Raw genomic sequence first — 52,290 nt, forward strand, 5'->3', positions numbered from 1 at the left:
TTCTCCGAGGCGACCTTCACCGAGGGTGCTGACTTCTCCGAGGCGACCTTCACCGAGTTTGCTAACTTCTTTGGGGCGAAATTCGCCGATGACACTGACTTCTCCAAGGCGAGCTTCCCTCGGAATCACTTCTTTGGGGCGAGATTCACCGGGGGTGCTAACTTCTCCGAGGCGACCTTCACCGAGGGTGCTAACTTCTTTGGGGCGAGATTCACCAGGGGTGCTGACTTCTCCGAGGCGACCTTCAAAGAAAAACCAATATTTGAATACGCACTAGGTAGTAAAACTTATAGAGCGAGGTTTTCTCATAAAGCTGATCCAAAAAGCTATAACTTCGAAGTTTCGCCTAATAGCCCTTATAAAGTTGAAACTGAAGAGCAAGAACTCAATGGGGTAACGCTTAGAATTCCTAAAGATGCAATACTTTTCGATCCAGATGATCCATCTGAGCAGAAATATGAAGATGACGGCTACCGGGTAAATTATATATTCGCTAAAATGACAGATTAAATTCTCCTTGCAACAACAAAAATTAATGATCCTTAGGAACACATCAAAATGACTAAAACATCAAGAGGTCATGAAGAAGCCAACGTCACTGCCTCTGTTGGTAAAACCGAAAACTTTGTTAGTAAACACTTCGTGGGATTGTTAATCGGACTGACAACTGGCGGTTGCATTCTAGCTTTTGGCCCTTTGCTACTCCACCTGTGCGGCTGGATTGGTGACATTGACTCGATGCTCCGCCTCCATATCCTCTACGTCACTGGTGGCATAATCGCTGTTCTGGGACTCATAGAAACACATCGCAAAAACACAACAGACAGAATAAAAGCAGACGCCGATATTCAGAACTATCAGGCATCACAAAGTCACCAGGCAAAGACACTCAACGAACAAGCTCGACAATTTACCGAAACCATCGCAAAGGAACGCGAAAAAATCGAGGCAGATAAAGCCAAAAATGAACAGGATCATATACGACAGGTACACGCTGAACGGCGTAGTCGGTACACTACAGCAATTGAGCAACTATCCAGCGATAAAGCCTCTATCCGCCTTGGCGGCGTCTACACTCTCGTAGGACTGGTGGATGAATGGCTAGCAGATGAAAAGACCATACCCAGTATTGAGGAACGCCGCAAAGAAGGACAGGTCATTATCAACAACCTGTGTGCTTATATCCGTTCCCCCTTTGATTTGGCCTCTAAACACAAAGAACTCTCCAAAGAACACCAGGCTCCAGAAAATTACGAAGGCGGCACAGAACAGTTCAGTGAAGAACAAGGACGATTTCGTGAAGAACAAGATATACGCCTGGGAATCATGCAAGAAATGCGAGATCGATTACGTAATCGCCTCCACAGCTTAGAAAATGATTCAGGACCTTGGTCAAATTTCGATTATAATTTTGTAAATGCTACGTTTTTCTACGATATTGATCTCAGTGGAGTAAGGTTTACTAATGAAGCTAATTTTACTGATGCGGTATTTAGTAAAAGCGCAGAATTTACAGAATCAAAATTTACAAGTGGAGCGAACTTCTGTAAAGCAAGATTTATTGAAGACGCTAACTTTAAATTTTCTATATTTATGACAAATGTTGCTTACAGAAACGTATCTTTTACCCAGACGATATTCAAAAAAGACGCAATATTTAAGTATGCAACATTTATTAGCAAAGCCGACTTTACTAAATCAACTTTCACTAAGAAAGCCAATTTTATTGGAGCGACATTCGATAAAAATATTTTTCTTCCTGGAGGAGCATCCTTTACTGAGGCACATTTTATACAAGCACCTAGGTTTGAGGGTCATCCTTCAAATGAGCTACCCTCTACACGATTTGTGCAAGGTTCAAAAAATGACTTTAGAGTTTCTGAAGACAGTTCATTCATAGAGACCGAGAAACATCGTAGCCCTAACGGAACTATCACCACCATTCCGAAAGGGTGCATCATCTTTGCCCCTGAAGAACCCTCCTGACCAGGAAGACCTTGCCGACAGGCTAGGACTACCTTGAATAATGCAGATTAAGTCGTATCATCTGTTCCCAAGGAGTACGCAATACGCCCCTAAGTTGCGTTATTCGTGGGACTACAAAGATAGGAGGTGAACGCTATGATGCTGGGCACGTACTACATAGGCTATGAAGGCATCAGAAAGAGTGCCTTCACCTGGCAGGGGCTACGCTGGGGACTCGCGCAGGGGTACATTAGCCGCGCGGATATTCTGCGGTATGCCTCCGACCGGCTGAAGGAAGACTCCAGCGACCTAGAATACGAGCTCTACCAGTGCAAACCCGAACACACCTACCGGATTGATGGGATTCTGGCCGAACTCGCGCGGCACGAAGACTCCCCTGAACTCACCAACCCCGACCCCGGAAGCCCCGACCCCCGCCACACGCTCTGGCTGTATCTGCTACTCAAACATGTGTATGAGCACCGCAAGAACTTTGACGACCCGCTGGGCGAGGTAGAAATTCTTCACACCGATTTTGGCTACCCCGAGGATGTGACCCCATTCGTGCGATACATGCCCCCGACCGACTATGACCCTTCAACATACACTCGCCAAGAGAACATCGACAGACTCTATGCTCTGTGGGAGGCGTACTTGCGCGAGGCTAAAACCCGTTTTGAGGTGTAACAGCCAAAACTTGCCTGCCTATCTAGAAGAGTTTTTTGCATTCAGAAGCGATAAGCTCTTCTGAATGCAAAAAACTCTTCTGAATAGAAACGACGCTTCGGCAGGCAGCCCTAATACCGCTGCCTTTCCTGTTCCGCTGGCATACACTTAAAACCATGTACCGCATCATGACTGTCTGCACCGGAAATATTTGCCGCTCCCCCGTGGGCGAGTACCTGATTCGTGAGCACGCGCGCCAGGCGGGGCTTGAGGTTGAGGTTGCGTCCTCCGCCATCACGGACTACGAGATCGGCAACCCCATCGACACCCGCGCCGGGCGCATACTCACCGCGCGCGGCATCGACCCCAGTGGGCACCGCGCATCCAGATTCGTTGCCGAAGACTTCGACCGCTACGACCTGATTCTGGCGATGGACACCCCGCACTACCTGCACCTGAAACAGCTTGCGCGCACCGAAGACGACAAAGCCAAAATCCGTATGATGCGCTCCTTCGACCCCGCAATGGCGGGCAAAAACCTGGACGAGCTGGGCATCTACGACCCCTGGTACGGGCAGATGCGCGACTTCGAGTACACGACCGAGCTTATCGACACCGCGGCGCGGGCGCTGATCGCCGAGCTGAGCGCAACCCCGCAGGACTAACGCATGGGTGTGTGGAGCACAGGTTTCGGCAACGGCTACGAAACCAACAACGTTGAAGAAATCTTGGAATTCTGCCTGAAAACATACCGCGGACTCGCCCTGCCGCCTACCGACGAAGACGGGATACCACTCGATACCAACGCCCTCAGCGACGCCGCATTACCGCTTATCATCGGTATCGACGGGCGCAGCGGAAGTGGCAAAACAAGGCTCTCTGAGCTCCTAGAGCAGTCCTTATCTGCCGAAGGAATCGGTGTGCGCGTGCTCCACCTAGACTCTATCTACCCCGGCTGGGACGGGCTTGAGGAAGGCACAAAAGCGTGGCAGAAAATCTCGCGGAACCTGCGCAGCGGCAAGCCCGCCAGCTACCGGGAATGGGACTGGCACGCGGATGCGCCCGGCACCGAACACACGATCGACCCCGCTCAGGAAACCGTGATTATCTGTGAGGGTGTGGGGGCAATCGCCGGTACCTGCGATGTGCGCATCGTGGTGAGGGCGCCCGACGAGCTGCGGTACAGGCGGGCTATAAACCGCGACGGCGATATGTACCGCCCGCACTGGGAACGCTGGGCGGCGCAGGAAGAAGCCCTCCTCGCTGCATACTCCGCCACGTATGCGCAGGCGGACATCATCTACCGCACGGCGTAGTAGCCCTCTACCCTGCCGTTTGCTGTACCCGTGTTTACCCTCCCCTGAGATAAAGAGCCTTGAAACGTGAATAAAGAGTTAGAAATCCAGCTTTATTCACGAACAAGGCTTTTTATGTGCCCAGCGGCGGCAAAAAAGTTTAGCACCCACGCCACTTACGCCGGATGCGCGCATCCGCCGTCATGGGCACAGTTCAGGCGCTTCTGGGCGGACTTGCCGCACCCTTGGTTTCGCTGGGCGGCGAGGGTTCCTATATGCCGATGGCGTTCTCAATTCTGGGCTTCGCACTGATGACAGCACTCGTGCTCTTCACAACCCCGCGTAAGGACGCCGACTATGCGGCAGACGGCGGTGAAGGTAGGCGCTAACGCTTCGCATCGAGCATGTTAATACGTTGATACCCAAGAAGCGGGTTTTTGCCGAAAAGATGAAAAATATCATCATTTTCGAGCAGAAACCCGCTTCTTCTCGTAATCACCCTAGCTGCTGGTATTCTGATAAATCCTAAGATTTTAAGGAGGCTGACCGTGAGCACTAACGAAAACCTCACAAGTGCAGAGATCATCAAACGGTTCAACCACTTCTACGACTGCTGGCTGGATTCGATCACCATAACCTATGCAAAGGGAACAGCTGTTCGTCTGCGATTCTGCGCGGTGGACCGGAACCATGTAGACGGCGGCTGGGAGAAGGCCGCTACCGACGACGTCTGGCGGTACGTCACCGTAACCCTGGAAGATATTTCGGACTACCGGGTGCAAGGCCCGTTCATCAGCATATGCAGCGGAGTTCATGTTCTCGAACGGGACGGCAAAATCGGGCTCGACATCGAGGGGGACAACGACAACCCCGAAACCTTCGAGGACATCGCCGAAGCAGACATATACTTTATCGCCGAAAACGCCACCTGGGAGCTGGGCCCGCTCGGCGTGCACTGCGGTGAGGGCACGTGAGCCACTACACTGGAAACATGACTAGTTCCGTGATGCTCCTAAATTCAGAGAACCCGCAAGGCGTTGCCGTAGACCCCACCCAACCGCTTATCGGCGTGGAAGACCAAGGATTTACCCGTGGCGATGGCGTTTTTGAGACCATGCTCGCCGTTGATCGGCGTGTGCGAAAACTTGATATGCACCTCACCCGACTCGAATCTTCGGCGCGTATGCTCGACCTGCCCGAACCCGACCTGCACCAGCTTCGGGATGCACTAACGAACCTCCTCGCCCAGGCAGTGCCCGGCGCCCACACGGAAATCGGCGAAGAGCATATTGTCAAAATCATTATCTCGCGCGGGCTGCCAAGTGCCTCTGCGGGAATGCCCGCCGGGCCGTACACCCTGCTGATCGCGTCCCCGGTGCCCGAAACTACCGTGAACCAGCGGCAGAACGGCGTGAAGGCCATGCTGCTGCCACGCGGGCACGACCCCGCCGATAATACCGCATACCCGTGGCTGCTAGCAGGCGCGAAAACACTATCGTATGCGGTCAATATGGCGGTTTTGCGGTATGTGCACAGCCGGGGCGCTGATGACGCGATTTTTATGACCGACAACCGCCGTATTCTGGAGGGGGCAACTTCGTCGGTGCTGATGGCGCGTGTCGAAAACGGTGTAAAGACGATGTACACCCCCGAACCGAACCACGGAATCCTGCCCGGTACCACGCAGGGCGCTATTTTTGAGGCGGCGCGGCGCGACGGCTGGGAACTAGGCTACGGCCCGCTGTACCCGCAGGATCTTTTCGAGTCAGATGGGGTGTGGCTCGCCTCCTCGGTGCGTCTGCTCGCCCCGGTCACGCATTTGAACGGTACGGCATTAGCGCATGATGCGCAGCTCACGCACCGGTTCTTGGAATACCTGGCACAGGGCTAAAGTGCAGGGTTAGCGGCGCAAGGCTGATACTTGCGCCGCGCCTTTACCCCGGTTTTTCAGGCCCGGAGTACCTAGCGGCAACTTCGATGCGGCTACTGCCACAAGAAGCGCAGAGTTCCCAGCCCCAACGAAACTCCGTAGGCGCACGCCACGATCACGGCGGCGGCAACCGCAACATACGCATCACGCCGGGAATAGGCCGGCACGCGTGCCCAGGAGCGTTTGCCGGTGCCGAAACCGCGCGCCTCCATCGTGACCGCAAGGCGCGAACCGCGGCGAATTGCCTGTACCATGAGCGCGAAGGCCTGCCCGGCACCGGTTTTGATGCGCCCGAGCGGGCCCTGACCCGCGCCCAGTCCGCGTGCACGCCGTGCCTGCCCCAGCGTATTCCACTCCCCAAATAGGATGCCGACAAGGCGTAACGCCGCCAACGCGGCAAGCACGAAACGGGCGGGCAGGCGGAAAGTTTGGGCAAGCGAATCACCCAGGTCGGTTGGGTCTGTTGAGAGCACAAACGCGAAGGTCGGCAGAATCATCGCCAGGGAACGAATCATCATCGAAAACGCCGCCGCGAGCGACCCTTCCGTGATGGTGTTCAGCCCAAAATCGAGTAGTACGGCACCGGTTTTATTGACCAGAATCGCCACGCTCCAGCCAGTGGTCAGCACCGCGATCAGGATAGGCCAGCTGCGCGCCAGCAGGTTTACCGGCCGAAACCCGACCGCAATAAACCCCAGCAGCTCCAGCCCAAAAATGATAGCCGCGGTTACCGGGTCTTGAATGAGGATTGCCGCAAGAACTAGCACGCCCGCAACCACTAATTTGACGCCCGCGTTAAGCCCGCCAAACCAGCTGTTACGCTCGGCACTCGGCCCGAAAAAATCGGTATTCATGCGCTACTTCCCTTCCTGAAGACTCCGGTCTGCGGGCTCATGCGGCAGGCTTTCAAGCGTTATGCTCCGCCCGCCCAAAGCCGCCGTAAATTCGAGATCGTGAGTCACCGAGATCACCGCAACCCCCTCAGTAAGAAGCCCGCGAATCAAGCGCACCAGTTCGCCCCAGGTGCTCGCATCCTGACCGAAGGTCGGTTCGTCAAGAATCAGCACGCGCGGCGCCGTCGCCAAAGCAGAGGCAACCGACAGCCGGCGTTTTTGCCCGCCCGAAAGCGTGAACGGGTTGGCATCTAAGAGTCCGTCTAAACGCAAGCGTTCGGCGAGGGATGCGGTGGCGGCGGCGAGCGCATCATCATCAATTTTTTCGCGGCGCAGGGCGGCGAGGCGGCGCGGCCCGAGTTCGAGTTCTTCGCGCACGCTGCCGCGCACGAATTGGTATTCGGGTTCTTGGAAAACGTAGCCGATGCGCCCGAGCAGTTGGGCGGGAGTCCAGGAGGGAATATCCCAGCTGGCGGCTGTTTTCTCGCGGGTGAGGGAGCTTTCTGCCATTGGGTTTTGGTCGAACTCGCGCAGTACTTCGTGCGCGTGCAGGGTTCCGTTGGGGGCGTAGAGGAGCCCGGCGAGAGTGAGTGCGAGGGTTGATTTTCCGGCGCCGTTGGGGCCGAGAATGCTCAGGTGCTCGCCTTCTCGAATGCTCAGGTTAATGCCCCCGCGCAGGGTAGGAATATCCAGGGGCACGGATGCGGGTTCCGGCATGGTTTTGAGCTGTCGTCGGCGTGCCCGTAACTGTTTTTTGCTCGGGAATTCCCGCGTAATCGCAAGGTTTTCGGCGCTTAGGAGTATGCGCCCGCTCGGTGCCGCCGCGGCGGCGGGTTCGGGAACATACCCAGGCACCCACACGCCGTTGGCGATGAGGGTTTCGCGGGCTTCGGCGAGCACAGTTTCGGGCGCGCCGTCGTGGGTGATGCCTCCATCGGCACCGAGCACGATGACGCGGTCCATATGCTGCGCCCACACGCCCACCCGGTGTTCGACGACGATCAGGGTGGCACCGGTTGCCGTGACCGCCTGCACCACGGCATCGCGCACCTGCTGAACGCCTTCGGGGTCGAGGTTCGCGGTGGGTTCGTCAAGCAGAATGGCGCGCAGGTGCATCGCCAGGATTCCGGCGAGCCCCAGGCGTTGTTTCTGCCCGCCCGAAAGCGCATTCGTGGGATGCTCATGCGGCAGGTAGTCGAGTCCGACGGCGGCGAGCGCATCGTCAACGCGCGCCCAGATTTCTTCGCGTGCGACCGCAAGATTTTCGGGGCCGAAGGCTACGTCATCGCCCACGCGGGCGAGCACGACCGATGATTCTGGGTCTTGCTGCATGAGCCCGATGAGTCCGCGTGCGTCTTCGGGGTCTACGCCGTCGATGCGCGCGCTACCGCTTTGGCTTTGCCCGTCGTGATCGTGCAGCACCCCGGCGATAGCGTGCAGGAGCGTTGATTTTCCTGCGCCGGAGGGCCCCAGCAGCAGTACTTTCTGCCCGGGTTCGATGCGCAGGTTCACGTTCGAGAACGCGGGTTTTTCGCGCCCGGGGTGGTGCCAACCGAAGTTGTGAAGGTCGATTGCGGCACCGCGGGCACGCGCATCGGGGGCGGTACTGTGGGGTTCGGTCATGGTTGCACCCTGGGTTGCGGATGGTTCAGGATGTTCCGTGTTTGAGGGTTTGAGCGTTGAGATAGGCTGTGACATACGCCTGCCTGCCTATTATCCGCGTGCGGTACGTGCCTGCACGCCGGAGGCAAGCGAGGCAAGTACCCCGGTTTTAGCGAGTGCTTTCGTGAGTCCCCAGGAGAGTACCCCAGCGAGCACAATTCCTGAGACGACCGCGCATACCACGTAGATGACGGCTTTGAAGATTTCCATGTCTGGGTAGTAGATGATGATTTCGTTGACGCCCATGAAGAGCCCGCTCAGTGCGCCCGCGAAGGCTGCTGTGCTGAGGTTCCAGACGCGGTATCCGAACACGGCGAAGGCGATCTCGGCGCCAATTCCCTGGAAGAATCCGGCGATGAGGATTGATTGGCTCCAGGCGCCTCCGGTGAGGAATACGGAGATGACGGCGGCGACGATTTCGCAGTAGAGTGCAGCGCCGGGCTTGCGGATAAGGTACCCGCCGAGCACACCGGCGAGCAGCCACATACCGGCGACGATGGGTCGGTATTCGGGAACCGCCGCGAAGAGCGTTTTAGTGGCGGGGTCTACGGCAATATCCCAGATCCAGAAGATTACCGCGCAGGCGGCGGCGACCACAGAGACGATGACGATTTCATTGACCCGCCAGCTGAGGCGAGATTTTTGAGACATATTTTCCTCCCAATGATTGGAAGGGGAACATTCACACCCGTTGCGGGTGGGGTGTTGAGAAAACATATTTCGACTCCCTACGCCGGTACTAACCGGATCAGGTTCGAGGGTCTGCGTTGCACTCTCAGCGCCCGTCTGCGGCGCTCCCCTGTCGTGTTGCTTCGAGAGTTCGAAGCCTATAAACGTTTACATTCTATGCTGTATGAGTCGTTTTCTGTGAGTTCGTTGAGTTTTTGAATCGGTTTATGACAAGAACGTGTGGCAGGTCGGTAATATGATTCCTTGATTTGCCGCTGGTATACGCCTTTCAGACCCGCAATACTGTGCTTTTTCTCACGTTCTAGAGTTTTTACCCCGATTTTTCGTGTATGCGCGCGTTAAAACAGGTCATGTTCTCTGCATCTGAGCCGTAAAGCCGATAGGCTAGGGATAGTCACTTCTGATTTTTGAGGAGAAGATATGAACCCCGTAGCAAAGATTGCTATCACTGGTGCCAATATGGCCGCCGCCGCCCTGACAAGCAAAGGTCTTGGCGCAGCGTGGAAGCGTGTGACCGGTAACGAACCTCCTACCATCGGTCCCGAGTCCGAAGATACCCTGCGCAATGTTATTGTGTGGACCGTCATCACCTCCGTGGTGGGTGCTCTGGTAAGCGTCGGTATTGCCCGCGCACAGCGCCGTTTCTTCTCATAATTTCACGGTGTATTTTGGGTGGATGCGCCGCCCCCGCAGCCTTCACGCTGCAGCGGTGTGCGCATCCTTTCCGATGTGCTGATCATGTTCCTGCTCAGAAAAGAACACGGCGCTCGGCACGCTGGGAGGCGATGCCTACGGCAGTGTCGCCGGGTAAGCTACAAGACCAGCACCAGATTGAGGGCGCCTAGCTGCGTCTTACACGAAAGTGAACACATCCGTTATGACTAGACGCGTTCCCGACCACAGTACCAGTCGCCGTTCGGTTGCATCTTGGGTGCTGTGGGATGTCGGCTCGTCGAGCTTCGACACCATCATGATGACCTTCATTTTTACGGTCTACCTCACCAGCTCTTACTTCGGCTCAACCGAGGATGCATCGGCGGCACTGTCACTGGGATTGACCATTGCCGGGTTCTGTATTGCCTTTTTCGCTCCGGTTTCGGGCCAGCGCGCCGATAAATCCGGTAAAGGTATTTTCTGGTTAGGTGTTAATACGCTTTCTCTGGTGGCGTTCTCTGGACTGTGTTTTTTCGTATTTCCCGATGAAGCGCATCTGTGGCTGGGCGTGATTCTCGTATCTGCGGCGAGCGTATTCAGCGAATTTGCGGTCGTGAATTACAACGCTATACTTCCACGCATTTCAACCCCGAATAATATCGGTAAAATCTCGGGGATCGGTTGGTCGGCGGGGTATGTGGGCGGCCTAGTGGCCCTAATTATCGTGTTGTGGGGCTTCGTACTTGAGCCTAACGGGCTGCACCTGAGCACCGACAACGCCTTCAATATTCGCGCAGTGGCACTGTTCTCCGCCCTGTGGTGCCTGATCTTCTGCACGCCTTTGCTAATTCGGATGCGCCGCCGCGAACGGGTGCTTCCGGAGGTCCTTCCCACAGGTGAACTCAGGTTCTTAGAACGCGGCCTAGCCAGGCTTTCTCCGGCACGCCAAGGCGGTCTTTTTGCAGCCTACAAGGAGCTGTGGCGCACCATTATGCGGCTGCGCACCACGGCACCGCAAACCCTTTATTTCCTGTGTGCCAGCGCTATCTTCCGCGATGGTTTAGCCGGTATCTTCACCTTCGGCGGCGTGCTGGCGGCTGGTTCCTTCGGGTTCAGCACCTCGGATGTCATTATTTTCGGTGTTGCCGCCAACGGTGTTGCCGCCGTAGGCGCGGTGCTGGGCGGGTACCTAGATGACTATCTGGGGCCCAAAAAGATTATTATTTTCTCGCTGGTGGCCATCCTGATCGCAGCCGTACCCCTACTCTTATTCCCCTACCCCATGACCTTCTGGATTTGCGCACTCATTCTCGCCCTCTTCGTGGGGCCCGCGCAGTCCTCGTCGCGTACCTTCTTGGCGCGCATCGCCGATCCCGGTACGGAAGGTGAGCTCTTCGGGCTGTATTCGACAACCGGGCGTGCAACCAGCTTCTTGGCACCCATGCTGTTCGGGCTGTTTGTCACGATTTTCAACGCCCAGGTGTGGGGTATTGTCGGCATTATGATCGTGGTGTTGGCGGGTCTGCTCATGACTCTGCCGTTAGAATCGCCACAGGCGCTTCACCTGCGTAAGGCACGCCGCGCCGAAAAGAAAGCGGCCAAGGCGGCGCAGCGGTAGTTCTTTACTCGCCCCCCCTTGACCTACGAGTCTTACCCCGCGAGCAGATAGCGGATTGCTATCTGCTCGCGTATTTATTGGGTTTTTAGTTCGAGTCTTCTTCGGTATACAGCGGGTCGTCTACGGTGCGCATCGTGAGTATGCCGCTTTCAGACAGCTGCTCAACAACCTGGCGATGCGCATCCTCGGGCAGCCCCTCAAACAACTCACGCATGACTTCGTAGTGCTCCCGCACCGTCAGCTCGTGAGCGGCGTTAATCCAACACTCCGCCGCGAATGCGGAAAGCTCATCCAGTGAATCTCCGTGATGCAGCAGGAATTTTTCTCCATCCACCAGGTACCCGACGGTACCGAACATGCGCTGAAGAACCTGCGTGCCGTTGGGGTATACGTTCGGCAAGCGGTCGGGCGCCTCAAAGGTCTCGTATTCGTCCGCTCTCTCGGAGTTCGGGAGCACAGCATCCTCGGCGAGAAGTTCACGCACGAGCGGCTCAATATCCTCAACCTCGGAATACACCAGCCGCCATACGCCGCCGCACTGCTCAAACAGGCGAATAATCGAGAGCACACCCTCAGGGTTGAGCGCCACGCCGGAGGTCTGCTCGGCAATCGACATGAGCGCATCCCCCAGGCTCACACGCTCAAGATAGGGTTTCGTGGGCTCATCAGTGCGCCCCACGATGACGACGCGAGCGGCTGTATAGCTCGTATCCTCACAGTCCGCCGCGTTCAGACCCAGCTCCACAGGGTTGCGCTGTTCCTTCGGCTCGTCATCAGAAACAACCAGCGACAGCGGCTTTGGGTAGGGGTAAATCTCGCGGTCGGCACCCACGATCGTGGTTTCGTCCGTCAGATAGGTGAACTTCTTCCCCAGATACTGCGCGGCAGTCGTCTTCCCCCGCCCCGAAGCACCCACCAGCACCAGCGCGCGCTTCGTAGCGGGGTCGCCAATGGCGGCGGCATGCAGCATGGTGCGCTTACCCGCCAACTGCTGAATCATAGCAACCGTCAGATTAGACGTCAGAGTCTCCAACGCCTGCTTCTCGTTCTGAATATTAAGAATCTGCAGAATCCCGAACGGGTTCACCAGGTCGGGATGCTCATCAAACAGATTCACGCTCCCATCCATGAGCACAATCGCGTGCGCCACAGACTGGGTAGCCTCAAGGGCATCATGCACACTATCGAAGAGGCGCGGGGATAGACTCCCCCAGGTCTGTACGATCTGCTCGCGCAGCGCATCGGGAACACCGGGACCAAAAATAACCTTCAGATCGGCACCGGCAGGGCTTAAAGCCATTGTCTTGAACGACAAGGTATCTCCTTGAAAAAATCATGCGGACGGCGACTAGTCGCCAGATTTCTCAACGGGGATCTCTGTACGGTGAAAGTTCAGGTAGCTGCGCGATGCGGTCGGTCCGCGCTGCCCCTGGTAGCGGTTTCCGTATGCGCCGGAACCATACGGATGTTCAGCCTCGCTGGTGAGCCGGAAGAAACACAGCTGACCGACCTTAGACCCGGGCCACAGCATAACCGGCAGGGTCGCCATATTAGACAGTTCCAGGGTCACGTGCCCTGAAAATCCGGGGTCAATGAACCCTGCGGTTGAATGGGTCAAAAGCCCCAAACGCCCGAGTGAAGACTTACCTTCCAGGCGAGCCGCCACATCCGCAGGCAGGGTCACCTGTTCATAGGTGGAACCGAGCACAAACTCGCCCGGATGCAGAATAAAAGGCTCGTCGGGGGCAACTTCCACCAGACGAGTCAGTTCTTCCTGCTCCTGCGACGGGTCAATATGCGGGTACTTATGGTTGTCAAACAGACGGAAAAAGCGGTCGATGCGCACATCGACGCTCGCCGGCTGAATCATCGAATCGTCAAACGGCTCAAGTACGATACGGCCGTCAGCAATTTCTCGTCGAATATCGCGGTCTGAAATAAGCACACTCTAAGGATACCGACTCCAGACTCCATACTTCACCATTGCTCAAAAAGAACAGCCGACAAATCAAAAATAAAAATCTACGGCAAAGTGTGCGAACCGGGGCAGCACACGCTACACTAGGTTAAGTCCGTTCACGGATGCGCGGCTGTAGCTCAATGGTAGAGCGCACGCTTCCCAAGCCTGATACGCGGGTTCGATTCCCGTCAGCCGCTCTCATAAACCCCTAGCTTCTGTTAGGGGTTTTCGTGTGCCCAATCTTAGACGTGAATCGCTTCCAGGCGCGGATTTGGTACCTCGCTCGCTCGGAATCCGCACCCTCCAGCCCGTCAGCCGCTCTCAAATGCTCTGATATTCACCAGGGCTTTTTTATTTTCTTCAGCTAGCCCCGCGAACAGGTAGTTTTTGACCCGAGCAGGTAGTATTTTCCTACCTTTTCGGTCAAAAACTACCTGCTCGCGGATTCAGGCAGCATGTCAAAGCAATAAAAACGCCGCCAAGAACCACGATAAAGGTTGTGTGCTAGCCTGAGTGGGAAACATCTGCGTGTGCCGCATCGTCGCAAAATCACCGCAACACCCGCGTGAGCACGCAGGAAGTACTACTTTCACAGTCGAATCGTGGTCCCATGACAACCAGTAACACCGCTGAAACTGCCACACCTATAGACCTTTCGCTGTATCTGGTCACCGGCGAAAACCCCGTCGAAACAGTGCGGCGGGCACGGCATGCCACCTGCATACAGGTGCGTTCCAAGCCCATCAGCGCCCGCGACCTGTATGCCCTTGCCGAAGAGATCGCGCGCATCGCACTCCCCCACCAGAAGATACTCATCGACGACCGGGCGGATGTTGCCCTCGCCCTGCGCGCTCGCGGGGTGCGCATCGACGGGGTACATATAGGTCAAGACGATCTGCCCGTCGCCGATGCCCGCCGTCTGCTGGGTGAGCACGCCATTATTGGGCTCACGACCGGCACTCGCGAGCTTGTTGAGCGCGCTAACACCGTTGCGGATCTGATCGACTACATTGGTGCCGGACCGTTCCGCCCCTCCCCGACCAAAGCCTCAAACCGCCCGCCGCTGGGTATTGAAGGGCTACGTGAACTTGCCGAGCTCTCGGAGGTTCCAGTGGTCGCCATCGGCGATATTTGGCCGCAAGACTGCCCGAGCATCCGCGAAACAGGGGTTGCCGGGGTTGCAATGGCACGCGCCTTCGTGGAAAACCCGGAATTGCAGGCATAATCATGGCAGAAGTTATTACCGTTGTGGGTGGCGGAGTTATTGGGCTGGTAACCGCCTTTGAACTCACCGAACGCGGCCAGCGGGTGCGCGTCTATGACCCAACCCCCGGCGAGCGCGGTACGGGTGCCAGCTATTTTGCGGGTGGGATGCTTGCGCCTATTGCCGAAGTGCAGTTTCAACAGGATGCGCTTTTCCCGCTCATGGTTGCCAGCGCGAATGCGTACCCTTCGCTCATGCGCAGGCTCGCTGCGGTAACGGATGCGCCCACCGGCTACGATACGACCGGCACGTTGGTGGTGGCGGGTGACCGTGCGGATGCGGCGCATCTGCGCGATGTTTCTGAGTATTACCATTCGCTCAACCGCAGTGCCGAGGCCATTCCCGTGAGCCGGGCGCGCGCCCTGGAACCTGCACTTACCCCGGATTTGGCGGGTGCGGCGTTGATTGAGGGCGATCATCAGGTGGCACCTCGGCTGTTTTTACAGGCTCTCGTGAAGGCGTTGAGGGCGCGCGGGGTCGAGTTTGTGCGTGAGCGCGTGACGGACCCGGATTTTGGGGATATTGTGTGCACCGGTTTGGGCGCGGCGGGGCAGTATCCGCTGCGGCCGGTTTACGGCGATATTCTGCGTCTGCAGGCGCCGCATCCGCTGGTGGAGCACGTGGTGCGCGGGTTCGTGAATGGGCGGCCCGTTTATGTGATTCCACGGCCTGGCGGTGAGGTATGCATCGGTGCGACAAGCCGCGAGGACACGCGCACACGCCCCGGTGTGGACGGTGTGTATCAACTACTCAAAGATGCGATTCGGGTGGTTCCTGCGGTAGAAGAATGCGAGCTTATCGAGTCGAATGTGGGGGTGCGCCCCGGAACCCCGGATGATCTGCCAATCTTTGGTGACCGCATAACGGCGACCGGGCGGCGGCAGCTGATCTCGAACGGGTATTTTCGGCACGGAATTTTACTGGCGGCACTCGCTGGGAAAGCCGGTGCGGAGGTGTTTTTGGGTGGGGATATTCCGCCGGAGTTCGCGCCCTGCTCGCCGAAGAGGTTTGAGCGCTGATACGCGATTTGCTACTCCATACCACCAGTTTGTGCACCAGAAACGAGAGGAATAATCCATGAAAATAACCTATAACGGCGAATTATTAGACATTTCGGCCACGAATCTTGAGGCGCTGATTCTTCAGCAGGCGGGCACCGATCAGGGAGTCGCTGTCGCACTCGATGGTGCTGTGGTGCCGCGTTCACGGTGGGCGAGTACCGAAGTGCCCGAGGGCGCTAGGGTCGATGCGCTGACCGCAGTTCAAGGCGGGTAGAGGCCATGATGATTATTGCTGAGAAAGAGTTCTCATCCCGGCTCATTATGGGTTCCGGGGGCGCCACCAGCATGGACCTGCTCGAAAAAGCGCTGGTCGCATCCGGAACCGAGATGACCACGGTCGCGATGCGCAGGCACGCCTCAGGCACCCCCATTTTTCCGCTTCTGACCAGGCTAAATATTGCGCCTCTGCCCAATACGGCGGGGTGCCGCACCGCACGCGACACCGTTATCACCGCCCGGCTCGCACGCGAAGCCCTGAGGACTCAGTGGATTAAGGTTGAGGTGATTAGCGACGAAGACACCCTGCTGCCGGATGTGTGCGAGACCGTGACCGCCTGCGAAACGCTGGTGGCGGAAGGGTTCACGGTCATGGCGTACACCTCTGATGACCCGGTAATCGCCAAACGTCTAGAGGATGTGGGCGTCGCGGCGGTCATGCCGCTCGGCTCACCCATCGGCACGGGTCTGGGCATTTTGAACCCGCACAATATTGAGCTGATTTGCTCCCGCGCCACGGTTCCGGTGCTGCTGGATGCGGGGGTTGGCACCGCATCGGATGCCGCGTTTGCGATGGAACTGGGCTGCTCGGGTGTGCTGTTGGCCTCGGCGGTCAACCGTGCGCAGGATCCGGTGGCGATGGCGCAAGCCATGAAAGCAGCCGTTGAGGCAGGCCATCTGGCGCGAAGCGCAGGCAGGATTCCCCAGCGCGAGCACGCGAAGGCTTCTTCCCCGGCGGAGGGTCTGGTGTCATGGATGTGACCTCACATGATCGCCCTTCGGTGCCTGATGCGCCGCAGATTCTAGCGCCGGAGAACCCTGAGCAAGCGCAGGCTCTCGAAGCAGAACGCATATCGCGGCAGGATCGTCTGCCCGGTTTCGACCAACAGGCGGTTGCCAATGCGCATGTGCTCGTTATTGGTGCTGGCGGCCTGGGCTGCCCCGTGGTGCAGGCGCTCGCTGCCGCCGGGGTCGGATCGATTGCGCTCGTCGATCACGATGTGATTGAGCTGTCGAATCTGCAGCGCCAACCGTTGTTCGGTCTCGCCGATTGTGGCCGGGCGAAGGCTGAGGTTGCCGCGCAGCGTGCCCGCGAGATCGCCCCGGCGCTGAGGGTGACGGTGTATCGGCGGTACCTGGAGGCATCCTGGATTCTTGACCTGTTCGCCGAGGAGAACCCTGCGGTGATCGTCGATTGTACCGATACGTTTGCGACTAAATATTTGATTGCCGATGCCGCCGAGATAACCGGTATTCCGCTGGTGTGGGGGTCGGTGCTGCGGTATCAGGGCAGCGTGAGCGTCTTCCGCACGGGGTCGGCGCATCTGCGCGATCTGTTCCCCACGACCCCGGAAACCTTGGAATCCTGCGCCGAGGCCGGGGTGCTGGGCGCTACCACGGCGGTGATTGGCTCGCTCATGGCGACGGAAACGCTTAAGTTCCTGGCGGGGCTGCCGACGCTTGAGGGGCGGCTGCTCACCTATGAGGCGTTGAGCGGAACCTTCCAGAATTTTGCCCTCTCCCCAGACCCGGAGCGAACGCCCGTGACGGATTTGAGCGCCTATGAACTACCGAAGATTCTGCTGGATGTGCGCGAGCAGAGCGAACGCGAAACCCAGGTGAAGTATCCCGACTCCCTGCACCTTCCGCTGTCTGCGGCTACCGAGGATGCGGTGCGCGCCATGTTGAAGCCGCTTGCCGGGGAACGCGTGGGCGTGTTTTGTAAGTCCGGGGCCCGCGCAGCGAAGTTTATGAAGGATTGGGGTGCAGTTGCGGAAGAACACAATATAACGCTGGTTGGAATTTAGTATTTATATTTTCTTTTGCTAAAAATATTTTTCAAAGCAAATAATCAGTAATTCTAATTTATTTACCATCAAGAATCTTTTAAGTGTATAACAATATTGAATAAATTATATATATCTTTCATGCATGCTTTATTAGGATAAAACTATGGTTGTAATCCTCCGATAATTAATTTTAGGGTGGAAATGCAGGAATTATCCGCAGTGCAGACGAAAGGATGCATTATGTCACTCGAAAACACCAATCTTTCTCGCCGTAAGCTTCTGCGCGCCGGTGCGCTGGGCATCCCTGCAGCAGGTGTACTTGCCTTCGGCTCCAGCCTCGTGACCGCAACCTCCGCGAACGCCATCTCGGCCGACGGCTGGTGGGGGTCCGAGACCTCGCTCGGGTTGCAGGAATTCATGAACACCATCATGACCGCAACCTGGTCTGACGAAGATGGAGAAGTAACTGCAATCCCCACAGTTGCTGACGGAGTCATCAGCTCCCAACCTTCAAGCATGGCACCTGCTTGCCCCGGAATCATCGGCGGCTGGGAATGGGTAGAATCCAATCAAGCAACAGGCTCCCCCACCATCCGCGTTATGAACGCATGGCTGGATGGCGTATCCCCTAAACAACGTGCAGGATTTGAACCTGGTTATGCCTGGAACGGTTCTTCCAAAATCGGCTACGGTATCATCAAACGCCTACAAGCACACTACAGTGTCTCTCAGGACGGTCGCCTCGACGGTCCATCCCAGACCATCATGGCCCTACAGAACGAAATCAACCAGTACGTCGGCTAACGCTGTTGCGCTTCTTGCCTTTTAGGCTAGGTTAAAACAAAAAAGCTCTTTGCGTGATAAAGCGAGATTTTTTCGTGGTCTTATCACACAAAGAGCTTTTTGTAATCAGAGAACAAGAACAAAATGATAACCCTAAGCTACTTTCTGTAGACTGTCGAGCGATGCGCGATCTCTAATGCTAGAATCACTAGCTGACCACGGTCAAAATCAAGAATCACACGATAGTCTCCCGCACGATAGCGCCATAAACCAGATAGGTCACCAGTGAGTGGTTTACAGTGCACCTGCGGGCGCTCAGATTTCTCCAATTTTTCTAGCTCGATAATAATACGTTGGGCAATAGGTCTATCAAGCTTTCTAATCTGTTTCCTAGCACGGGCAGAAAACTCTACAGCCCAAGTGCTCATAGCCCTAGTTCTTTCTTAACGCTATCCAGGGAATAGGACTTAGCACGGCCAGCACGAATATCTTCTGCCTCGCTTTTTAGTAAATATGCATATTCGAGATCGTCAAGATGCTCCTCCAAAATGGCGTTGATATAGAAAGATACCGGACGGTTCGTCTGCTGGGACAAGTTGTCTAAACGTTTCTTAATACCGGGATTAGGCCTGAAAGTTACAGGCCTCCTGGCTTGGGGGTGTACACTCATACTTTTAATGTATGCGAGCGCTTACATGTATGCAACCCAACGCACGATGACAGTACCTCAGGAACAAAAGACCCAGAAGACCACGAAAACGGGCTAGCGACCACTGTCTAAAAAATCAGTCGATACTCAGCATAACCTTGGGGCGTTCCCGCTCCCCTTCTTCCAATCGCTCGAAGGCGGCCTGCGCATCGTCGAGGCTGTAGCTGCGATCGATGAGCGCGCCCAGCTCATCCCGGTGCTCCCGCACGAACTGCGCGGCAGCCGCATAGTGGTCGATGCCGTGACGGACGCCCACCAGGTACTGCCCCCGCAGGGCAAGCTCTGAGGCGTCAAGGTCGGTCTGTGCTGGCGGGAAGCCAATCAGCACCGCCGCGCCCCCATTCCTCAGCAGAGACGGCGTAGCTTGCATCGCCGTAGCAGAACCGGAGCACTCCCACACGGCATCCCAGTCTCCAGCGGGGAGTGCATCCGTATTCTTACAGGTCGTAATCCCAAGCTCGGCAAGATGCACGGGCTGCGAGGGGTCAACCACCGCTACCTCAACGGGGTACTGCCCCAGCACCAGTGCCGCGAGGGTGCCGATCGTGCCGCCGCCCAGCACCAGTACCCTATCACCGGGTTCCGGGGTGGCTTTCGCCAAGCCCTCCAGAACCGTCACGAGAGGCTCGATCAGAATATATTCGGGATGCGGCTCTGTACCCGAGCCGTCGTCAATAACGGTCAACACGTGCGCTGGCATTACAAGCTTTTGTGCCGCCGCCCCACCATGCTCGTAGAGACCGACTTCGCGCAGGTTTGTGCAGAGGTTACGCCGCCCACGCTGGCAGAAATCGCAGGTCAGGCAGGGAATCATGGTGCTTCCGGTGACTACGGCACCGGGTTTCAGCTGAGTGCCGTGGGCAGTCTGCGGCGGGGTTTCGATCACGCCCACCCACTCATGCCCGTAATGGTGCGGATACTCGGTCAGACCGCGCCGCAGATAGTTTGAGGTGCCGTCGTACAGCTCAAGATCGGTCCCGCAGATGCCCACATAGGCAACTCGAATGAGAGCCTCATCGGGTTGTTGGGTCTGAGCATCTTCAATCTCGCGCGCTTCGACGCTTCGGATTCCGGTGATAAAACTGGCTTTCAACGTTATCTCTCCCTGCGTTCTCATGCGGTCTCTTTAGACTATCTATCCGCAATAGACGAGTTCAAGGACTATAACACCACTGGGGCATAATATTTTATTTTTCGTACAGCATTCATTAAATAAATATATTTTACTACTCTTTAAAATGCTTAAAATTTTATTCGTATATAATAACATTTCACTCATGAATATATCCAGAAAAAGTTTAAAAAGTTTTTATTTAAATTTATAGAAGAATAAATTTAGGGTTGATATTTGTCGATGAATCCTTTTACAGTGAAAATGCAGGAATAACCTGCATCACCGATGAAAGGATATTTTCATGTCCCTCGAAAGCGCTAATCTTTCCCGCCGCAAGCTGCTCAAGGCAGGTGCTATAGGTGTTCCCGCAGCAGGTGTACTCGCCTTCGGCTCCACCCTGGTCACCGCAACCTCCGCCAACGCTATCTCCGCCGACGGCTGGTGGGGCGAAGAAACCTCAGCTGGGCTGCAGCGGTTTATGAATGCCATGTTTCCTCAAGCGAATCTCGTTGTTGATGGGGTAATCAGCTCTCAGATTTCTAAATATGCATATAAATGTCCCGGACTTGTTGGAGGTTGGGAATGGGTGCCGCGTGAGGAAGCTCAGGGCTCACCCACAATATCTTGGATGACAAAATGGCTGGTACCAGCTAAACGAGATGAAGGGCCTTCAGGTCGCCCAGCTATTTTTGCTTCTTTACAGATTTGGTGGCTAGGCAAGCACTACGGAATCTCCGAAGGTGGTGTTCTGCCTGGTCCGTCTCAGATCATTCAAGGACTCCAGAACGAAATCAACCAGTACGTTGGCTAACGCTCTACGGCTGAGCATCATGCCATATGGATAGATGCTAAAAAGGCTCTTTATTCCTATAAAACGGTGAAAACCCGCTTTAGTGGACTAAAGAGCCTTTTTATACGACCAGAAAGAGATCCGGCAAAGAAGCGTACAGCGCCTACGCCAGCGTTACGGACCCGCCGATGCAGTTGATAAACACGCTGGGCTGCCCCTTCGCATTGTGTGAGTCGCCCGGTTCGCACGGCTGATCCAAAATCTGCACCTTGCCCGAAACATCCTCAATACGGTACCCCGGCATCTCGGTAAAAGTCCTGGTTGTCGTCACCGAGCCGCCCGTGACCGTGAGAGTCGCATCCTCAGCAACCGTACTGTCTACCATCTTCACGGACGAAGATTTCGCGGTCACCTTCGCATGTGTAAACGATGCGTTCAAACAGCGAATAGTGCCCGTAGTCGCCGCCAAATCCGCGTGCGTGGTGCGCACACCCTCAAGGCGGCATGTTGAGTTTGTCTGAACCCGCAAAACGTCAAGAAAAGAATCGTGTGGAAGGCTGATAACGACCTTCGGTCCCCCAAAGGATAAAAACGAGGTGCGCTTGGCAAACTTGGATTTCCAGTAGCGTTCCCGCTGAACAATCTGGATCACACCATCTTCGGTGCTTACGTCAAAAAGTTCTTCATGCGGTAACTCTGCAGTCGCATCCTGGGTTTCTGCTGCGGTAATAGCGACCTCAAGGTCGAGTGCTTCAACAGCTAAAGACACGGGCTCAGGCAACGCGATAGGCATACACTTAACTCCCTATTTTTTATCACGGTGACGAAGGCGCAACCCGGCGCATAGCCTGGGCATCCGGTGCTGACTCTGCCAGTCACCTAACACCTTCATGAGCTATTCTACCCCGGTATTATTCCGACTCCGAACACGATAGAGCGCGCCGCTCTCCCCATAAATTTATGCCGCCGGATGCGCCCCCATATCCGCCGTGCAGACCCTCACCAGGCGTAAAATCTGTGGTAGACACAAACTCACTCAAACTTTCAAGGAATCATGTCTGCTTTTCCGAATGTATCTTTTCTTCTCTGTACGGCGCTGATCGCCATCACCCTGGCGGTGAGCGGGTTCGCCAAGGCTAAGGACCCTTCCAGTACCGTCACGGGTATTCTCAACCTGGGGCTCGAAAAAATTGCTCCGCTGAAGCTTACCGCGCGCACACTCCCCTGGGCCGAACTGCTTCTGGCATTAGGGATGCTCGCAGCGCCGGGCGCTCTCTTCACCGTAATATCGGGCATCTCTCTGATGCTCATGTTGTTCTACCTGATCGTTATTGCGCGGGCACTTGCTACCGGCCGCACCGCGGGGTGCAATTGTTTCGGTTCAAAATCCGCCGCACCCGTGAGCCGCTATACGCTCATCCGCAATATCGCCTTGACCGTAGCCGCAGCTACGGTTTTTGCCGCATCGTTGGGTTCAGGCCGAGCGCTTATCTACGAGCTGTACAACCTCAACGCCGCTGATTGGGGCTGGGTGCTCGGCGCCGCCCTGATCGCCCTCACCATGTGGGCGGTACAGCGCGGCGAGGCATTGGCTGAGCCAGATTTCGGCGAAAGCGACGATAACCATCTTCTGCTTCCCGTCTATGAGGATCGTGGCGACGGCGAAGAATACGTGCGCATGCCCATTCCGTATGCAACCCTGCATACGCTCGATGGCAAGAATTTTTCGATCCGCGAGCTCGCCGAGCTCAAAGCGCGGGTGCTGTTCTTCGTCTCCCCCACATGCGGCGCCTGCCTGTCGATCTTCGACAAGCTGGCGGGCTGGGCGCAAAAACTGCCGCAGCTTGAGCTGCATCCTGTTTTCAGCAGTGAGAGCAACGCAAAGACTGCGTCTGTACCCGAGAGCATTACCCCGCTGATTGACCCAAAATTTGCGGCGATGCACGCTTTCGGCCGCGGCACCCCGCTGGCGGTAGTGCTGGGTTCTGATGGTCTGTTGGCGGGCGGGCCGGTGCGGGGCGCATCCGATGTATCCGATGTTATGGACCAGTTGATTGAAGAATTCACCGGCACCGAAAGCTCGGATGAACACAGCAAGCAGAATACCGTCGGGCAGATGCCCTAGGAGGCGCGTTCTTACCCATATGCGGTACGATACCCCTACGTTTGCACACACGCTATCTATTCATCTACCACCGAGGAGAATACGGTGTCAGCATTGAGTTTTAATGCCCCCGGCGAGCGCGAAAAGTCGCTCTGGCTCATCAAGAAAGAGAACGATCCGGCACATTCGCAATGGTATATCGACCGTTTTAAGGCTATGGAGGCTGAGGGTAAGGATATGGCGGGTGAGTCTCGCCTGGTGAATGCTTTGGCCTCGCGAGGGGCAAAGATTCTGGATGCTGGTTCCGGCCCGGGCCGCGTGGGTAAGCAGCTGCATGCGCTGGGGCATCGGGTGACCGGCGTTGATATTGACCCTGAGCTTATTGATGAGGCGCGCCGCGTATGCCCGGAGGCCACCTGGGTTACGGCTGATTTGGTGGATTTGCCGCAGGCTCTTGGGTTCGAGTCCGATGCCGGTGAGGATGGTTTTGAGCTGATCGTATGTGCCGGGAATGTGATGGGTTTTCTTGCGCGTTCAACCCGTAAGCCGGTGTTGGAGAATTTCCGGAAGGTGCTGGCTCCGGGTGGGCGTGCCGTGATTGGGTACGGTTCCGGTCCCGGTCGTGACTATGCGTTTGCGCAGTTTCTTGAGGATGCGCGCGATGTCGGGCTGAATGTTGATTCGACGTTTAGTTCCTGGGATTTGCGTCCGTTTGCCGAGGGTTCCGAGTTTATTGTGGCGGTTCTTTCGCGGTAGGCGGCGCTCAGGCGGCACGCTTTATGGCTTGTAAAAGCGGTGGTGCGCATCCTGGTTTTGTGTAGGATGCGCACCACCGCATTTTTTCTCTTTCCGCCCCGTGCAGAACGCGGGAATCATAGCCTCTAGGGGATCAGGTGGATTGAACGTGCCATGTCTTCGGGCAGGATTGCGGCGCCGCCCAATATAGCCACGATAAGTACTGCGAGAATCGCCATAGTGGCGGATTTCCAGCCGGGGTGCAGTTCGGTGAAGGTAATCAGACCGTGGTGCAGCCGGTCAATATCGAGAACGTTCGCTTTTTTATAGACCGTGGTCTGGTCAGAAAGTTTCGAGGCCACCGTAGACATAGTCTTGGCATCCCACACGCGACCGTCGAGGCGAAGAAGAGACTTTCCCTGCTTATCCAGCGCCCACATGCTCGGGAAGCTGCGGTACTTGAGCTTGGCTACAACGTTGCTGAGGTCTTGCCCATGTGCTTTCTTGCCGTAGAGCTTTTCCACGAAGATCGTGTGATCCATATCTTTACGTTCCACCGCATGCCAGCCGAAGATTCGGGCGCGGAGTACATGGGTTTTGGTGATTGCCACGATCGTGGGTTTAAGCACCGAATACAGGCTTAGACCCGCGAAAAAACAGATAATAAGCACCAGCACCAGGTACGGCAAGGCGGGGCGTTTATACGCTAAGAATGCGATCGCGGCGACGAGGGTGATAGTTCCCGGGAGCGCCGCCTCAATGCGCCTGCCGTAGGACCGCATGCGGGGGTGAAAGAGTTCTAGAACATCGCCATATTTGGCGGGAATTTCGTGTGCGCGTTCTGCCATACACACCACTTTAGCGGTCGCACCTGCCCGACGCTAAGATTTTCGCCCCGCAGTGTCAAACCTGAGGGTTCGTGCGGGTACATAATTCTGCCCGGTGTCAGGTGCGCCCGCGCGGTGCGGTACGCTGTAATCATGCACAAATTTTCTCCCGTGGAACGGGTTCTAGCTACCTGGGTTATCGGCGTTTTCGTGTCGGTAACCCTTGCTTTTGGCGCGCTCTTTGCTCTGAATCGGCTGGTGTACACCCCCACGGGTCAAGTTCAGGAGTATTTCAGAGCGCTGCAGGACGGTAATGGTTCGCATGCGCTCGGTATTTTGGGGGCGCGGGTACCTGAGGGCGACGGGTCTCTTCTCGATGGTGAGGTTCTGAAGAAGTCGGTTTCGGGGCTGTCTAATATTACCTATGAGGTAGTGGAAAGCAGCGATGACGGCGAGCATGCGACGGTGAGAGCCTCCTACACCCTTGACGGCGCACAGGAACACACCGATTTCAGACTGCATCATGTGGGCGATCACTGGGGTCTTTTCCCACGGTGGGAGATTGAACCCGGCGAGTTGCCCGAGCTGAAGGTTTCGATTAAGGGTGTACAGGCGGCGACCGTGAACACCCGCAAGGTTGCGGTTGATGACGGTGAGGCGACATTCCCGGTGCTCTACCCCGGTAACTATTCCATTTCTTATGATTCGACGGTGTATACCGCGCAGCCGTACTCGCAAAAGGTGCTCTCAGCGGATGCAAATTCGCAGGTTACACTCGATTTGAAGGCGAGCGATCAGGCCCGGGAATCCGTACAGCATCAGGTGGAGAATTACGTAAATTCCTGCACCGAGCAAAAGACTCTCTACCCGAGCGGCTGCCCCTTCGAGTACACCTTCCCCGGGCGTGTGGACGGCGAGGTGACCTGGTCGGTCACGGAGTATCCGCATCCACACGTGACGGTCACCGCGAACGGCGAATGGAGCGCTGACCAGGCGCAGGGCAAGGTCAAGGTATCCTTCACGCAGCTTGACCTGTATACAGGCGAGCGGCAGCCCTTTGAGAAGGAAGTTCCGTTTACCATCAAACCGACAGTGAACGTCAGCAACGGCACGGCGGTGCACGTGAGCTTCTGAGGGCCCTTACCCTAGCTTAGTTAATCCCTCGCAAATCCAGTACGAGTTCGCTCTCATCCGCAGCATCACCGGTGACGATGACCGGAATACCCCAGTCCTGCTGGTATAGGTGGCATGCGGCGTGCTCGGGAATATCGCCGTCGGGGGTACCGTCGCAGGCGGCGGCGCGGGCGGTAATGTGCAGCACCGCCTCCTGAATTTCGGGGTTGAGCACGAGGGTACGACTGAGCCCTTGGGAGGTACCGGCACCGTCCAGCAGGAAGTTTTCGGGGGTGGATGAGATTTTCAGCTGGGTCGGGTCTCCCCAGCGGGTATCGAGTTTCTGCCCGGTCGGCACGGTAAACCGCGAAGTAAATTCAAGGGTTCCGCCGGTGAGTTTCGTGGCGGGCCGGGCGGTTGTGATCGCGCCTTCGTCCACTTTTTGCGCCTGCGCCGGAATTGCGGCACGCACTAATTGGTGCGCATTGGTTTCCACGATTATCAGGCGGGGGTCCTCACCCGGACTATGCTCCACCAGGAGGTCGGCAGGTTCGGCGAGTCCGCGCTGCAAGGTGCTCAGTTCCTTCGCGGCAGGATCCCAGCGGCGAATCGCACCGTTATAGGTGTCTGCCACTGCGATAGAACCGTCGGGAAGCTCTGCAAGTCCCAGCGGATGCTGCATACGAGAGGTCTGCGAGTCGCCGTCCACGAACCCGAAATCGAACAAACCCAGCCCTACTGCAGAAGTCACCTGTACGCTCTGGTGCCCGTGCTCATCCCGCGTAAAGGTTACGTGGCGCAGCCCGCTGGTTTCCGAGCAGGCTACCCACAGACTGCCGTCACGCGCCTCGATAATGCCGGAGGGTTGGGCAAACCATGCATCCTCGGCGGTACCGTCCTGCAGCCCTTCAACCCCGGCGCCCGCAAAAATGCTGATGGTTTCAGAAACGGGGTCGTAGCCGAAGAGCTGGTGGGTGCCAGCCATCGCGATCACGAACTGCCCGGCTTCACGCGAGTAGACCGCATCCCACGGGGATGAGAGGGCTACAGCGGTGGCGGGCGCATCTGCGGGGATATGGTTTGCGTTGCCCGTGACGGCATTATCTCCATCAATAACGCGCTGCACGCCGTTGCCCGCAAGGGTACGAACCTCGCCCGTGCGCAGGTTCAGCGAGCGCAGCCGGTGATTCACAGTGTCAGTAATCAGCACATCGTACCCAAGTTTTTCGCGGAGTTCGGCGGGTACCAGGGCAAGCCCTTGCGGTTCGTTAAAGCGTGCGGTGGTTCCGATTCCGTCGGCGTAGCCTTTATCGCCACCCTCTCCCCCGCCGTAGGTTGCCAGCACCGTGTTGAGGTCTTCGGCGACCTGCAGGATGCGGTGCCTAGCGGTATCGGACACCAGGTAGGTGCGTGAGCCGGTGCCGAACAGGTTTTTGGGCCCGAACTCTGTGGGGAGTTCGATAGCCTTCCCCGGGAAAGCGAATGTTCCCTCGGTTTTGGGTCGGGGTACATAGGGGCCGTCGCCACGGTGCAGGGTACCTTTTTTCTCGTGTTCGGCAACGAGCTCACGCACGAGTGAGGTAAGCCCCTGCACGTGTCCCTCCCCGGATAGATGCGCCACAATATAACCTTCGGGGTCGATGACCACGAGCGTGGGCCAGGCGCGGGCGGTGTAGGCCTGCCAGGTGGTGAGTTCGGGGTCGTCGAGTACGGGGTGTTTGATGTCGTAGCGGTCTACGGCTGCGGCGAGCGCTACCGGGTCTGCCTCATGCTCGAATTTGGGGCTGTGCACGCCCACGGTGACGAGCACATCCGAGAATTCTTCTTCGAGGGGGCGCAGCTCGTCGAGTACGTGCAGGCAGTTAATGCAGCACAGGGTCCAGAAGTCGAGGATCACGATTTTGCCGCGAAGAGTCTGCAGGTCTAGGCTCTTCTCGCCGGTGTTGAGCCAGGATCGTCCGATCAGTTCGCTGGCGCGCACGCGCACGGTTTTCTGCCCGGTATGATCTTGCCCGGAATGCTGGTTGCTGGTTTCGTTCACGATTCTCTCCCCTATGGTTTCGCGCCCAGACCCCGCTTAGTAACAGGGTGCGCTCGTTTCACCCTATTATGCCAGCGGTGCGGGCATGTTCACCGGGCGGTAAAAGTTTATGAACTCGTCCCGCAATACGCCGTCATATTCTGTCATAGAAGCGAAGACATCACCCTAGGTTTTACCCCATGCGCATACTAAAAAGCCCTTGAGGTGAACGAAGTTTTAGAAACTCCGCCGTATTCACCTCAAGAGCCTTTTATCATCCCCTAGCGAAAGGGAAGTTATGCAGGTTTAGAACTTACGCCTTTGGGATCGGCTGCAGGCGGCGCAGCTGAGTTACGTGCTTGGGTTCAAGCTCGGCAATGTTGTGCACCTGGAGCAGCTTCATGGTGCGGCGCACCTCGTCGGAAAGAATCTCGATAGTCCGGTCCACGCCGCGGCGGCCACCGGCCATAAGCCCGTACAGGTAGGCGCGACCGATCAGGGTGAACTTCGCGCCCAGCGCCATAGAGGCGACAATATCGGCACCGTTCATAATGCCGGTATCGACCATCACCTCGGTATCCATCCCTACTTCGCGCACAACCTCCGGGAGCAGGTGGAAGGGTACGGGCGCACGATCCAGCTGACGACCGCCGTGGTTCGAGAGCAGGATGCCGTCTACGCCCAGATCGGCGAGTTTCTTAGAATCTTCGAGGTTCTGCACGCCCTTAATCACGATCTTGCCGGGCCACATTTCACGGATAATCTTCAGGTCTTCATAGTTGATGGAGGGGTCCATCGCGTTATCCAGAAGCTCGCCCACGGTGCCGCCGGTCGAGGAGAGCGAAGCGAATTCCAGCTTGGGCGTGGTCAGGAAGTCGAACCACCACCAGGGGCGCGGAATTGCGTTCAGCAGGGTCTTCATCGTCAGATGCGGAGGAATAGAGAAACCGTTGCGCTTATCGCGCAGTCGAGCGCCAGCAACGGGTGTATCTACGGTGAAGAAGAGCGTATCGAATCCTGCCTTGGCGGCGCGTTCTACCAGCCCGTAGGAGATTTCGCGCTCACGCATGACATACAGCTGGAACCAAAGGCGGCCGTTGGGGTCTGCGGCGCGCACATCCTCAATGCTGGTGGTGCCCAGAGTAGACAGGGTGAAGGGGATGCCCGCGGCACCTGCTGCACCGGCGCCAGCAATCTCACCCTCGGTCTGCATGAGGCGAGTGAAGCCGGTGGGAGCGATACCGAAAGGCATGGCAGAGGTACCGCCTAGAACCTCGGTAGTGGTGTCTACGGTCGAAACATCTGTGAGCACGCCGGGGTGAAACTCGATATCCTCGAAGGCCTGGCGTGCGCGGTTCATAGAGAACTCGCCTTCGGCGGCGCCATCGGTATAGTCAAAAGCGGCAGCTGGGGTGCGGCGTTTGGCGATCTTGCGCAGATCATAGATGGTGAGGGCTTTTTCGAGGCGGTTCCCGGCGAAGTCCAGGCTGGGCTTCTTGAACGTCATAAATTCTTTGAGTTCGCTGGGCTTGGGGAACTGACGTTGTACCATGGGGCGCCTTCTTTCTGCGGGGTTGCCGCTTCATTGCTATACGAGGTTCAAAGCGTCATATACCGCGATATAACGCAAAAGTATGGTGTGTGTTCATTCACAGTTATGGTCGGACCACACAATGCCCGTAACCCTACGCTAACCCATACTAATAAATAAGGCAAGGCTTGACTTATTAACCAGCACCGAGTGCTACACACCGTTATTGAGGCGGTTTTTCGGGGGAAGGACCCGCAAACCTTGCTCTCGCGACGCTGCGAGGCGAGTACATCTGCGACTTTTTGATCAGGTGACAAGAATTTTCATTCTTGTCTCACCCTGAGATACCCGGGCAAACTGCTATTTTTATTCCGCCTCGTAAAGACCTATTATCAGATATGAATATGCAATCACCGTGCAAGGAAACCAACCATGACCCAACCCAAAGCCCGCCGTGGACGTCCCCCAAGCCTAACCCGTGAGCAGATTGCCAAAACCGTTTTAGACGTAGGCTTTGCCAATCTCACGTTTGCCGCCGTTCGTGACCGTCTAGGGGTAGGGGAAACCACCCTATATCGCTACGCACCGGACCGCGACGAACTGGTACGTATGGGGCTCGAATATGCCTATTCCGGTATTGAGGTTCCTTCCTTTGAAGGTCCCTGGCGTGAGGTTCTGACTGCACACGCCCTCAATACCTGGCACAGCCTTGAGAAATACCCGGGCGCGGCAACCGAAGTGGCACGCGGCATCGTTCCCCCCATTGCTACATACTTTTTCGAAGAGCTTTGTGTGATTCTCATCAAACAAGGTTTTTCGGCAAAGAAGGCCGTTCTCACCTGCGATATGCTGCTGGATATGGTTATCGACAGCAGACGAAGCGTTGAACACAGCGATGCGTTTATTGCTGAAACCGGCGCTGGACGTGAAGAAATTCAGCACCAGATGCAGCGCACCTCAACCGACCTGCAGTCTTTCCAAGACCCAGGTGCTTCCGCCGAGCGTCAAGAGATTCGGACTATTCTGCGGGATTCGGTGACCTCGGATCCCTTAGAGTGGCTGCGGCATAAAATGACCATTCTGCTCGACGGCATCGAATACTCGCTCAAGTCATAACGAACGGCTTCATCTGCCGATACCCTGTCTTATGTGGCGTAGGGGCACCCCTCTGGGGTTCCCCTACGCCCTTTATTTTTATGCCGCGAGTATGTTCAGCAACGACCGGGTTCAAAGGCTTTGCTGCGGGTACATCACACGCGGCCACCGGTGACAAAGCTTAACTACGAAGGTAGCTTGACCGCGTTCGCGAGGGGCTTGGAAGAGCGAATGAATGAAAGTCGTTTAGGAGCCGTGGCGCGCATCCTCTTCATGCAGGCGCTCAAACATCTCGTTGTAGGCATTCAGTTCGGCGTCCCCGTCGCGGTCGGCCTGCCGATCAATGCGTGCGGCAAGTTTCTTGTCTGCCATCGACCATTGGAAGCCCACCGCGATCGCCACGATCATGGTCGGGATTTCGCCGATACCCCACATGAGCGCGCCGCCCATCTTCTGGTCGTCCAGCGCCGACAAACCCCAAGTGCGCCCCAAATTGCCGAACCAAGAAGCTTCCAGGAGCGCCTTGGAGTTCATGATCGAAATACCCACGAAGGCGTGGTACCCCAGGGTTGCGATCAGCATAATCAGACGCATCGGGTACTGGGGGCGATGCGGAATCGGGTCAATGCCGATAAGCACCAGCATGAAGATATAGCCCGTGAGCGTAAAGTGAATCATCATGAATTCGTGCCCGATATGGTACCGCAGCATCACCCCGAAAAGCGGCGTGAAATAGACGATAATAATCGATCCCGCAAAGTTTACGGCGGCAAAAATGGGGTGTGTAACAACTTTCGACCACCCCGAATGCACGATGCGCACAATCCACTCACGAGGGCCTCGCGTACCGTCTTGGCGGGGTTCCAGCGCCTTAAGTAGCAGTGTTACGGGCGCGCCCAATACGAGCAGAATCGGCACGACCATCGTGAGCACCATATGCTCAAACATGTGCACCGAAAACAGCACACGCGAATATACAGCGGGTGGACCGGAGGTGATATAGTTCAGCACGAGCAGCCCTAAAATCCAGGAGACAGCGCGCATCACGGGCCAAAAGTCACCCGCACGACGTACTTTCATGAACGCCCACAAATATACAATCGCCAGATACCCCAGCACAGCGACCCAGAACCAGTCCCAGCGCCACTCGGTGAACCAACGCTGAAAATGCGGTTCGGGCGGCATATCGTACCAGGTGATAATGCGCACCGGCGTGGCATCCGGCGCGAGAGTTTCCGGAACCGGCGGCGGTGTACGTGAGAGCGAAGCCCCCAGTCCGGAGGCCGCCCCCATGATCACGAGCTCAGCAGAGATGGCGCTCCACAGGGCACGGGTGCCGCTCATCTTACCGGCAGAGAGCGCGGGAATCAGATAAAGCCGATGTGCTGCTCCGATTACCCCGAGCAGAAGCGTTAACCCCAGTTTGAGCAGCACAATCTTGCCGTAGTCGGTGCCTAAGTCCCGCCACGACGACATGCGCACCCCGGCGTTCGTAATGCCCGAGAGCAGCACGAGAATGAACCCGATGAGGGCAAGCAGCGAGTAGCGGCGCAGTACCGCCTGGGCCATCGGCACGCGACGAGACGCCGCCGTTTGTTCGCCGCGGTGTGTCTCGACGATGGTGCCGGTGCCCGCATCCTTACCCGAAATACCGCGCGAGATAAACGCCAACGCGATCAGCCCACCGCACCAGATGCTCACCCCCAGCAGGTGCAATCCCAGGGAGTTGACGGCGCCCATATGGTCCTGCCCGCCCGAGGAATGCCCCGAAAGCGCCATATCCGCGATACCGACGAGCGAGACCATGAAGATGAAAAACAGTCCCATAAGCGAGCGCACCCCGAAACAAGCGGTGGCGACCACGGCGGCGACCACGACAGTCATACCTTTTTCTTTGCCCGCATCTAAGGTGGTGATATAGCTGATGAGTTCGCTGGCGTAATCGGTGCCAGAGCCAATGGGTCGCCCCGAAATATCGGCATAGGAAAGAATCAGGACGGCAAGTGCCGCAAGAGTCCACAGCACGGCGGAGGCGGCGGCAAGGTTCAGCACATCGGCAAATGGTTTGTACTCTTTATCGACGGCGTTTTTCGTGGTGCGTTTGCCTCGGTGTGTTCCGGCGGCATCGGCTGCATAGCGGGGAATAATGCCCATCGCGAAGATCAGCGCACCCATGGTCGTCGCCATCGAAAAATTATGAATAACCTCGGAAATAGGCAGCGCCCAGCGTACAAAACCGCCAGCATCGGCAAGCTCGGTTCCCGAGTTCGCCAGGGTTAGCCTTAACGAGACCAGCAGAGTCAGCAGACCGACCCCAACATAGGCGGTAATCCAGGGCGCGGACAGCCCGGGGCGCACGGCGGCGCGCTGAGGGTCAGTCTCGGTTTTCTGCGGTTGTGAAGACGTAGTAGCCATAGTTCTTTTTCATCTGTGGTGTGTGCGATGGTGCGTGTTAGGTATGCGCGTAAATCTTGGGCGGCTAGGCGAAGAGGCTTTCGCCGATATACCCGCCTTCCTCACGTACCCCGGCAGGAATTGCGAACACGGCTGATCCCACCGGAACCGTCCATGTGTTAAGCATATCCAGTTGTTCAAGCCGTTTCTGAATAGGCACAAACTGCGCCACCGGGTCTGCCTGGTAGGCCACGAAAATCAGCCCTGCGTCCGAAATGCCGCCGCTGATCTGCCCGTGTTCTGAGAACCCTGAAGCGTTAAAGACCGGCTCGTCATAGTTATAGCCGCGCCGCAGGATGCGCTCCCACGGTTTCTTCTCAAGCTCGGTGCCGTGCGCCCGGCGAATATGCGCATACGGGGCGATGACCTCAAAGCCCAGATTATCGAGCTTATCAAAGTCGGGGTCATCAAATTCATCATTGCCGGTCAAGGGCGCGCCGTTAGAGAGCTTACGCCCGATAGCGTCTTCACGAGCGGGGGTATCGACCTCATCCCAAGTATCCAGATTCATGTGGATGCGCCTAATCACCACGGAGGTACCGCCCGGTTCCCAGGCCTGCGGGAAGTTCTGCTCAGCACTCCCCTCACCCCACACGATCTCGTGTGCCGACCCGCCACCGCGCCCAGGTGTCTCGTGAGGGTCTTCGACCGGATTCACGGTGCCGTCTACCTGTCCGAAAAGATTACGCGGAGTGCCCTGACCGGTACCGAAGGCGCTCAGAAATCCCTCTTGCACCCAGCGGATACGCCCGAAGGAGCGGGTGTCTTTGGTGAGCATCCGCTGGGCATGCGAGACCGTCAGCAGATTATCCCCGCAAATCTGCAGGAGCAGATCACCGCCGTTCCACTTCTGCTGCAGTTGGTCGATCTTCGGGAACGCTGGGAGAGGTTTAAGCCACGCCGGTTTTTTGGCGGGTGCCACAATATCAAAAATCTTTTCGCCAAACCCGAATGTGATAGTCAAATGTGCGGGAGCCTGCACAAGCTCAGGTTCCTGATCCGTCAGCGGAGTCACCCCCATAGTCAGGGCGGCCGCATCGGAGGTCAAAATCCTCAACAGACGCTGCACCCCGGGGGCTTCCAGCCCATCGTTCAGATCAAGAGCAATAAAACGCGCATGAGCCTGTGCCGGGGTCATAATCCCGGCCTGTTTATCACCGTAAAAATTCACGGTTTGAGTGGTCAGCGCCTGCTGCGCGGGTACAGGCTCGTGCGCACCCGTTTCATGCCCCGACGCTATCAGACCGCGTGCCCCGGCGCCAACGGCCACACCGGTCCCCACCCCCAGGAAAGCACCGGCGAGTGCTGTACGGCGACGCACCCCTGGAGATTCCGCAGACCGGGTGTCATGATGTCGCAAAGAGTCCTCAGCTGCCGATCCTTCAGACATCCCGGCGGTACCCTCCTGCGGCTCGTTGGCCTCCGTCGAAGAAGGCTCATGCGGAGGCTGCGGGGTACCCATCTTGTCATTCTCCGTCGTCATAATCTTTCATTCCTCTATGCCTGCGGCTATCTCTCATGCGCGCTATCGGCGCTTCAGTTGAGTGAGGCAGGATGCACGGTGCCAGTCCCCCAAATGTTGCGGTTTTGTACACCGCGCATCCTGCATAGGCTCGGTTGATGTGTTCAGAACACCCGTTGCCGAGCGCTGCGGCTACTTACACTGCGGTTTTGCGGATGCGCTCCCCGAGGCTTCGCCGCTCATATGGTCGTGGTCGCTGTGCTCACCGTGTTCATGCGTACCATGCTCATGATCGGAGTGTTCACCATCCCCATGGCTATGCTCATGATCAGAGTGTTCACCGTCCCCGTGACCATGCTCGTGGCCGTCATGGGAGTCACCCGAAGCTGATGCGGATGCGTCCGCCGAAGCTGAGCCGGTGGACTGCGCATCGCCCTGGTATTCTTCCTTAGCGCCAGAGTAGTCGCGTGCCTCAGGCTTGAACTCCAGGGTTGCGCCGTCCTCAGTCTTGAGGGTTACCGTGGTGCTGGCACCCGCCGAGAGCGAGCAGTTCAGACCCATCAGCATAATGTGGTTGCCTCCGGGCTTCAGCTCCAGGGTCTCCCCCGCTTTCACCGTGAATTCCTGCACCTGCTGCATCTTGGTGCTTCCGTTGGAGTCCTTAACCGTGGTGTGCAGCTGCACTTCATCGGTCGCAGTCGAGGTTGCTGAGACGACCTTCACATCGTGATCGCTGGTATTGGTAATCTTGCCGAAAACGCCGGTCATACCACCGTCGGTTGCCTTAGCCCAGGTGTTCTCAATCTTGATCGGGCCTGAAGACGACTGTGCCGAACCGCTTGCCGCTGCGCTGGATGAGCTCGTTGCGGATGCGCTCGAATCAGAGTTCGTGTTGGTAGAGCCACAAGCGTTCAGGGTAAGAATCCCGGCGAGAGCTACGGAGCTCAAAGCCATCAGCTTGTGGTGAGCCTGAAATTTTTTCATGATCTTTTACTCTTTTCTGGCGGTAAAACCCGCCTGTGTGTGCGAACAATTCTTCGGCAGGGACATGCGACAGTTCGCGGCGTTCGATTATTCTGCGACTTTTAATCGCACGTGCCGCAATCTGCGGGAAGATCCCGATGCGGCGCCTGCCAATGGGTGTGACGTCCGGAAGCTGCCCAGTAACGTCATGGGTGTACAAGGTATTATGCGGAACGTTTTTTGAGCAGGGCGAGAATCCCCACGGCCAGCACGACGAAGAAACCTACACCGCCGCCAATCAGCCACCAATTCACCCCGGAATCGGAATCTGACTTAGTGGAGTTCTGGGTATCAGCTGCGGCCTGCGAAGATTCGCCGGTGCCCGCATCCTGCGGGGATGCTGCGGCTTTACCTGCGCCAACGCTGAACGTATAGGTTCCCTGAATAGGGTGCCCGTCCGAGGAGACTACGCGCCAGGTGACGGTATAGGTCTCGTCGGCGCTCGCGTCCTTGATCTTGAGCGGCTGGGTGACGGTCGTTCCCTTTACCTGTGGCTCGCCTTCAGCTACGGATGCGCCAGTCGAATCGACTACGCGCACGCGGTTTCCGCCCTCAATATTCATGAGGTTCGCGCTGTAGGTCAGGTTCAGCTCGGCAGGTGCCTGCGTCAAAGTTGCGTTCGCGGCGGGGTCGGAAGAGACCAGTTCGTCATGCGCCTGCGCTGCGGCACCGCCGAAAAGCATCAGGCTGGCGAGCAAAACCGCCGCCAGGGTACGCATCATGGTGCGCATATGTGTAAATCCTTTATCTGCATCGAATGCCCATGCCGCATGCACCTTCACGCTCGGTTTTAGTCGAGGAAGGTGTATAACACTCACACAAGCCAGCCGGTGGGCAGACTCGTAGCACGGGCGATGGTTGGGGTTACGCGGGGTTTCCCAGGACTGCAGGCGGTCCTCGCTCCACGCGGGAGAACGCCAGCATCAGCCGACGAAGATAAACGGATATGACAAAACGTCCGTATATACGGGGGAAGACAGGAAGCGGTGCCAGCACCGGAATGCGCAGAGCGGACTGCAAACGTGTATTCAGATAACAGTGCAGAGCCCACAATGCCTGTGCGAGGGCACGTTCACCACGGTGCAAAAGTATAAGGCTTAGCAGGGCTGCAAGAGCGTGCACCCCGATCATAGTGCCGGTAGCGTGCTGGGCGACGGCGTGACTGAGCCCATTCCCGTGTTCAAGGGCGAGGGATGTTCCGGGCGCATGTGCATGACCGTGCGCGTGGTTTCCTTGCAGTGCCGCCACACGATGCACCGCCTGAGCGGATCCGTGGGATAGGTTGAAAACACCGTGGAGCAGGGTTTGTACCGTGAGAGCGCCTGCTGCAGTGCCCAGGTAGAGGGCTCGCTGCCGTGAGCGCGTTATACGTTCGAGTAGCGCTAGAAGTCCCAGAGCGGCGAGCGCCCCTAACGCGGTGCAAAGCGCAAGAATCATCGGATGCGCGGCACCGCCTCCGGCGAGAGTATGCCCTGCCGAGCCCAGCAGAACCGCAGATGCCGAAATAAGCCAGGCACGCATCACACGGGCACCTCGGGCGGCAGCGGTTGCTGACTGTACCTCACGCGGCGATGATTTCCGCTCGGCACAGTCTTTGACGGCGAGAAGGCGGGCATGATGGCGCGTCTTTGCGCGTGTGTGCATGTTCCGCCTCCTCGCTCGTAGTCGTCATATGCGGGTGTACCCGCAACCTGTCAATATCCCACATTCTACCGGTTTGTCAGCTGACCAGGTATTTCACGGCGAAGATGTGACATGTTCGGCTGGTTAACGTTTTGAACACCGTAATGGCGCGCATCCTCACGTTCAAGGATGCGCGCCATATGCACAGATACGCCGAAACTCGCCTGTTTCGGCGGCAGTATACCGCCACAGAGGGGCGAATGCCTCAGGTTACTGCTTTTGCTGTTGCTGAGGCTGCTGCTGTCCCTGCTGGGGCTGTTGTTGCTGTTGTTCCTCCGGCGGGTTATCCATACGGGCTCCACCTTCACTGCCGGGCTTCGTCTGCATGTGGCCACCGGTACCGCTCTCACCGGTCTGCATGTTGCCGCCAGCTGAAGGCTCTGAACCAGTGCCGCCGGATCCGCCGCCATTCTCCATCTGTGAGCCGCCGCCAGAATTATTTTCTGCGCCCGAGCCGCCGCCAGCGCCACCGCCTGAACCGGAGTCGCCTGATGTGCCGCTGTTGTCCGTGGTCACGGATCCCTGCGAGGCGGATGAACTTGACGATGTAGATGCTGAGGATGAGCTTGAGGAGGAGTCACCACCAGAGCTGCCAGAGCCACATGCGCTCAGCGCCACCACACCAGCAACAGCCAGGGACACAAAAACAGAAGTCTTCTTGGCGATCATACGCCTATCCTTTCTGCCGGTAATTGTTGGTTCAAAACCCACCCTCTCACACACCTAAAGTATTTTTCAGGGATTTATCCCAGGTACGGAACGTTTTTATGCTATGAGCCGTAAATACATTGCATTTCCATAAATATTTGCGAAATGGCGTGCATAAAATTATGTAGTTTAATTGCATATCCAACGGTTAAATTCCCCCATCATATTTATATCTTCCGTATTTTTAGCAGAAATAAGGCGCGCATCCTCAAAAACTAAGGATGCGCGCCAGATTACACAGCCGCCTCACAGCTGCCCGCAGGTACTAGCCCGCAGTGGTCGGGTTGAGAGGCGTTTTAGGAGTTGCCGCTCCCGGAGTATTGGGAACCACGGGAAGATCCGGCAGGTCGGTGGGTTTTTCGGACGTAGCCTGACCGTTAACCATCACATTGTAGGCGCCGTTGTACTGCACAGCCGTCACCGTATTGCCTTCGTTCTTAACCCAGGAGCCGTCGATGCCCACCAGATCGGTGTGACCATCGGAAGCGTCGGTCCTAGTCCAAGAGCCATCGTAGTAGACCGTAACCGTATCGCCGTCGGGTTCAGTAGCAGTCCAAGAGCCGTCTTCCGAGACCAGAACGTATCCCTCAGATCCGGGAGCGCCATTGGCGCCACCACCCTGTGCGCCGCTACCGTCAGCGCCAGCAGCACCGCCACCAGAGTTAGGAGCGGTGCCACCCTGGGCACCACCGCCACCCTCAGCGCCAGAACCGTTCGCTCCGCCGCCTGATCCATCACCGCTGCCCGATTGTGCGCCACCCTGAGCGCCGCCACCGCCTTCAGCACCCGAGCCTCCACCGGAGCCGCCCTCGTTGCCTGATTGTGAGCCAGAATCGGAACCAGATTTATCCTCCGACCCCGCGCCGTCGCTAGATCCGCTACCAGACCCCTTCTCCGAGTCTGCACCGCCGCTAGCATCAGAACCGGCACTGGAGTTTGCCGAAGCATCGCCGCTGGCGCCACCGCTAGCGTTCGAGGAGTCTGAGCCGCCGGAAGCGGAAGCTGAAGAGTTTGCCGATGCGGAACCGGACGCACCGCTTCCCGCGGAAGAGCTTGAGGAGGAGCCGTTAGAATTGTCCGAGCCACAGGCGCTCAGCGCCACCATGCCCGCAACAGCCAGAGATACAAAAGCGGAAGTCTTCTTGGCGATCATACGCCTATCCTTTCTGCCGGTGATTATTGACTGGTTTTCAACTCTCTCACACACTGACGGTATTTTTCAGGAATTTTCCCCTCCCTGTGGCTCTTTTTATGCTAAGAGCAATAAATAGACCCTTTAACGCATACTCATTTCTAACCCAAACAATTAACTGTATTTCCTTGTGTTATTAAAATTAATTAATATTTTAAAATATTTACCCTTCTCTTAGACCTCAGAAAACTTAGAACATACCTCGCACTTATACAAGCGTCTCTTATGGTTTCGGGGTTTTATTTTGCCACCCTTTATCCACACACCAAAGCGGTGCGCATCCTTATCATAAGGATGCGCACCGCTTGAATTATCGCGCCGTATACCGTGATGCTACGTCCGGGTGGAGCCTTCTAGACCAGTAGTTACCGTAGCGCGTCAGAGGCAACGCACGGCATATCGACTCTCTATCTAGAATAATCTAGCCGGCAGTGGTTGGCTGAACTGGGGACTTAGGAGTTACAGCTTTAGAGTCGCTTGGTTTATTGGGCAGATCCGGAAGGCTTGGCTTCTTCGTGGACGGCTTGCCATCTTCCTGAACGGTGTAGCTGCCATCAGCGCTTACAGCTGTTACATCACCACCATCTTTAACGGTCCATGAGCCATCGGAACTCACAGTGGTAATATCGCCATCAGTCTCGGTGCGAACCCATGAGCCGTCAGAAGCCACGGCGATATTATCACCATCAGCCTCAGTGTAAGTCCACGACCCATCAGATACAACAGTATGCGAACCGGCCCCGCCGCCATTATTGCTAGTAGATGCGGATGCGCTCGACCCCGAGCCGTTATCCGCTTGCATTCCGCCGTTAGTACCAGCAGATACCGTGGAATCGCCGTTCTTCATCTGCATATTACCGTCAGCCCCAGCGGTAACAGAGGTATCACCATTATTCACAGTGACCGAACCGTCAGAGGCGGAGACCTTGGGAGTCGCAGATGCAGAAGCGGATGCCGATGAAGAGTTCGAAGCGTTATTGGAGTTATTGGCACCGCATGCGCTGAGGGCTACAACGCCTGCTACAGCCAGAGAAAGAAGGGCGGAAGTTTTCTTGGTGATCATGTGCGTAGTCTTTCTGATGATGAATTACTGTTCAGTACCCGAAAATTTCGCGTCACAAGACTGAAATTACAGGAGCTATACCCTACCGGGAATACCTTTATTCTACTGGTTCTAGCTATGTTGAGCCTATGTAAACCTGTGTTTAACCTAAGAAACTTAAAAATTATCTTAAGGTTTTTTATACCTATTTCAGGCCTCCGAATTCCCGCGAAGTAAAGGGGTGGGGTATACCCCCCCCCCGTACCACAGGCTCTTATCGCAGGCAGATGAAAAGCCGAAGCGCCGCATCCTAGCCTTGTGGATGCGGCGCTTCGGTTCCTGAAAGTCCTCACGACAGAGGTCGCAGTCACAAACTATTGCAGAGCATACGAGGGCTCAACCGGGGTCTTAGGCGTTACCGCCTGAGGGTTTGCAGGTTTTTCAGGCATCTGAGGAACCGTAGGTTTCGCGGTTCCGGGCTGCCCGCCTTTCTTCACAGTCGTGTAGCCGCCATCCGCCTGCACCTTAGCCTGGGAGCCTTGCACTGTTCCCTGCTCTGCAATCTCGATTCGAGCTTTATGGGTCCATGACCCATCTGCCGACACCGCAGTTTCCTCGCCCATAATCCCGGTTTTAGTCCAAGAACCGTCAGCATTGACTTTCACCTGCAAACCATCATTGGACACATAAGACCATGAACCATCCGAGGAAACCTGTGTGGTTTGTTCCTCCATACTGCGTACCGTTACGGACGGAAAAGGCTTAGGGGTTTTCGACACCGATGGAGAGGCGGCCGAACCGCTGGAGCTATGAGCAACGCAAGCGCTTAGCGTCAGAGCAGAAGCAAATGCTAGAGCAAGACTCGCTATAATTTTTACAGTTTTCACGTGTTTTCCCATCTCAGGGCAGAAAGTCAGCCGTTTTTATTACCCGCGCCCCTGCCAAACAGCGCGCTTAGGCTGTGCTGGACGAGCCGTCCCCCGTCCAGGATACGTGGGCGCTGGGGGCGTGTAGGACGAAATTCGCCATCCATTAGAGGAGTACCATTCGCCGTTATCGGTGACGCCGAATTCGCTTCCGTTCGGATACTTTTGCACCCACGATCCGTCGTCGTACACACGAATTCGGGTTCCATCGGCATTCTTGCGTTTCCACGAGCCATCGGAATCAACTTTGATAGTGCTTCCATCCGCAGCGGTCTGAGACCACGAACCATCGCGGTTCACCTTGATACTAGAAGCACCGCCATTTCCCTTGTTGCCGGTAGACCCTTGCGAACCGCCATTTTTATTTGCGGATCCTGCTCCTCCCTGACCTCCAGAATTTCCCTGCTGCCCGGAGTTACTTCCACCAGAGCCGTCAGCCGGCTTCGCCGCTTCATCGACATCCTTATTCGCATCTGCACCACCAGCTGCTGCGCTTTCCTCAGGAGAATTAGCAGCCGGAGATTCGGGGGCTGTTGCCGCATCCGTGAGCGTGGGAGCATTCACGGCTTCACCTGTAGTATTACTTTCGGCGGTTGAAGAGGGAGTAGCATCCGCAGGTTCGGAGGTTGCGGTTTCAGTAGCCGTCGCGGAAGGGGATGAACTCGCCGAGGAACTGGGACTTGGAGACTTAGATTTCGTGGGAGAAGATTTTGAGCTTGAGGAGCTGCTGTTGGGCGATAATGTTACGGAGGAAGACGCCTCATTTGAGGAGCCGCAGGCGCTCAGGGCAAGAATACTCGCCACAGCCACCGATACAACGGCGTAGGTTCTCTTCATGCTCATTGCATTTCTTTCTATAAACCGGTGATGACGTCCCGTTGCGACCACCCAAACGTTCAGCATGAGCGCACCACAGCACCGAAAAATATGGTGTTATAGCGATCCCCACTGAAGAGCGTCGTTGCGGGATAAATAGTCCTTCCGGAAGAAGGGATACATCTATTCTAAAGGTGTTCCGCATCTTGAAGCTATCCATTAACACGTTTCTTGAAAAATATCACGTTAATTTCTGCGGGTACCCTCAAGAATATCTTGGGAAACACTTCAAAATCTAGGATGTGAAACTACAGATTAAAGTTAATCATCATTTTTATATACATTTTCTTTACACTTACGAGAGTTCTATGTGAAGGTCTCTATCCTCCCGACATACAAACCCCTGCCCCACAAGGAAAAACTTCATTCGCGCACCAAGAGGCATACACCCAACAACAAGAAATACCGGAACACAAGAAAACTCAGCTTAGTAGAGTATCACCCGAGCAGTCGACCACAGAGATCTTTGTGCAAGGACCATTTGATTTATAGATATTTTGAGAACAGGGTGAAATACTTATAAAGTTTATATATAAAGTATTTAATAATACTTACATATTTATATCATTCATAGTTATATATTGTGTATACCAGTTTTCCGCACAGAACCGCGTCTTAACGCGGAGTTGCAGGGGTTACCGGAGTTGCCGCCTCCGAACTATTGGGTTTTCCAGGAATTGTAGGGGTTTCAGGCCGATCTTCTCCATCCTCAACAATGCCGTTCTCGGAGACTGACCACGAACCGTCGGCGTTAACCGTGATAACCTCGCCGTCATGGTCGGTCTGGGTCCATGCGCCGCTTGCGCTCACTCTAATGACCTCGCCGTCGCTCTTGATAACTTCCCACGCGCCGCTCGTCTCAACGGTGATTTTATCGCCTTCGGAGTTCGTGTGGGTCCAAGAACCATTCACATTCACCTTGGGTTCGGTTGGAGATCCACCATTGTTACGTTGCGCGGGCGTATTGTTCCCGCCGGTTCCGGGCTGATTCTGATTAGTATCACCATTCACCGAGCCGCCAGCGGTATTTCCTCCTCCCCCATTACCCTGGGGCGCGTCGGGGGCATGAGAGGGATCTGACGAGGAGTTAGAGGTTGCCGAAGGTGAAGGTTCCGCAGCCGTACCATGTGTTGAGGGGGATGCAGTCACTGTCACCACGGCGGGAGTCACCGGATCCTGAGGTTCGGAGGATGCACACGCACTCAACAGACCAAGCCCTGCAAGGGCTAACGGAAGAGCGCTATACTTTCTCGGTACGATGGTCACGGTATGTCTTTCTGAGTGTTTCTGTGTCATAACAGGATATATTTTCAGGCTGCAACATTACTTACTACTATTTTAGCTAACCTGATTGAGACTTTTAGGTGACAAGGTGTTGCCCGCTTTTCTTGGGACGAAAGGCATTACAGCGTAATGTTGCGATGCGTAAGATCGACGTGAAGTTCTTAGAAGAATAAAATTCCGTCCCCGGTAGTCTATCCCGTCTTGACAACCTTTTCAAACGGAGTTTGGTATCGGGCGTTATCACGAGACAGAAGCTCTCAGACAGAGAAAACAAACCATAAACATAGGGGCTCCCACCGTGTGGTGGGAGCCCCTATCAGGTCCTAGAAGTCTCAAGAAGTTACTTCTTCTTCTTGGAGGTGGCCTTGGTGGCCTTCTTCTTGGTAGCGACTGCTGCCTTCAGCTTGGAGCCTGCGGTCAGCTTCACACCGTGACCAGCGGGAATCTGGATGGTTTCACCGGTCTGCGGGTTGCGACCGGTACGAGCTGCACGGTCGGTACGCTCGATAGCCAACCAGCCGGGGATGGTGATCTTCTCGCCCTTAGAGACGGAGGTCTCGAAAGCCTGGAACACTGCGTCGAGCACTGCGTTCACGGTTGCCTGGCTCTTGCCAGACTTCTCTGCTACCTCTGCAACAAGTTCGGTACGGTTCTTAGCCATTTGGGGTGCCCCTTCCTGAGACTTATCTTTTTCAGACTAAGTCGAGCTGCTTTTCACGAGGAAAAATAACTCGCCTAGGTACAAAATACCAGAAATTACCAGCTTGACTTAGTAATACCGGGCAATTCGCCACGGTGTGCCATCTCGCGGAAGCGTACGCGGGAGATACCAAACTTCTGGAAGGTACCGCGCGGACGACCGTCGATCTGGTCACGGTTGCGAACGCGGACGGGAGATGCGTTGCGGGGTAGCTTCTGCAAAGCTACACGTGCTGCTTCGCGCTCCTCGGGGGTAGCGTTCTCGTTCACCAGCGTCTTCTTCAGTTCTCGACGCTTCTCGTCGTAGCGAGCGACGATGACCTTGCGCTGCTCGTTACGAGCGATCTTTGACTTCTTAGCCATTCTTAGCGCTCCTCTCGGAAGTCAACGTGCTTGCGAACCACGGGATCGTACTTCTTTAGCACCATACGGTCAGGATTATTGCGGCGATTCTTACGGGTTACATAGGTGTACCCGGTGCCTGCAGTGGACTTGAGTTTGATAATAGGACGCAGGTCCTTAGCCTTGGATGCCATGTACTAGATCTTCTCCCCGCGTGCGATGATTTCTGCGACCACGGCATCAATGCCACGAGCATCGATAACCTTAATGCCCTTAGCGGACACGTTCAGGGTCACCTTACGGCGAAGCGAAGGAACCCAATAGGTCTTCTTCTGAACGTTCGGATCGAATCGACGCTTATTGCGGCGATGCGAGTGCGAAATGCTGTGTCCAAAGCCGGGAACAGCTCCGGTCACCTGGCAGACTGCTGCCATGTTTCACTCCTTATTGATTGACTTTTCTGACGGATGCGCAGTCGATGTTACTCGTACGTCCCGTCACCAATGTAGAAGCACCGGGTTATTCTCCGGGCTAGAGTGTTTGAGACCGGCATCTGGGTGAGATCCAGATGTCAATCCCCGCCGCGGGAAAAACGGTGAAGCATAATTTAGTGTCGAGAGGCGTTTCCACCACTACGAACAGCGTTAAATTCTAGGTAAATCCAGCAACTCACGCAAGCCTGCACGCCAGAAACTCCCCTTAAAAACCAAGGATTTTTTGGATTTTGAGGGGTAACCATTTGATACAGACTTCTTCCGGGCACGCCGAAAGGTCGCGATAGAGTTACCCGCTTATTCTACCAGTTCTCGCTGTTTCCTCAAGTCACAAGGGAGTTTAAGGTAGTTCATGACGAAGTTTTCATCCCTTGTCGATATCCATGTGACAAACGTCTAATTACATCGTTGAAATTTTAAATGTGAGATTAACATCTTAACTCGTAGAAACCCGTATTTTACGGCATACGGCAGGTTATTCTTCGAGTTCTACCGGCTCGCCAAGACCAGCGGCAGGAACCAAATTCGGGTACCTCGCGCTTAGTCCATCCCCCAAACTGCGCCCAGTCAGCTGCCGGCCCATCCAAGGCAGAGCATGCGTTCTTACCCAATACGCACTTTCGGCAACTCTCTCACGCAGCGGCGGAGGCTCTTCTTCACCGGCGATAAGGTCCACATCCTGCGCCAGATGCCCCAGCCCAAGCTGCGTCAGCACATGGTATGCGAAGCGCTGATGCCCCAACTCATTCATATGCAGGCGGTCGTCAGCCCACAGCCGCCAGTCCAGAAAATCGTCCATACGCCAGTAATCGATAATGTGCACACCGTATTTATCCGCCACCGTACGCAGAAGCTCGTTATACAGGGCGGTACGCGGGCGGGTCCGAGCAAAGGGTCCCTCTCCCTTCACGTCCAGACCCGTAATTGTCAGAACCTCGATTCCTTCCGCGCGCAGAGCCGCAAAGGCTCGCTCTGCGTGCGAGATAATCTCATCTATATTCACGTTTAGGCTAATAATATCGTTGCCGCCGCCGTAGAAGCTAACGAGGTTCGGTCTCAGTTCTAGGGTGGCCTCCAGCTGCTGCTCAACGATCTGGTGCATCAAAAGCCCGCGGATCGCCAAGTTAGCGTACTGCGCCTGAGCATCGACTGAGCCGATAGTTTCCGCAACGCGATCTGCCCAGCCGCGCACCTGGTTGGGACGGTCGGTATCGACATCACCCACGCCTTCGGTAAACGAGTCGCCCATTGCCACATAACGCACAGGTTCGCCGTGCAGTCTGGCATTTTTATCGAGTTTGAGCATGGTAGGTACTTCCTAACTTTTGGTTTTATCTACCCGCCAGTATCCCATGAATAATATGTCTGTCTTAGGTATTGACCGCAGACATCCAGCTGCGTGCGGTTTCAGGCAGGGCAAACCAATCGTGCAGCAAACTCAAACATACCGTAACCGCGTTTTGTTCGGGTTTCTCGCTCCTGTTTTATAAGCCTTATTTCACGGGTTCACGTCGTCCAGTATCTTCTGCGAAGCGTGCGCAGACCGATGATGCGGCACCACCACCACGCTCCCGTCACTAAACGGATCAGCAACCTCGGCCTTGAGCCCAAAAATATCGTTAAGATTTCTGGAGGTCAGCACCTCGTGAGCAGATCCGCGACTAACGATCTGCCCGTCCTTCATGGCAATTAGATAGTCTGCAACGCGAGCGGCAAGATTCAGCTCGTGCAGCACCATAATCATGGTGGTTCCGCGTTCTTCGTTCAGGTCCGCCAGTAAATCCAGCAGCTCCACCTGATGTGCCAGGTCAAGGTACGTGGTCGGCTCATCCAACAGCAGAATATCGGTCTCCTGCGCAAGCGCCATCGCGATCCACACACGCTGGCGCTGACCGCCGGAAAGCTCGGTTACTTGGCATTCGGCGAGCGACATCGTATCGGTGGCCTCTAGGGCCCAGGCTACCGCCTCATCATCTTCGGCACTATTACGTTTGAAAAGCCCTTGATAGGGGTAGCGCCCCCGCGAAACCAAATCGGCAACGGTAATGCCTTCAGGCGCAATAGGATGCTGCGGCATAAGCCCGACCATGCGTGCGAACCCCTTCATGGAGTACTGATGCGTAGGCTTACCATCAAGCAAAAACTCTCCGGCAAGGGGATGCAAGAGTCGCGAAACGCCCCGCAGAAGCGTGGATTTACCGCATCCGTTGGGACCGATAATGGCGGTGACCTTGCCCTGCGGGAATTCTAAGCTCAGGTCTTTGACGATAGGCTGTGCGCCGTATCCTAGGCTCACGTTGTCTACGCGCAGAGTACGCTCAGTTACGGTTTTCATGATTTACCTTCCTTTTGGTTCTGCACGAGCAACCAGATAAGTATGAGGGTACTGAAGACGCCATAAAAATGCCTACAGAAATTTTATATGCCGGAATAGGTTTGCGGCTGCCGTTCACCGAGGCTCAAGACTCCGGACGTACCGATGCCGTGCCTTCCGGTAAGAAGACACGGCATCGTATATTCTTGGCACGTGTTTAGAGCGAGAGCATGCCAGTGGGTATCCAGCCACCCTTGGCGGCGCGCTCAAGCATAGTTTTCGCCATAGTACGCCCGTATGCCTTGCTCACATGGTTCTCGTCTATGTACACGTAGACGTTCCCGACAACCGGTTGGCACATTCCTTCCGGGCAGTACAGGTCAGTCATATCTACCAGCACCGCGCCCTTATCCTTATATTTGTCAAAGACCTCTTGGGCGGGGTTCTTTTCAGCCAGTTTCTCAGAGACCGGGCGCGCGCAGGATTCCAGATCGTCTCCCGCCTTCTGTGCGCATTCGTATACGTTGTAGTCGTACCGCGGGTTATCGCGCACACCGACCACCTGTATTCCGGCGTCCGTGAATTTCTTGACCGTTTCCTCCAAGGCCGGGTCGATGCGCTCCCCATTAGACCGCGCCTCCGCGATGGTTGCGATAATCACCACGGTCTGCGGCTTACGCTGCAGAATTTCTTCGGTGACGTCCCGGTTAAACTCGGCACATTCGTTCGAAGATGATGCATCTTGCTGCGGATACTGGCATCCGCCTAAGAGGATCGACTGCATATTAACTTTGGACTGCTCGGCAACGGGTTTGAACATGGCCATTGCCTGTTCCGCGTGGGAGTTGCCGACGACCATCATAAGCGGCGAATCATCTGTTCCGTTCTTCTGCGAAGAGCAGTACTTCTTGAGTGAGTCATGAGAGAGGGCAAAGTTGCCTTCGCATTTGCCGTCGCTCAGCATCTCGTATTGATTCTTCAAATCACCATTAGGGATAGGGTCGTCGTGCATGAGCGCCTGATCGGTACCTATGGCGCGAGCACCTAGGTGATTATCGGTTGCAGTCTGGGTCTGCGTTTCTGCCTGAATGCTCGCCTGAGTATTGGAGTAGTTTACCCACGCCTGCGCACCGGCAAGAGGTATTCCTGCCAGTAAAAAGGTTGCGGCCAGGAAGGCAAGCTGATCGGCCCATGTTTTGACCGCGAAAACCCTCTTAAACCGCAGTATTTTCATCAGCCAGGGAATGAAAGGGTCTTTACGGTAACGCAGCGGTTTCTCCACGAACTGGATCAGAACCCAAGCTAAGGCAATAGATACCGCAATAATGGCGGTTCCTTCGAGAAAGTTCACGTGGGGTTTCTCTACAGCGGTGCTGTACAGGATCAGGATGGGCCAGTGCACTAGGTACAGGGCGTAGGAGATATTGCCGAGACTCTGCAGAGGTTTAGAGACCAACCAGCGGTCTACGCCCCACCGACTGTTGGTACGGCCCGCCATAATGACGAGAGCACCTGAAACTACTGGATACAGCGCTAAGAATCCGGGAAAGGAACGCTGCACGGGCAGGAAGGCGCCACAGGTCACAAGCCCAAAAACGCCGATCCACCCCATGATGACGCGCGCCTTCTCAGGGGCCTTCCATTTGAGGGTTACCATGGCGAGCAGCGTCCCGACAGCAAACTCCCAGAGACGGGTGCGGGTATCGAAGTAGGCGAACCCCTGGTTTGTCTCGGTTTCAATAATCGAAAACGTCAAAGATGCCACAAAGACCGTATCGAAAACCAAAATGGTTGTCGTGAACAGATTCCAGCGGAAACGATGCACAAAGTATGCGACCAGCGCGAAGAGCAACGGCCACAGAATAAAAATCTGTCCCTGAATAGACAGCGACCAGAAGTGCTGGAACGGGGTTTTCGATGCTGCGTTTTGCGCATAGTAATCTACCGAGTTAAAAGCAAGATGCCAGTTCTGGTAATAGAAGAGGGATCCCTTCGCATCCGCGAGCATATCGGCCCAGCGGCTTGGCGATAGGATAAAAAATGATGCGATGGTCGTTCCCGCAATGGTTACGGTCGCTACCGGAAGCAAGCGTTGGAACACGTGTAGCCAGTATGTGAATAGGTTAAGCGGCCTGCCCTCGTTGATTTTGCGCATATTCGAGAGTGAGAGCAGGAACGCCGAGATGAATAAAAAGACGTCCACGCCGCCGGATACCCTACCAAACCAGACATGGTATAGCACTACCAGGAGTACTGCGAATGCACGCAGACCCTGAATTTCGGGGCGGAATCCCCGAGTTTCAATAAAGTTTTCGAGGGGGTAAGAGTTTGAGGGTGATGATACAGTCGGGGTTTGCGCCGCTTGCTGATGCATTGCGGGTTGACCTGCTGCCATAATATCGCGTGTCCTGTGCTGCTCTGTAAATCGGTGTGTGGTCTCATATAATGCTAACGACCTGTAAGGGGAAAGTCCCGATTCAACGCATCAGCTGCGTAACGCATGAATCAGGACTTTCGTGGAGCCCCCTACCGGATTCGAACCGGTGACCCTCGGTTTACAAGACCGATGCTCTGGCCAGCTGAGCTAAGGAGGCAACGTCTTCTAGTGTACAGCAAACGCACAGGGATGCTAATTCAAAAGTGGATGTTATGAAAGTTTATCGTGTTCACTGTTTTTATATGTGTCTGCTTAAACGCTATTTTCCCGTATCACTATACTTTTTGAGTCTTTTAGATTTCGAACTATGTTCATACGACTCAGAAAATGTTAGACGGTCGATGAGCCTTAACAGAGATGCCCTCTCATGCAGAATCATGCATTGGAATCTTAGACTATTGTGTCAGTATCCTTTGAGGCTAAAGCACATAGAAAGGATTCGCCCGCAGGCTTAGCGCTTGCGGGCGAATCCTTTTATATTACTGCTGCGGGTTATTGTTATTCTTCTTGGCGTCGATCTTCCCCTTCAGGAAGCCAGTGAAGTCATTGCTGGTGTACTGTTCACCATCCACAAAAACGGTCGGGGTGCCCCCAATGTCGTTCTTCGAGGATTCTGCGGTCACGACATCCACAAGAGAACGCCACTTGTTATCGTTCATATCCGAACCGATATTTGCACCGTATTTAGATGCTATATCGGCGATCTGCTGGTTGTTCAGGTCGCCGGTTCCCTGGTGGCTAAACAGTTCTTTCTGGAAGTCCAAGAATTTATCTGCACTCACCTGGTTAGCAACGGCGTATGCGGCATTAGCGGTACGTGCCGAGTACTGGGTGGGCGAATTCTGATCGAGGAAGGTCAGGTTACGGATTTCGAGTTCGATGTTGCCCTCTTGAACCTGTTTCTTCAGTTCCTCGCCGTACTGATCCTCGAACTCATGGCAGTGCACGCAATTGTAGTCTTGGAAGATCGTCACGCGCACCGGTTTACCGTTCTTAGAGGCTTCATCTGCCGACTGAACGCCGAGCGGCAGTTTCTTGCCTGCCTGCGGGGTACCGTTCACCGAGGGAGTGTAGGAGGCGTTAGAGTCCCCTAGTTCCTTATAGTTACGGGTGTCTCGTGTTGAGGAGTTTTGGACGATTCCATCCTTAGTCAGCACAATTCCGCCGTACTCATTCGAACTCGCAGGCACAGGACCCGATTCGGGTACTTTATTGTTCTGACCGTTGATATAAACAAAACCAATAACGAAAACAATAACAACGACTACGCCGAGTACGGTAAGTTGTATCCATCGACGGTTCGTCGCTACATTGCCGCGCTTTGATTGTTTAGCCGCAATTTGGCGGGCCTTCTCGCGGGCGTCCTGGGACATTGCCTGCTCCTTTATCTTGTGATCGACGCGGTGGATGCGCCTACCGCTAACCCGTTCTAGCCTACCGAAGGTTGGTGGTAGCTGCCAGTCATAGCCAGGTTTTCTACACTTTGTGTCGCTTTCTCACGCTCACAGCTTATTTTACGGGGCAACCACAGTCACCTGCGCTGGCTATAAGCCGCGCGTACCATTATAAGACTCGTTATTCTGCGGGATAGCATCTCAGGATAAACTTAGCGGTATGAGCAAAAGCAGACTTGGTGCCTTATAAATTGCCTCGTTCCCCTATTCTCCGGGTGACATGTATGTATGTGAACCATACCTTTCCAGAGACCCCCGTTTATAGCTTATAAGTTCCACGGATAAGACCCTCATACTGCAAGACTGCGTTACCAAGGAAAGATCGTAGGACAGCTTCGACCGCAGACCGAGTCAGAAGTCGAGGCTAGCAATAAACCCCATATTTACTAAAACAGCTTTTAACCAATTAGTTTCACCCTAAGATTCCAGGGGATACTAGCATGCGATGGCTCTACTACAATCAGCTTAGTTTCATCGGCGATGTCAATGTCTCATGCTGACAGTATCTTACTTGCTTAGCCACAATTTGACGAGCCTTATCACGGGCGCTTTGGGACATCGCCTATCCCTTTATCCTGTATTCACTCCCCTGTGCACTTAGCAGTTATCTACGTTGTGATCCAGCTGTTCTTCTTAACGAGCACCCTGCTAGTGGACAGTACTAGTGGCCAAGCCTCGCAATATTTATGGCTACACACGCCGCAAGCAGTGTTCCTCAGCGAGCTTCTAGTAGAGTATCGGCACCGTCAAAACCTCCAGAACCGCTATAGCTGTTCGAGTAATCATGCTCTACACTTCATTTAGTGGGTAAGGGATACGGTGTAAGAGCTTCAGAATACGGCTTAGCCCCACCCACAGTTCAGGTTAGGAACATTAGAACAGGCAACATTCTATTCCGTAACCCAATTTCCTGTCTGCATAGACGATATAAGAACGACGCGGCTATGGTGATATATGCCATAATCTGCACCAAAGTAGATCCCGTCGAGCTGCACCTCGCAACAGGGTGAACGGGAGTAAGAATACATGACGTCCCAGTACCGGCTTACATATACAGCTGGAATTAGCGGGTACTTTTCCGGGGCTTTACGTGTTGAAAGCTAATGCTGGTATTCCAGGCAATAAAAGCATAGCTAGTTCCGTTGGGTGAGTTTGAGGTGTTGAATGGTTGTTAAGACCCGGCAGTTGGTGCATCGTTACCGGGTTTTCCTGTGCTGGTGGCACCCGTTTTTCGTCAAAGGTCCGTCAGAGGTAGGGCATCGGTAGCGGGGGTTTTGAGGCCCATTCTTGGGTGTTGTACCGGAGTTAACACTAGTTGAGTGGTTAAGGCTGTCCCAGTATAGCCTACCAGGCCCAAACCGCACTTATAGTCAAGGGGATACTGCACCGGGTTGGGGTTGTTTGGTAAAAACCAC

Annotated in this window: 53 protein-coding genes, 2 tRNA genes and 1 riboswitch; of the genes, 23 read left to right on the forward strand and 32 right to left on the reverse strand. The window is 55.6% G+C overall.

What is annotated here, in order from left to right; all coding sequences use genetic code 11:
* The 8 genes from HMPREF2609_RS08115 to HMPREF2609_RS08150 all read left to right on the forward strand — a co-directional run.
* Positions 1-510: pentapeptide repeat-containing protein (locus HMPREF2609_RS08115; RefSeq protein ID WP_141745275.1), on the forward strand; the 510-nt coding region annotated here is incomplete at its 5' end.
* Positions 511-558: 48 nt separating this feature from the next.
* On the forward strand, positions 559-1,986 hold the full coding sequence (locus HMPREF2609_RS08120) for a pentapeptide repeat-containing protein (RefSeq protein WP_070536291.1): 1,428 nt from the start codon (positions 559-561) through the stop codon (positions 1,984-1,986).
* A gap of 135 nt (positions 1,987-2,121) precedes the next feature.
* A complete protein-coding gene (locus HMPREF2609_RS08125; protein ID WP_070536292.1) occupies positions 2,122-2,652 on the forward strand; it encodes a DUF2247 family protein in 531 nt (176 codons plus the stop codon).
* A 155-nt stretch (positions 2,653-2,807) separates the two neighbouring features.
* Positions 2,808-3,296 (forward strand): low molecular weight protein-tyrosine-phosphatase, encoded by a 489-nt coding sequence (locus HMPREF2609_RS08130; RefSeq protein WP_070450052.1) that lies wholly within the window; start codon positions 2,808-2,810, stop codon positions 3,294-3,296.
* A gap of 3 nt (positions 3,297-3,299) precedes the next feature.
* Positions 3,300-3,947 (forward strand): nucleoside/nucleotide kinase family protein, encoded by a 648-nt coding sequence (locus HMPREF2609_RS08135; RefSeq protein ID WP_083296721.1) that lies wholly within the window; start codon positions 3,300-3,302, stop codon positions 3,945-3,947.
* A gap of 164 nt (positions 3,948-4,111) precedes the next feature.
* Positions 4,112-4,315 (forward strand): hypothetical protein, encoded by a 204-nt coding sequence (locus HMPREF2609_RS08140; protein WP_070536294.1) that lies wholly within the window; start codon positions 4,112-4,114, stop codon positions 4,313-4,315.
* 159 nt (positions 4,316-4,474) lie between these two features.
* Positions 4,475-4,900 (forward strand): regucalcin, encoded by a 426-nt coding sequence (locus HMPREF2609_RS08145; RefSeq protein ID WP_070536296.1) that lies wholly within the window; start codon positions 4,475-4,477, stop codon positions 4,898-4,900.
* Between the two features lie 17 nt (positions 4,901-4,917).
* On the forward strand, positions 4,918-5,817 hold the full coding sequence (locus HMPREF2609_RS08150; protein ID WP_070536298.1) for an aminotransferase class IV: 900 nt from the start codon (positions 4,918-4,920) through the stop codon (positions 5,815-5,817).
* Between the two features lie 92 nt (positions 5,818-5,909).
* Here the strand turns inward: HMPREF2609_RS08150 and HMPREF2609_RS08155 are convergent, their stop codons facing one another.
* From HMPREF2609_RS08155 to HMPREF2609_RS08165, 3 genes are all read right to left on the reverse strand, one after another.
* A complete protein-coding gene (locus tag HMPREF2609_RS08155; protein WP_048751261.1) occupies positions 5,910-6,710 on the reverse strand; it encodes an energy-coupling factor transporter transmembrane component T family protein in 801 nt (266 codons plus the stop codon).
* 3 nt (positions 6,711-6,713) lie between these two features.
* A complete protein-coding gene (locus tag HMPREF2609_RS08160; RefSeq protein ID WP_070536378.1) occupies positions 6,714-8,372 on the reverse strand; it encodes an ABC transporter ATP-binding protein in 1,659 nt (552 codons plus the stop codon).
* Between the two features lie 90 nt (positions 8,373-8,462).
* On the reverse strand, positions 8,463-9,062 hold the full coding sequence (locus HMPREF2609_RS08165; protein WP_004006002.1) for an ECF transporter S component: 600 nt from the start codon (positions 9,060-9,062) through the stop codon (positions 8,463-8,465).
* Positions 9,063-9,119: 57 nt separating this feature from the next.
* Positions 9,120-9,222, reverse strand: a riboswitch (TPP riboswitch).
* A 299-nt stretch (positions 9,223-9,521) separates the two neighbouring features.
* On the opposite strand from HMPREF2609_RS08165, the gene HMPREF2609_RS08170 reads away from it, so the two are divergent.
* Together HMPREF2609_RS08170 and HMPREF2609_RS08175 are read left to right on the forward strand one after the other, a co-directional pair.
* Positions 9,522-9,755 (forward strand): DUF4235 domain-containing protein, encoded by a 234-nt coding sequence (locus HMPREF2609_RS08170; RefSeq protein WP_004006001.1) that lies wholly within the window; start codon positions 9,522-9,524, stop codon positions 9,753-9,755.
* 223 nt (positions 9,756-9,978) lie between these two features.
* Positions 9,979-11,373 carry an MFS transporter gene (locus tag HMPREF2609_RS08175; protein WP_070536304.1) on the forward strand — a complete coding sequence of 465 codons (1,395 nt, stop codon included), beginning with the start codon at positions 9,979-9,981 and terminating at the stop codon, positions 11,371-11,373.
* Positions 11,374-11,458: 85 nt separating this feature from the next.
* Here HMPREF2609_RS08175 and HMPREF2609_RS08180 read toward each other — a convergent pair whose 3' ends face one another.
* The gene (locus tag HMPREF2609_RS08180; RefSeq protein ID WP_246825625.1) at positions 11,459-12,688 is read right to left on the reverse strand and encodes a hypothetical protein; all 1,230 of its coding nucleotides are present in this window, start codon (positions 12,686-12,688) and stop codon (positions 11,459-11,461) included.
* Between the two features lie 33 nt (positions 12,689-12,721).
* On the reverse strand, positions 12,722-13,318 hold the full coding sequence (dcd, locus tag HMPREF2609_RS08185; RefSeq protein WP_070521221.1) for a dCTP deaminase: 597 nt from the start codon (positions 13,316-13,318) through the stop codon (positions 12,722-12,724).
* 141 nt (positions 13,319-13,459) lie between these two features.
* Here dcd and HMPREF2609_RS08190 point away from each other — a divergent pair.
* The 7 genes from HMPREF2609_RS08190 to HMPREF2609_RS08220 all read left to right on the forward strand — a co-directional run bounded on the left by HMPREF2609_RS08190 (position 13,460) and on the right by HMPREF2609_RS08220 (position 18,468).
* Positions 13,460-13,530, forward strand: a tRNA-Gly gene (locus tag HMPREF2609_RS08190).
* 413 nt (positions 13,531-13,943) lie between these two features.
* Positions 13,944-14,558 carry a thiamine phosphate synthase gene (locus HMPREF2609_RS08195; protein WP_070536310.1) on the forward strand — a complete coding sequence of 205 codons (615 nt, stop codon included), beginning with the start codon at positions 13,944-13,946 and terminating at the stop codon, positions 14,556-14,558.
* A gap of 2 nt (positions 14,559-14,560) precedes the next feature.
* A complete protein-coding gene (gene thiO / locus HMPREF2609_RS08200; protein WP_070536312.1) occupies positions 14,561-15,616 on the forward strand; it encodes a glycine oxidase ThiO in 1,056 nt (351 codons plus the stop codon).
* A gap of 58 nt (positions 15,617-15,674) precedes the next feature.
* Positions 15,675-15,872 (forward strand): sulfur carrier protein ThiS, encoded by a 198-nt coding sequence (thiS, locus tag HMPREF2609_RS08205; RefSeq protein ID WP_023133218.1) that lies wholly within the window; start codon positions 15,675-15,677, stop codon positions 15,870-15,872.
* 8 nt (positions 15,873-15,880) lie between these two features.
* Entirely contained in the window at positions 15,881-16,636 is a 756-nt protein-coding gene (locus HMPREF2609_RS08210; protein WP_083296723.1) for a thiazole synthase, read from the forward strand.
* Positions 16,627-17,682 carry a ThiF family adenylyltransferase gene (locus HMPREF2609_RS08215; RefSeq protein ID WP_070536318.1) on the forward strand — a complete coding sequence of 352 codons (1,056 nt, stop codon included), beginning with the start codon at positions 16,627-16,629 and terminating at the stop codon, positions 17,680-17,682. The genes HMPREF2609_RS08210 and HMPREF2609_RS08215 overlap by 10 nt, the downstream gene beginning before the upstream one ends.
* A 222-nt stretch (positions 17,683-17,904) precedes the next feature.
* A complete protein-coding gene (locus HMPREF2609_RS08220; protein ID WP_070536320.1) occupies positions 17,905-18,468 on the forward strand; it encodes a chemotaxis protein CheA in 564 nt (187 codons plus the stop codon).
* Positions 18,469-18,605: 137 nt separating this feature from the next.
* Here the strand turns inward: HMPREF2609_RS08220 and HMPREF2609_RS08225 are convergent, their stop codons facing one another.
* From HMPREF2609_RS08225 to HMPREF2609_RS08235, 3 genes are all read right to left on the reverse strand, one after another.
* Positions 18,606-18,875, reverse strand: coding sequence for a type II toxin-antitoxin system RelE family toxin (locus HMPREF2609_RS08225; protein ID WP_070536322.1), 270 nt, complete (start codon positions 18,873-18,875; stop codon positions 18,606-18,608).
* A complete protein-coding gene (locus HMPREF2609_RS08230) occupies positions 18,872-19,117 on the reverse strand; it encodes a type II toxin-antitoxin system RelB family antitoxin (protein ID WP_070536324.1) in 246 nt (81 codons plus the stop codon). Before HMPREF2609_RS08230 ends, HMPREF2609_RS08225 begins: the two co-directional genes overlap by 4 nt.
* A 115-nt stretch (positions 19,118-19,232) precedes the next feature.
* The gene (locus HMPREF2609_RS08235; RefSeq protein ID WP_246825626.1) at positions 19,233-20,273 is read right to left on the reverse strand and encodes a zinc-dependent alcohol dehydrogenase; all 1,041 of its coding nucleotides are present in this window, start codon (positions 20,271-20,273) and stop codon (positions 19,233-19,235) included.
* A gap of 298 nt (positions 20,274-20,571) precedes the next feature.
* On the opposite strand from HMPREF2609_RS08235, the gene HMPREF2609_RS08240 reads away from it, so the two are divergent.
* Positions 20,572-21,081 carry a chemotaxis protein CheA gene (locus HMPREF2609_RS08240; RefSeq protein WP_070536326.1) on the forward strand — a complete coding sequence of 170 codons (510 nt, stop codon included), beginning with the start codon at positions 20,572-20,574 and terminating at the stop codon, positions 21,079-21,081.
* 142 nt (positions 21,082-21,223) lie between these two features.
* Here the strand turns inward: HMPREF2609_RS08240 and HMPREF2609_RS08245 are convergent, their stop codons facing one another.
* Complete coding sequence (locus HMPREF2609_RS08245) at positions 21,224-21,853, reverse strand: DUF4097 family beta strand repeat-containing protein (protein WP_048778423.1); 630 nt, start codon at positions 21,851-21,853, stop codon at positions 21,224-21,226.
* A gap of 261 nt (positions 21,854-22,114) precedes the next feature.
* On the opposite strand from HMPREF2609_RS08245, the gene HMPREF2609_RS08250 reads away from it, so the two are divergent.
* Positions 22,115-23,185 (forward strand): TlpA family protein disulfide reductase, encoded by a 1,071-nt coding sequence (locus tag HMPREF2609_RS08250; protein WP_070536328.1) that lies wholly within the window; start codon positions 22,115-22,117, stop codon positions 23,183-23,185.
* A gap of 84 nt (positions 23,186-23,269) precedes the next feature.
* The gene (locus HMPREF2609_RS08255; RefSeq protein ID WP_070536330.1) at positions 23,270-23,920 is read left to right on the forward strand and encodes a class I SAM-dependent methyltransferase; all 651 of its coding nucleotides are present in this window, start codon (positions 23,270-23,272) and stop codon (positions 23,918-23,920) included.
* Positions 23,921-24,045: 125 nt separating this feature from the next.
* Here HMPREF2609_RS08255 and HMPREF2609_RS08260 read toward each other — a convergent pair whose 3' ends face one another.
* The gene (locus tag HMPREF2609_RS08260; RefSeq protein ID WP_004005986.1) at positions 24,046-24,747 is read right to left on the reverse strand and encodes a hypothetical protein; all 702 of its coding nucleotides are present in this window, start codon (positions 24,745-24,747) and stop codon (positions 24,046-24,048) included.
* A 132-nt stretch (positions 24,748-24,879) separates the two neighbouring features.
* On the opposite strand from HMPREF2609_RS08260, the gene HMPREF2609_RS08265 reads away from it, so the two are divergent.
* On the forward strand, positions 24,880-25,860 hold the full coding sequence (locus HMPREF2609_RS08265; RefSeq protein WP_070536382.1) for a zinc ribbon domain-containing protein: 981 nt from the start codon (positions 24,880-24,882) through the stop codon (positions 25,858-25,860).
* Between the two features lie 16 nt (positions 25,861-25,876).
* On the opposite strand, the gene HMPREF2609_RS08270 is transcribed toward HMPREF2609_RS08265, so the two are convergent.
* Together HMPREF2609_RS08270 and HMPREF2609_RS08275 are read right to left on the reverse strand one after the other, a co-directional pair.
* Entirely contained in the window at positions 25,877-27,880 is a 2,004-nt protein-coding gene (locus HMPREF2609_RS08270; protein WP_070536332.1) for an NHL domain-containing thioredoxin family protein, read from the reverse strand.
* A gap of 292 nt (positions 27,881-28,172) precedes the next feature.
* A complete protein-coding gene (locus tag HMPREF2609_RS08275; protein ID WP_048778414.1) occupies positions 28,173-29,411 on the reverse strand; it encodes an alpha-hydroxy acid oxidase in 1,239 nt (412 codons plus the stop codon).
* A gap of 411 nt (positions 29,412-29,822) precedes the next feature.
* Here HMPREF2609_RS08275 and HMPREF2609_RS08280 point away from each other — a divergent pair, with 411 nt between their 5' ends.
* Positions 29,823-30,506, forward strand: a complete 684-nt coding sequence (locus HMPREF2609_RS08280; protein ID WP_004005982.1) for a TetR/AcrR family transcriptional regulator — start codon at positions 29,823-29,825, stop codon at positions 30,504-30,506.
* Between the two features lie 225 nt (positions 30,507-30,731).
* Here HMPREF2609_RS08280 and HMPREF2609_RS08285 read toward each other — a convergent pair whose 3' ends face one another.
* The 17 genes from HMPREF2609_RS08285 to HMPREF2609_RS08365 all read right to left on the reverse strand — a co-directional run bounded on the left by HMPREF2609_RS08285 (position 30,732) and on the right by HMPREF2609_RS08365 (position 47,005).
* A complete protein-coding gene (locus HMPREF2609_RS08285) occupies positions 30,732-32,900 on the reverse strand; it encodes a bifunctional copper resistance protein CopD/cytochrome c oxidase assembly protein (RefSeq protein WP_070536334.1) in 2,169 nt (722 codons plus the stop codon).
* 64 nt (positions 32,901-32,964) lie between these two features.
* Entirely contained in the window at positions 32,965-34,422 is a 1,458-nt protein-coding gene (locus HMPREF2609_RS08290; RefSeq protein ID WP_371326044.1) for a Dyp-type peroxidase, read from the reverse strand.
* Between the two features lie 171 nt (positions 34,423-34,593).
* Positions 34,594-35,385, reverse strand: coding sequence for a copper chaperone PCu(A)C (locus tag HMPREF2609_RS08295; protein ID WP_048754488.1), 792 nt, complete (start codon positions 35,383-35,385; stop codon positions 34,594-34,596).
* Positions 35,386-35,588: 203 nt separating this feature from the next.
* Positions 35,589-36,242, reverse strand: coding sequence for a copper resistance CopC family protein (locus HMPREF2609_RS08300; protein ID WP_246825627.1), 654 nt, complete (start codon positions 36,240-36,242; stop codon positions 35,589-35,591).
* A 46-nt stretch (positions 36,243-36,288) separates the two neighbouring features.
* Positions 36,289-37,068, reverse strand: coding sequence for a hypothetical protein (locus HMPREF2609_RS08305; protein ID WP_070536338.1), 780 nt, complete (start codon positions 37,066-37,068; stop codon positions 36,289-36,291).
* 249 nt (positions 37,069-37,317) lie between these two features.
* A complete protein-coding gene (locus HMPREF2609_RS08310) occupies positions 37,318-37,776 on the reverse strand; it encodes a hypothetical protein (RefSeq protein ID WP_070536341.1) in 459 nt (152 codons plus the stop codon).
* 304 nt (positions 37,777-38,080) lie between these two features.
* Positions 38,081-38,968, reverse strand: coding sequence for a hypothetical protein (locus tag HMPREF2609_RS08315; protein WP_070536345.1), 888 nt, complete (start codon positions 38,966-38,968; stop codon positions 38,081-38,083).
* A 460-nt stretch (positions 38,969-39,428) separates the two neighbouring features.
* Positions 39,429-40,070 (reverse strand): hypothetical protein, encoded by a 642-nt coding sequence (locus HMPREF2609_RS08320; protein ID WP_070536348.1) that lies wholly within the window; start codon positions 40,068-40,070, stop codon positions 39,429-39,431.
* A 353-nt stretch (positions 40,071-40,423) separates the two neighbouring features.
* Positions 40,424-40,783 carry a cell surface protein gene (locus HMPREF2609_RS08325; RefSeq protein ID WP_070536350.1) on the reverse strand — a complete coding sequence of 120 codons (360 nt, stop codon included), beginning with the start codon at positions 40,781-40,783 and terminating at the stop codon, positions 40,424-40,426.
* 192 nt (positions 40,784-40,975) lie between these two features.
* Entirely contained in the window at positions 40,976-41,818 is an 843-nt protein-coding gene (locus HMPREF2609_RS08330; RefSeq protein WP_070536354.1) for a hypothetical protein, read from the reverse strand.
* 648 nt (positions 41,819-42,466) lie between these two features.
* On the reverse strand, positions 42,467-43,147 hold the full coding sequence (locus HMPREF2609_RS08335) for a hypothetical protein (protein WP_141745272.1): 681 nt from the start codon (positions 43,145-43,147) through the stop codon (positions 42,467-42,469).
* Positions 43,148-43,475: 328 nt separating this feature from the next.
* Positions 43,476-43,796 carry an HU family DNA-binding protein gene (locus HMPREF2609_RS08340; RefSeq protein WP_004005969.1) on the reverse strand — a complete coding sequence of 107 codons (321 nt, stop codon included), beginning with the start codon at positions 43,794-43,796 and terminating at the stop codon, positions 43,476-43,478.
* A gap of 95 nt (positions 43,797-43,891) precedes the next feature.
* Positions 43,892-44,197, reverse strand: a complete 306-nt coding sequence (gene rpsN, locus HMPREF2609_RS08345; RefSeq protein ID WP_004005968.1) for a 30S ribosomal protein S14 — start codon at positions 44,195-44,197, stop codon at positions 43,892-43,894.
* A gap of 2 nt (positions 44,198-44,199) precedes the next feature.
* A complete protein-coding gene (gene rpmG / locus HMPREF2609_RS08350) occupies positions 44,200-44,370 on the reverse strand; it encodes a 50S ribosomal protein L33 (protein ID WP_004005967.1) in 171 nt (56 codons plus the stop codon).
* A 3-nt stretch (positions 44,371-44,373) separates the two neighbouring features.
* Positions 44,374-44,610, reverse strand: coding sequence for a 50S ribosomal protein L28 (gene rpmB / locus HMPREF2609_RS08355; RefSeq protein WP_004005966.1), 237 nt, complete (start codon positions 44,608-44,610; stop codon positions 44,374-44,376).
* A gap of 535 nt (positions 44,611-45,145) precedes the next feature.
* A complete protein-coding gene (locus HMPREF2609_RS08360; protein WP_070536358.1) occupies positions 45,146-45,976 on the reverse strand; it encodes an SGNH/GDSL hydrolase family protein in 831 nt (276 codons plus the stop codon).
* 192 nt (positions 45,977-46,168) lie between these two features.
* The gene (locus HMPREF2609_RS08365) at positions 46,169-47,005 is read right to left on the reverse strand and encodes an ABC transporter ATP-binding protein (RefSeq protein ID WP_070536360.1); all 837 of its coding nucleotides are present in this window, start codon (positions 47,003-47,005) and stop codon (positions 46,169-46,171) included.
* 68 nt (positions 47,006-47,073) lie between these two features.
* Here HMPREF2609_RS08365 and HMPREF2609_RS11205 point away from each other — a divergent pair, with 68 nt between their 5' ends.
* Positions 47,074-47,205, forward strand: coding sequence for a hypothetical protein (locus tag HMPREF2609_RS11205; protein WP_013398487.1), 132 nt, complete (start codon positions 47,074-47,076; stop codon positions 47,203-47,205).
* Here HMPREF2609_RS11205 and HMPREF2609_RS08370 read toward each other — a convergent pair.
* The 3 genes from HMPREF2609_RS08370 to HMPREF2609_RS08380 all read right to left on the reverse strand — a co-directional run bounded on the left by HMPREF2609_RS08370 (position 47,202) and on the right by HMPREF2609_RS08380 (position 50,794).
* Entirely contained in the window at positions 47,202-49,358 is a 2,157-nt protein-coding gene (locus tag HMPREF2609_RS08370) for an acyltransferase family protein (RefSeq protein WP_070536386.1), read from the reverse strand. The two genes, HMPREF2609_RS11205 and HMPREF2609_RS08370, sit on opposite strands and share 4 nt — an antisense overlap.
* A 143-nt stretch (positions 49,359-49,501) precedes the next feature.
* Positions 49,502-49,578 (reverse strand) — tRNA-Thr (locus HMPREF2609_RS08375).
* A gap of 322 nt (positions 49,579-49,900) precedes the next feature.
* Positions 49,901-50,794 carry a DsbA family protein gene (locus HMPREF2609_RS08380; RefSeq protein ID WP_048752850.1) on the reverse strand — a complete coding sequence of 298 codons (894 nt, stop codon included), beginning with the start codon at positions 50,792-50,794 and terminating at the stop codon, positions 49,901-49,903.
* Between the last annotated feature and the right edge of the window lie 1,496 nt (positions 50,795-52,290).

Origin of the sequence: Rothia sp. HMSC058E10 (assembly GCF_001809415.1) — a bacterium.
GTDB lineage: Bacteria > Actinomycetota > Actinomycetes > Actinomycetales > Micrococcaceae > Rothia > Rothia dentocariosa.

What these genes read in the sequence shown, in the direction of transcription:
- HMPREF2609_RS08275 (WP_048778414.1), bottom strand. Translation starts at nt 29,411, where the DNA reads ATGGTACAACGTCAGTTCCCCAAGCCCAGCGAACTCAAAGAATTTATG.
- HMPREF2609_RS08195 (WP_070536310.1), top strand. Translation starts at nt 13,944, where the DNA reads ATGACAACCAGTAACACCGCTGAAACTGCCACACCTATAGACCTTTCG.
- HMPREF2609_RS08125 (WP_070536292.1), top strand. Translation starts at nt 2,122, where the DNA reads ATGATGCTGGGCACGTACTACATAGGCTATGAAGGCATCAGAAAGAGT.
- HMPREF2609_RS08285 (WP_070536334.1), bottom strand. Translation starts at nt 32,900, where the DNA reads ATGGCTACTACGTCTTCACAACCGCAGAAAACCGAGACTGACCCTCAG.
- HMPREF2609_RS08165 (WP_004006002.1), bottom strand. Translation starts at nt 9,062, where the DNA reads ATGTCTCAAAAATCTCGCCTCAGCTGGCGGGTCAATGAAATCGTCATC.
- HMPREF2609_RS08235 (WP_246825626.1), bottom strand. Translation starts at nt 20,273, where the DNA reads ATGAGAACGCAGGGAGAGATAACGTTGAAAGCCAGTTTTATCACCGGA.
- HMPREF2609_RS08370 (WP_070536386.1), bottom strand. Translation starts at nt 49,358, where the DNA reads ATGCATCAGCAAGCGGCGCAAACCCCGACTGTATCATCACCCTCAAAC.
- HMPREF2609_RS08280 (WP_004005982.1), top strand. Translation starts at nt 29,823, where the DNA reads ATGACCCAACCCAAAGCCCGCCGTGGACGTCCCCCAAGCCTAACCCGT.
- rpmB (WP_004005966.1), bottom strand. Translation starts at nt 44,610, where the DNA reads ATGGCAGCAGTCTGCCAGGTGACCGGAGCTGTTCCCGGCTTTGGACAC.
- HMPREF2609_RS08215 (WP_070536318.1), top strand. Translation starts at nt 16,627, where the DNA reads ATGGATGTGACCTCACATGATCGCCCTTCGGTGCCTGATGCGCCGCAG.
- HMPREF2609_RS08320 (WP_070536348.1), bottom strand. Translation starts at nt 40,070, where the DNA reads ATGATCACCAAGAAAACTTCCGCCCTTCTTTCTCTGGCTGTAGCAGGC.
- HMPREF2609_RS08155 (WP_048751261.1), bottom strand. Translation starts at nt 6,710, where the DNA reads ATGAATACCGATTTTTTCGGGCCGAGTGCCGAGCGTAACAGCTGGTTT.
- thiS (WP_023133218.1), top strand. Translation starts at nt 15,675, where the DNA reads ATGAAAATAACCTATAACGGCGAATTATTAGACATTTCGGCCACGAAT.
- HMPREF2609_RS08175 (WP_070536304.1), top strand. Translation starts at nt 9,979, where the DNA reads ATGACTAGACGCGTTCCCGACCACAGTACCAGTCGCCGTTCGGTTGCA.
- HMPREF2609_RS08295 (WP_048754488.1), bottom strand. Translation starts at nt 35,385, where the DNA reads ATGAAAAAATTTCAGGCTCACCACAAGCTGATGGCTTTGAGCTCCGTA.
- HMPREF2609_RS08150 (WP_070536298.1), top strand. Translation starts at nt 4,918, where the DNA reads ATGACTAGTTCCGTGATGCTCCTAAATTCAGAGAACCCGCAAGGCGTT.
- HMPREF2609_RS08305 (WP_070536338.1), bottom strand. Translation starts at nt 37,068, where the DNA reads ATGCACACACGCGCAAAGACGCGCCATCATGCCCGCCTTCTCGCCGTC.
- HMPREF2609_RS11205 (WP_013398487.1), top strand. Translation starts at nt 47,074, where the DNA reads ATGCCTACAGAAATTTTATATGCCGGAATAGGTTTGCGGCTGCCGTTC.
- rpmG (WP_004005967.1), bottom strand. Translation starts at nt 44,370, where the DNA reads ATGGCATCCAAGGCTAAGGACCTGCGTCCTATTATCAAACTCAAGTCC.
- HMPREF2609_RS08220 (WP_070536320.1), top strand. Translation starts at nt 17,905, where the DNA reads ATGTCACTCGAAAACACCAATCTTTCTCGCCGTAAGCTTCTGCGCGCC.
- HMPREF2609_RS08210 (WP_083296723.1), top strand. Translation starts at nt 15,881, where the DNA reads ATGATTATTGCTGAGAAAGAGTTCTCATCCCGGCTCATTATGGGTTCC.
- HMPREF2609_RS08140 (WP_070536294.1), top strand. Translation starts at nt 4,112, where the DNA reads ATGCGCGCATCCGCCGTCATGGGCACAGTTCAGGCGCTTCTGGGCGGA.
- HMPREF2609_RS08340 (WP_004005969.1), bottom strand. Translation starts at nt 43,796, where the DNA reads ATGGCTAAGAACCGTACCGAACTTGTTGCAGAGGTAGCAGAGAAGTCT.
- HMPREF2609_RS08260 (WP_004005986.1), bottom strand. Translation starts at nt 24,747, where the DNA reads ATGGCAGAACGCGCACACGAAATTCCCGCCAAATATGGCGATGTTCTA.
- HMPREF2609_RS08310 (WP_070536341.1), bottom strand. Translation starts at nt 37,776, where the DNA reads ATGATCGCCAAGAAGACTTCTGTTTTTGTGTCCCTGGCTGTTGCTGGT.
- HMPREF2609_RS08240 (WP_070536326.1), top strand. Translation starts at nt 20,572, where the DNA reads ATGTCCCTCGAAAGCGCTAATCTTTCCCGCCGCAAGCTGCTCAAGGCA.
- HMPREF2609_RS08360 (WP_070536358.1), bottom strand. Translation starts at nt 45,976, where the DNA reads ATGCTCAAACTCGATAAAAATGCCAGACTGCACGGCGAACCTGTGCGT.
- HMPREF2609_RS08315 (WP_070536345.1), bottom strand. Translation starts at nt 38,968, where the DNA reads ATGATCGCCAAGAAGACTTCCGCTTTTGTATCTCTGGCTGTTGCGGGC.
- HMPREF2609_RS08170 (WP_004006001.1), top strand. Translation starts at nt 9,522, where the DNA reads ATGAACCCCGTAGCAAAGATTGCTATCACTGGTGCCAATATGGCCGCC.
- HMPREF2609_RS08265 (WP_070536382.1), top strand. Translation starts at nt 24,880, where the DNA reads ATGCACAAATTTTCTCCCGTGGAACGGGTTCTAGCTACCTGGGTTATC.
- HMPREF2609_RS08225 (WP_070536322.1), bottom strand. Translation starts at nt 18,875, where the DNA reads ATGAGCACTTGGGCTGTAGAGTTTTCTGCCCGTGCTAGGAAACAGATT.
- HMPREF2609_RS08135 (WP_083296721.1), top strand. Translation starts at nt 3,300, where the DNA reads ATGGGTGTGTGGAGCACAGGTTTCGGCAACGGCTACGAAACCAACAAC.
- HMPREF2609_RS08250 (WP_070536328.1), top strand. Translation starts at nt 22,115, where the DNA reads ATGTCTGCTTTTCCGAATGTATCTTTTCTTCTCTGTACGGCGCTGATC.
- HMPREF2609_RS08290 (WP_371326044.1), bottom strand. Translation starts at nt 34,422, where the DNA reads ATGACGACGGAGAATGACAAGATGGGTACCCCGCAGCCTCCGCATGAG.
- HMPREF2609_RS08130 (WP_070450052.1), top strand. Translation starts at nt 2,808, where the DNA reads ATGTACCGCATCATGACTGTCTGCACCGGAAATATTTGCCGCTCCCCC.
- HMPREF2609_RS08330 (WP_070536354.1), bottom strand. Translation starts at nt 41,818, where the DNA reads ATGAGCATGAAGAGAACCTACGCCGTTGTATCGGTGGCTGTGGCGAGT.
- HMPREF2609_RS08120 (WP_070536291.1), top strand. Translation starts at nt 559, where the DNA reads ATGACTAAAACATCAAGAGGTCATGAAGAAGCCAACGTCACTGCCTCT.
- HMPREF2609_RS08160 (WP_070536378.1), bottom strand. Translation starts at nt 8,372, where the DNA reads ATGACCGAACCCCACAGTACCGCCCCCGATGCGCGTGCCCGCGGTGCC.
- HMPREF2609_RS08325 (WP_070536350.1), bottom strand. Translation starts at nt 40,783, where the DNA reads ATGGAGGAACAAACCACACAGGTTTCCTCGGATGGTTCATGGTCTTAT.
- thiO (WP_070536312.1), top strand. Translation starts at nt 14,561, where the DNA reads ATGGCAGAAGTTATTACCGTTGTGGGTGGCGGAGTTATTGGGCTGGTA.
- HMPREF2609_RS08365 (WP_070536360.1), bottom strand. Translation starts at nt 47,005, where the DNA reads ATGAAAACCGTAACTGAGCGTACTCTGCGCGTAGACAACGTGAGCCTA.
- HMPREF2609_RS08380 (WP_048752850.1), bottom strand. Translation starts at nt 50,794, where the DNA reads ATGTCCCAGGACGCCCGCGAGAAGGCCCGCCAAATTGCGGCTAAACAA.
- HMPREF2609_RS08245 (WP_048778423.1), bottom strand. Translation starts at nt 21,853, where the DNA reads ATGCCTATCGCGTTGCCTGAGCCCGTGTCTTTAGCTGTTGAAGCACTC.
- HMPREF2609_RS08335 (WP_141745272.1), bottom strand. Translation starts at nt 43,147, where the DNA reads ATGACACAGAAACACTCAGAAAGACATACCGTGACCATCGTACCGAGA.
- HMPREF2609_RS08230 (WP_070536324.1), bottom strand. Translation starts at nt 19,117, where the DNA reads ATGAGTGTACACCCCCAAGCCAGGAGGCCTGTAACTTTCAGGCCTAAT.
- rpsN (WP_004005968.1), bottom strand. Translation starts at nt 44,197, where the DNA reads ATGGCTAAGAAGTCAAAGATCGCTCGTAACGAGCAGCGCAAGGTCATC.